The sequence below is a fragment of the Streptomyces sp. A0958 genome (genome assembly GCF_004795035.1).
Taxonomy (GTDB): Bacteria; Actinomycetota; Actinomycetes; order Streptomycetales; family Streptomycetaceae; genus Streptomyces.
In genome coordinates, this window is sequence record NZ_SSBK01000024.1 from 1 (window position 1) to 57,140 (window position 57,140).

Sequence of the window (57,140 nt, forward strand, 5' to 3'; positions counted from 1 at the left end):
TCAGCCCGATCGAGTACGAGGAGAAGCACTACGCCAACCAGGCAACGACCGAACAAGTGAACCTGAAACTACGTCACCCCGCCCTGACCAGCTAGTCAACACCTCCCGCACAGCGGGGGAACCTCACCTACTGCGTCGCGTCGCAGTCCGCGCAGCGGCTCACAGCTGCCCGCTCAAGGTTGCCCTCGGTGGCGCGGAGCGGGCTGGAGGGCGCGAGACGGCGCCATGCCCCGGGCGAGGGGGTGAGCACCCAGCCGTAGACGGGTGGCCGGATGTCGGCCGGTTCGATGTGCGTACAGCCGGGAAGGTGGGCCTTGCCGCTGGCGTGGAGGATGATCGCGGCCAGCGGCCAGCCGTCCCAGTCGCTGGTGGGTGCGCTGCCGCGGGGTGTGCGCGGAGCGCAGTCCGCACAGTTGTGCATCTCATGGCGTTCGCAGTACTGCATGGTGCTCAGCCTGTCAGGCTCCGAGGCGTTGCTCGGTTCGATCCGGCCAACTCCTCTACTCGTACGCGAAGTCGTGGTCGCCCGGTCGACCGGGCGGCTTGAGCGGAAAGCGCGAAGCGCGAAGCTGCCGTCGGGCCGGAATGTGGTCCAGCACACACCGGCCGGAGCGGTGACTCCGCTTCTCGCCGTCGGTCATACAGGCGACACCATCGAAGCGAGTCGAGGGAGGGAGGGCCGCCATGACCGACATGCTCACCGCGGCCCGCCACACCCCGGGCGCTGCGCGGGGGCCCCGGCGGGCGGTGGGGGCCGGTCCTGGTCTGTGTGTTCGGCGTTTCCTTCTGGGGCCCGGCGGCCTTTCCGGTCGACCACTGACCGGCCACTGACCGACCGCCGTTCTCGCAGGCGGCGGCGTCACCATCAAGACCGATCCGACATGAAACGAGGGCAACATGACCGGCGCTGTGAAAGGCCCTGCCAGCTACTTCCCATCCATCGAGAAGAAGTACGGCCGCCCGATCGCCGAGTGGAAGGACCTCATCCGATCCTCCCCGCTGACCAAGCACATGGAGCTGGTCAACTGGTTCAAGTCCGAGCACGGACTCGGCCACGGCCACGCCAACGCCCTCGTCGCCCACACCCTCGCCGAGGACAGCGGCAAGTGACCACACCGGGACGTCGAGGCCGGGTTCGTCGCTCAGGCGCTCCGGCAGGTCGACAAATGATCTCGCGGTGTCCGGTGTGTTCGCGGCGCCGGAGCCATCCTGAACAGCCCCGTTCACCGGAATGGGCCCGCGTTCCTTCGGCAGGCTGGTGTCCGCGCTGTGCCGCGAAGGGTGGAGGTACGGTCCACAAGGGCCGTCCGTGGGCTCCTCCACTGGAGGAACCGGTGCTGATCGTGGCGCATTACCGAGCGACAAACCTGGCGGGCCGTCAGCTCAGAAGAACACCATCGACAGGACCAGCCGAACCTCGACACGGAGCCAGTGCCAGACGTCGGTCACGGAGCCTCCTTCGGTGCCGGATCATCGACCTGCTGCTGCGGCTCAATGCCGAGCAGGGCACGACGCTCGTCCTTGCCACCCACGACATGGACATCGCAGCGCGCTGCCGTGGCGGCCGCCCGCGCCACGCTGCTCGTGACCACCGTGGCCGGCGCCAGCATGGAACCCCACCGCCGCCACGATGACCCTGCTGATGCTGCGCCGGCCGGTGGCCCGCCTCGACCCGGCCGTGTAGTCGTCCTGCGAAGCCCGTTCGGCGCGGCGGGAGAACACCGGGCCGACGAGGTGCGCCACGCCGTGAAGCGCCCCGCCGCGCTGCCCGGCCGGCCGGTGCTTCCAGGGGTCGCCGGCCTCGGAATGCCGGTGCCACGGGGCCGGGTTGCGGTGCTGGGTGACAGCGCGGCGCACAGTTCGGACTCCCGTGACTGGGAGGACTGCTGCGCACCGATCAGATCGTCGGCGTGATCGCGGCCCGCGTGCGCCGGGCGGCAGTTCCCCAGGGCCTTTCATTCGGATCAACCCGCCCCGGGACCGTGAGACCGGACAGAACATCCTGACGCGGGAGCGTTCGGGTGGGCTTCGAGGTCTTGGAAGGCGGTAGCCCAGTCCTCTGCGAGCAGTTCGAGGGCCTGCCGGGTATTCGATGGGAGACCGTCGAACGGCGCGTTTCCGTGGTCAGGACAGACGGAGAGGCGGTGGTGCAGCCAGGTCCCGAAGCCACAGTTTCGTGGCCATGCCACGTAGGCTGCCGCCGTTGGCCAATGCATCAGAGCGGGGGAGCGGGCCGATGAGTCATGAGACGGATGTCTTCCAGCCACTCCAGGCGGCCGACCCGCCTGTGGTGGGTGGCTACCGGCTCGCCGCCCGGCTGGGCGCGGGTGGCATGGGCCGGGTCTACCTCTCGCACACGCCGGGTGGCCGGCCAGTGGCGATCAAGGTGGTACGCCCGGAGCTGGCGGACGACCCGGATTTCCAGCGGCGGTTCGGCCGGGAGATCAGGGCGGCCCAGCGGGTCCGCGGGGCGTACACCGCTGAGTTGATCGACGCCGACGCGGATGGTGAACCACCCTGGCTGGCCACGTTGTACGTGCCCGGGCCGTCCCTGGCCCAGACTGTGGCCCGGCGCGGTCCGCTGGCGGTGCCTGCCGTGTTGTGGCTGATGGCGGGGATGGCCGAGGCGTTGCAGGCCATCCATGCCGAGGGCATCGTGCACCGGGACCTGAAGCCGTCGAACGTCCTGCTGGCCGCCGACGGCCCGCGCGTGATCGACTTCGGTATCGCAGTGTCAGCTGACGGAACCTCCTGCACGGCGACGGGACAAGCGGTCGGCACACCCGCGTACATGGCCCCGGAGCAGGCGTCCGGGACAGAGGTAACGGCGGCGGCCGATGTCTTCGCCCTTGCCCAGACAGCGGCGTTCGCGGCGTTGGGAAGGCCGCTCTACGGTGATGGCCCCGGCGTCTACGTGCTGTACAGCATCGTGCACTCCGAGCCCGACCTGTCTTCGCTGCCCGAGCCCTTGCGTCCGCTGTTCGCCCGGTGCCTGGCCGCCGATCCGGCGGAGCGGGCCACTCCGGCAGAGATCTTGGAGTGGTGCCGGCAGCGGCTGGGAACGGACGCCGACGCGGGCGGGGCACCGGCCGTGTGGCGGGAGATCGGTGGGCAGGACGTCGTGGTTCCGCCACCGGTGCCGGACCCCACCCCGGTGCAGCCGCAGCCGCCGATCGGGTTCCCGCAGCCCCCGGCCGCAGTGCCCCTGCCGGGGGCTGCGGAGCGGAAGGTTCGCAGGCGGCGCATCGCTCTGATCACGGCCGCCGGTCTGGCGGGGGGCGCGCTCCTGGCAATGGCGCTGGCCTTGGCTGTGGCTGTGGCCTGGACGGTACTGGACACGAAGAGCCGGGGCGATCACCGGGATACCGCCGGCTCATCGGCGTCTGCCACGGAGCCGGCCACACGGTCGTCGGCATCCGCGCGGGGGTCCTCGTCGGACTCCGAGGACTCGGCCGATTCCCCGGACTCCTCGGATTCCTCGGACACTTCGGACTCCTCGGACACCTCGGGCTCGGCGGCTCTGGGCACCGGTGAGGACACAGCGGGCCCTTCGTCGTCCTCCCCGGCCTCGCCCCGGGAACCGCGGCCCGAGCCGTACTCCTTGGTAATGCTGCACTCGGAGAACTCGGTGAACCTCAAGAACCCGGCCGAGGAAGCGAAGGGCCGCACGGGGGACATCCGGTTCGGCTGCCGCTTGACCGGTTGCGAACTGGAGGGCGACAAGAGCGTGTTCGTGCAGCTGCCCGGCAAGCCGGGCGGCACGCTCGACGACTGCCGTTGGCTGCTCAAGTCCGAAAAGAACCACCGCCTTCCGCTCGCCGGCGCTGCGAACGGAAGCGAAATCTGCATCAAGGGCCCCGAGGGGGACATCGCACTGTTCGTGATCACGACGAAGTCGACCGCCATGCCGGAAGCCGGCTTCCTCCAAGGTGACCTGACGATCTGGCGAGGAGCGGCCCAGGTGACCGATTAGGCATGTGCGTGTCGATCGGTACGAACGGAGGCCGGTGGCGTCGGGCCCCGGGCGGGCGGAGGGCCACGTGTCGCCGGCAGAGGCCCCAGCTCCCGGAGTCGTTCGCCGATACCGGTGGCCCATACCTGTGCGCACTGGTGCGGCACGGCGGCCTGTACGTCGATCAGGTCCCTGGCGAGTCCGCGGTCGGGCAGTGGGCGGACTTCGGTCCCGACGACATCTTCGAGCGGCGGCACCAAGTCGTGCTCTGTGTGCCGTGTGCCTGGACTTGTCGATTCGCCTTGACGTCAAGTTCGGTTGAGGCTTTAGCGTCAAGCCTCCAGTGATCACCGCCTGATGACGGGAGAAGACCTCATGATCCTCGTGACTGGGGCCACCGGAAATATTGGACGAGCCCTCGTGAAGGAGCTCCAGGCGTTCGGCGCCGGGCCACTGAGGGGGCTCACTCGTGACACCATGCGGGCCGCGTTTCCGGACGGTGTTGAAGCCGTCGAGGGCGACTTGGCCCGGACAGCCTCGTTGAAGCCGGCGCTGGAGGGCGTGCGTTCGCTGTTCCTCGTGTCACGCATGGGTTCGGACGCCGACATCCTCGACGCTGCCGCGCAGGCGGGTGTGGAACACGTGGTGTTGGTGTCGTCCATTACCGTCGAGACTCATCCGCACCTCGGCCCCGCCGACGAGAACCTGGCTGTCGAACGCCTGCTCAAGGACAGCGGCATGGCGTGGACGATCCTGCGGCCGACGCAGTTCGCCTCGAACGCGTTGTGGTGGGCGGAGGTGATCCGCGAGCACGGAACCGTCCGCGTGCCCTACGCGGAGGTCGGCCTCCCCACGATCCACCCTGCGGACATAGCGTCGGTGGCCCGCGTGGCGCTGACCGAGCCCGGCCACCGCGGGCGGACATACGCGCTGACCGGGCCGGAGAGGATCACCGCACGTCAGCAGGTCGGGGCCATCGCGGCAGTACTGGGACGAGAGGTGCCGTTCGCCGAGATCAGCCGACAGGAGGCTCACCGCCAGATGGCCACCTTCCTCGGCGACGAAGCTGCTGACGCAGTGCTCGACGTGACCGGCGGCGATGTCAACGATGAGCTGCTCACAGTGCGTGACACAGTTCCTCGGATCATCGGTTCTCCGGCCAGGACGTTTCATCAATGGGTCTCGGAGAATGCCGCGGCCTTCGCTTGAGCCGACGATCCGGGACGCATTCACCGTTGGCCGACGGCAGGGCGGCCGGCCGTCTTTCTCGAACCGAACTGAGGGAGTCCTGAGTCTCCCGAGGAGACGCTGACCTGGGGAACGACCGGCTGCGGCGTCGAGGTTCATCGTGTCTGTCAGGACACGGGGGCGGCCTGCACGTCCAGGCTCCGGCAGACTGGAGCATCGTTTCGACTGCCGCGTAGTGGCACGCTCCCCGGGCGGACGGCCGAGAGCTGAGCGGGACCGGCCGGGGCCGGCCGGCCGCAGGGCCCCGGTACAGGAGCAGGGCCCGGACCGTGCGTCGCGGACGCGAACCAACAGCGTCCGTGCGTCGCGGTCCGGACCCTGCCCCGTGCGGTGCCGCCCCGCGGCGGCGGTGCGTCAGCTCTGTGCGGTGTCGTCGCCCGCCTGCGCTGCGCCCTCAGCTGCGCCTGCCTTCTCGCGCATCTTGCGCACCAGCTCCGCCTTCTGGTCGGCGGCACCCTTGCGGTCGAGGTTGCGGTGCGGGCCATTGTTCTGCCGCTCGGCGCGGGACAGCCTCTTGCGCTGGCCGCCCCCCATGCCCACGGGGTTGTTGATGTTCTTGCTCACGGTCATGGGTTCTCCCGAAATGATGTGAAGTGATCTACGGATTCATCGGTGGAGGACGAGACGGCTGCCCCCGGCCGACACCGGGCCGACGAAAGGCTTGCTGTGCGGGGCCGACGGAACCTGGGGCCTGTTCATGGAGCGGGTGACGAGAATCGAACTCGCGCTTCGAGCACGGGAATCAACAGGGCTTGGGCAGTTGAGGCGGCCCTGACTTCCGCCTACTCGTGGCGCGGCTTGGATGGCCATGGTCTGTGGAAGCTGCACCTGACCACTGTTGTCTGCTCTGCTGGGCACGGATAGGGCACGTGGGCCGGCGGTGCAACGGCTCCTGCGAGGTATGTGCACCGGGCGGGCCCGCTGGTCAGAGGGGGATGATGCGGAGTTGGTTGCCGCAGAGCCTGGTCATGTCGTCGCTGTCGGAGGTCAGGAGGGCGACGGGTTTCGGCTGGCGCAGGGCGACTTCGGCGACTGTGGCGTCGATGGCGTACTTGTGCCCGTTCAGTCCGGCGGCTTTGAGGAGTTCCGCTGCCGCTTTCGCGGCTTGTTCGGTGACCGGCTCCACCTTGACGCGTGGCAGGGCCCAGTTGAGGCGAGGCATGTTGGTGCGGGAGCGGGTGGCTTCCACGATGGTGTTCGCCCCGATCACCAGGTCGGCTCCCATGTCGTGGAAGACCCGCAGCATTGCGAGGAGCTTGCGATCCTGCGCGATCCAGGCGGAGAGCGCTTCTGAGTCCAGGACGACGGTTTTGACGCGCTCGCTCACGCGGCATCCGCGCCCTTGGAGGAGCCGGCGCCGCCGAAGATCTTCGCGTGGGCTTCGGCGAGCTCGTCGTCGCTGAAGCTACCGTGTTCTTCCTCGTGGCGGCGAAGGGCATCGCCGAGAAGCTGGTACCGGATCTGGCGGGCCACGGCTTCCGCCACGTAGCCGGAGACGTTGTCCGTGAGCTTGCGCAGCTCCGCCACCTGCTCGCTGGGGAGCGTGACGGTGATGCGGGTCGTTGAGGACATGAGTCAAGCATACTCAAGTATGCACAAGGTGGCCCAGGCCCCTGCCCGGCCTTGACCGGTCGAGACTGCATGCTCCGGGCGGAGAAGGGGGTGTTCGCGCTCCGGTTGTCCGCAGTGGGTGAGGACCCGGGGCGGTGCCGCTTGTGGGTAAGCGAAAGGCGGTGGTCTCTGGACGCAGTGCTTGACCGCTGTTGTCCGCTCCGCTGTGCACGGGTGGTGCCATTGCGGCGAAGCCTGCCAAGTTGCATGCTCCGGGTGGGCTGGTGGGCTGGTGGGCTGGTGGGCCAGAGAGGGAAATGTTCCCGCAAGCGGTTCCCGAGCGGAACTGCTCGATGGGGTGTCTCGCGGGGCGCGGGACCGGAGTTCGGCCAGGCCCGCGCCCTCGTTTCCTGAGCCATTGATCCCCCGGCCACGACGCGCCCTGACCGTCTTCAGACTGGAGTGGTCTGCGGCTGCTTCTGGTCAGCCGGCGGTTGCCGCAGGAAGAGGCTGATCAGGAGAACGAACGCGGCGAGGGCGGTGAGTGTGCGCAGGTTGTTGAGTAATTCCCAGCGCCGCAGGATCTCCGCGTGATCGGCCGGGGCCGAGCTGAGCGCCCATTCCTTGATCCGGCCGTTGATCGGCACATTGCCGAGACGGGTGATCAGGAAGGACGCGAGAGTCAGCAGACCTGCCGAACCCGCGATTACCCGGGCGCGGCCGCGTGTCAGCGCCGCGAGAACGAGGGAGCTCAACGTCGACACGGCCATCGCGGCCTGCATGGTGATGCCGTTCGTCTTCATCAGCTCGGCGTGGAACGACAGCCGCATGTCGAGCGGAACCGCGTTGAAGGTGGGGACGAGGTTGGCCGCGCCGTAGCCGAATGCGCCGGCGAGGAGACCGGTAGCGAGCAGGGCGAGCGCCTGGAGGAGGCGGAGACGCATGTTCGTCACCCCTGCGCGGCGACGAATCGGTCGCGCGGTTCGCCGTGGAGGTGGCCCGGTGGGAGCCGTCGGCCGTACGCGAGCAGGAGGAGATCCTGTGCGGCGCCGGACAGAGGCGTGCCGGTGCCGAAGGACCAGTCGAGGTCATCGGCGCGGAGTTCGATGCCGCTCAGGTCGGCTCCGAAGAACTTGAGGGTCCTGGCGTCGATGCTCCCCAGGAGAATGCGCACGCGCTCCTCGGGAACCCGGCGGCCGAAGCCCAGAGCGACTGTGATGTCCAAGCCGTGGACCACGTCGTGGCCCAGGGCCGCCTCGATCCCGCCGACCGGCGGTTTCCAGGGGTGGTCCGCGTTGTCGCCGAGGAATGCGGCGAGCTCCGCCGTTGAATGGGTGGCCGCGTCCTTGTGGGCGCACCGGCTGGTCATCCGGTGGAGGCTGCCTCGCGCCTTGATCAGTTCCCGCGCCATTTTGGGGAGCGAGTACCGGAACCCCATCGTCATGTGGGCCGCGACCTCCCGTACCCGCCAACCCTCGCACAGGCTCGGAGCGTCCCACTCCTCGCCCGACAAGCCGTTCAGCACGACCGCCAGCTCCCGGCGTTCGGCTGCGATCGCGGCTTCGATGTCCGCTGCTGGTCTCCGGTGCGACGTGTTCCCCATGGCCTCAAGGCTCTCGGCAGTCTCGTCATAAGTCCAAGAGGTTGCATGTCTCGCAACTAGAATGATCAGTTATGGATATTCGGCAGCTGCGGTACTTCGTCACGGTCGCCGAGGAAGCCAATTTCACGCGCGCCGCTGCCCGTCTGCACCTGGCGCAGCCGGGGGTGAGCGCACAAGTTCGTCAGCTCGAAAGGGAACTCGGGCACCCGCTGCTCGACCGCTCCGGCCGGTCAGTGACCTTGACGGAGGTGGGTGAGGCCGTACTGCCGTACGCGCGTGCCGCGCTCAGTGCCGTCGAAGCGGTACGGCAGGTCGCTGACGAGTTCACCGGATTGCTGCGCGGTCACGTCACCCTCGGCCTCGTCTCGGGCGCGGCCGCGGCATCTCAGGAGTTCGACCTGGCCGCCGTACTGGCCGGCTTCCACGAGGACCACCCCCAAGTCGAGATCGCCCTGACCGAGGACACCTCGGAGCGGATGCTCACTGCACTGAATCGCGGGGAGCTCGACATGGCCGTGATCGGACTCGCGGACGAGGAGCCCCCGCCGGGTATCTCCGTCCAGCTCCTGGTCGATGAACCCTTGGTCGCGGGCGTCGCCCCGGACGACCCGGCCCTCACGCCCCCGGAGCGCACGAGCATTCCGTTGGCCGAGCTCCGCGACCGTCCGCTGATCAGTCTGCCGCGTGGCACAGGACTGCGCGGGGTACTCGACCGCGCGTGCGGGCAGGCGGCGTTCCAGCCCCGCATCGCCTTCGAGGCCGCCGCTCCGCTGTTCCTCGCACAGCTCGCCGCCCGCGGTCTCGGCGTGGCGGTGATTCCGGCCCTCCCCGCCGGCGCGGCGGCGGCCCTCGGACTGCGGACGCTGGAGATCACCGAGCCGCGGCTACGCGGCCGGGTCGCTCTGGCCTGGCGCACGGACGGCCCCTCCAGCCCCGCGGCCACCGTCTTCCTGGACCTGCTGCGTGCAAACCTCACCGCGCCGGGTGAGGGCCCCGGAGCCCCAACTGGCGCGCCGTGAGGGCAGTCACGGCACGCGAATGGCACACGAGCCCCGAGAGGTCTGGACAGCAACAAAGGCCCTGGTCTCTGACCGGGGCCTTCACCAAAGAGCGGGTGACGAGAATCGAACTCGCGCTGTGAGCTTGGGAATCAGCGGTTCTGGGGCTACCGAAGGCGCTCTGACCTGTGCTTTTCCGTGGAAGCAATGGTTGGCTACGGTCCCTGGGAGCCGTGCCTGACCGCTGTTGTCCGCTCAGCTGGGCACGGATGGGGCACGGTCGTGGCAGTTCCTTCGGCTGCGGTGTCGATGGCGTGCCCGTGCAGCCGGGAGCCTTTGCGGGACTTGCCTGCTGCCTCGGTGGCGGTTAAACGGTTGCGGACGACGGAGACACCTTGTCCAGCATCCTGCGGGTGGCGGTCCCGCGCTGTGCGGAGCGCAGGACCGCGTAGCCGAGGAGACCACCGACGGTGTTGGCGATCAGGTCGTTGACATCGACGGCGCGACCGTTGGCGAAGACGATGTACTGGAGCAGTTGGACGGCCTCGATGCTCAGGCTGATGAGCGCGCAGGCCAGGACGGTGCGGCTCCGGTTGAGCCGGGGGAGGAGCAGCGGCAGGATGAAGCCGAGCGGCATGAACATGATCACGTTGGGGACCATGGTGATGTCCGCCAGGAGCAACGGGATCGGCTGAATCTGCCCGATCCATTCGGCCTGGTTCCGATAATCCCCGCCGTAGATCCACAGAGGGAAGAAGGTGAGTGAGATGACCGCTGAGGCGTAGAGCGCGGTGGCGACGCGCAGCACCAGCGAGCCGCCCTGCCAGCCGGGGAGGCCTCGCCGGTGGCGTACCAAGGCCACGAGGGCGAAGACGGCGAGCGCGGGCCCGAGGATCGCGGCGGTGGGAATGTGGATCTGGAAGTTCATGGGTGCTCCTGAGGTTCGCGTACCGATCGTCTTGAGCGATCGTCGTCCGCTGAGACGTCAGAGCGGATCTGCCGAAGGACGGAGCCTGCGCGGAGCACTACGACTTTTGGCAGAAGGGCTCCCGACCCCGGATACGTACGCTGCCCGTATGGATTCCCCGCATTTCGGCAGACGGTCCTCCCGGATGCGTCGTGTCCTGTTCGCCGCCTCGGCGTCGTTCTCGTCGGGGCGGTCTTGGTGCTGGCGCTCGCCGCCGACCACCGCACCGGTGTCTACGGGTCCGTCCTCGCACGCCAGGCCCTCCTCTCGGCAGCCGCACCCGTTCTTGCCCTCGCGGTCGGGGCGGTGCGCCGGTGGCGAAGCGATCCGCGGCTCATGGCGGGGGCCGGCGCACTGGCCGGGGGCGTGTCCCTCGGATGCAGTGCGTGGATGCATGTCACCGCCGGGTCGCCGGAGGCGCCGGCGCGGCACGCCGACGCCTACACCCTGTTCGAGATCACAGCACTCATCGTGGTGCTGGTCCTCACCGTCCGGTACGGTGCCGCGCTGCCTGCCGTGGGGGCGTCCCTCCTGTTGTGCCTGGCCGCCGTTCTGCGCCCGGTAGCAGTGGAGGCGACGGAGAACAGCCTTGTCCTGGCGCTGCTCTGTACGTTCGCCGTCTGTGCGGGGTTGACCGGGGCGCTCGTGTCCCGGCTGGCAGCCGCTGACCGGCGGCGTCACGCTGAGCAGGTGCGCTTGGAGCAGCGGCTCACCTTCGCCCGGGACCTGCACGACTTCGTCGCGCATCATGTGACGGGCATCGTCGTGCAGGCCCAGGGGGCCCAGGTGGTCGCGGCGTCCGATCCGCAGGTGACGGTCTCGGCGCTGGGCCAGATCGAAGGGGCGGCCTCGGAGGCACTCCGGGCTTTGCGGCACATGGTGAGTGGGCTCCGGACGGAGGCCCCGCTCGTACCGGTGGGCGAAGCGGAACATCTGCGAGCTCTGGTGGCGACCTTCGTGCTGCGGGGCGGCGGACCTGCCCGGCTCGAGGAGGAGGGCCCCGTCGACAGCCTGCCGACAGCGCCCATGGCGGCCGTGCACCGGGTCACCATGGAGTCCCTGACGAACGAGCGTAAGCACGCGCCGGAATCCCGGCACGTCTCCGTGGTGCTCCGAGCCCTCCCCCGATCCGTGGAGATCGACATCACCAACGATCTGCCCGGGGCCGGGGCACCGACGGCGGTGGGGTACGGTCTCGTCGGACTTGAGGAACGCGTCACCGCCGAAGGCGGCTTCTTTCAGGCGGGCCCCGACGGCGGTGGACGCTGGCGGGTGCATGCCCGAATCCCCTTGGAGAGCGCGTGGAGGGACGGCCCGTGATCCGGGTGCTGCTCGCCGACGACCAGGAGATCGTCCGCACCGGTATGTCCATGATTCTTTCCGCCGAGGACGACATCCACGTCGTCGCCCAGGCCCAGGACGGCCTCCAAGCCCTGGAGATGGCCGAACTGCACCGACCGGACGTCGTTCTGATGGACATCCGGATGCCCCGCCTGGACGGTCTGGACGCCCTGCGCCACCTCACCCGGCCCCATGCCGTGCGCCGGCCCCAGGTCGTGATGGTGACGACCTTTGACGATGAGGACTACTTGGCCCGCGCGGTGGCAGCGGGGGCCTGCGGATTCATCCTCAAGGACTCCGGCCCGCGTTTGCTGGCCGAGGCGGTCCGTGCGGCTGCGGTCGGTGACTCGCTGGTCAGCCCTTCGATCACCGTGCGGCTCCTGAAGCAGCTCCGACCGGCCCCCCACGGTCCGGAGCCTGCCACCAAGCTCTCGCCGCGAGAGAAGCAGGTAGTCGTGTTGCTGGCCGAAGGCATGACCAACGCCGAGATCGCCGCAGGCCTGTCCATCACCGTGGGAACGGTCAAAACACACCTCACCAATGTGCAGTCCAAGCTCGGAGCAAGAAACCGCGTGGAGATCGCGGCCTGGGCCTGGCGCAGCGGTCTGATCGGACGCGGAGCCTGAAGCGTCGGCGCCTTGCGCGGAGGCCAGGTGCGTGCGGGCAAGGAAAGGGCCCCGGTCACTGGCCAGGGCCTTTATCAAAGAGCGGGTGACGAGAATCGAACTCGCGCTCTGAGCTTGGGAATCGACGGTTCTTGCGTTGCCCCACGCGGCCTGACCTGCTGATACGCCACCCCACAGGTACTCTTGGCGTTGTCTCGCATGTCCCGAATTCACCGCTGTTGTCCGTCCGGCTGGGCACGGATGGGGCACGAGCGGAGGAGGCCCGAGGCCACGAGACCCTTACATCCAAGCTGAGCAGTCCTCCAGCGTGATATCCGCGACGGCCGCGTCCGTGACGTCTTCCACGTCAGGGATGTAAGGATGAATTTGTCGGGACGCGGCGGCAGGAGGTTGCTTTCGAGATGAGGAGTGCCTCTCCGGTTTCGACTAAGAAGGGGGAGGTATATGCATCCATCTGAATATCACTGACATTCTCGTGCGCCTTCCGAAGGCAGGTTCATGCGTAGGTCATCAAAATCCATCGGTACGCTCCATGGTTTTTCGCACCGCACCCATCAGCTCTTCATCTGATAGGTCGTCAGGATCTTTGTGGGCCGGATCGATGGAATAGTCTTCCAACAGTGAGAAGATCTGATCGAAAGCCGTGAGGAGTGGGTCGCGGAGCCTCTCGCCGTTATTCTGGGATGTGCGGCGGGCGTCTAGCCAGCCGCGGGCGAAGTCCGCTCCGCTGATGGACCCCACGGTGAAGGCCTGCATCAGATTCACCTGACGGGCAGCGCCTGTTCCGGCGGGAATTTCCCGTGCGCGGGCCCAGGCAATGTGGCGGGGGGAAAATGACTGCGAGATGTCCTTGAGTTCAGGCCATCGCTTGGCTGCGGCGCGGACGTATCGTCCGAAGCGGGCTCGCCCTCCGTCCACCCCTTCCGGGACGGCGCCCTTGAGAAATCCTGCTGTTCCTGCCACTAGCACGTACCCAGGGCGAGGGAACAGAATCGCACCCTGCCGGTCCGACGAGGCAAGGAGGAGGGGAGGACCGACTCCAGCCAATTCCGATGCCGCTATGTCTGGTGCAATCAGACGCCAGGTTCGGCTAGCAGTTTCGGACCCCATCGCCATCACTAGTACAGCGTCCGCTCCTCCCGTGCGGCAGCCTTCAGCGATGCGCTGGACTAGAGCGTCGTCCACGCGCGAGCCGGCAGGCGCCGGAACGACGAGCTTGGGGCCGACGGCCAGCCAGGCCGAGTTGTAACCCCCGAGGCTGGACAAAATCCCCAGCTGATCGGAGTTTGCTTCGCCCGGGATGTTGTAATCAGTCACCAGAGGAACCCCTTGTCGATGATGTCCTTAAATTGTTTGTCTCCCAATTTCCAGGCCGACCAAAATTTCCCGTCCGCGTGGAGCATCACCATTTTTTGGGTGGCTGGATTAATAAAGCCCACAGCTTGCCCCTGACCTCTGTAATCAAAGCGGTGAATTTTTGTCCCGTCCGCGGTCATATGGGAGCGCATGCTTTCTTCGAATCGCTTCAGGTTTGCTCCATTCAGATTGCCTTTCGCGTCCAAAAAGTCGTCGCCATGTGCATGAAACTTCTTGCTCATTACTTTCTGGCTCGAGAAGTCTGCCTTCTTTTCCCAGCCGCCGCGAGGGCAGGGGGCGAGGCCGAGTGGGTCGGACGATGAGTGGGGGTTGTGAACATAGGTGAATGCGTTGGGTGCCGGTGTGAGGCCGAGCGGATCCGGGGTGAGATAGCGAGCAGTCTCGGGGTCGTAGTGCCGGTTAAGATTATAGTGGAGGCCGGTCTCGGGGTCGTGGTATTGGCCGGGGAAACGGAGTGGGGTGTAAGCGGTATTGGTTTTTCCCCAGGCGGTGGTGCCCCAGAGCGTTGTCCGAGAGCGCCAGGCGAGATTTCCGGACTCGTCAACGAGTTCGGCGGGAGCACCAATCAAGTCCGTGGCGATCGCGAAGAAGCGTTCGTCTGTCGTCGATGGATCGGTGTCCGCAGCAATGATGCGTTCGTGCTGGGCCATGGGGCGTGTGCCCTGGTGGTCCCAGGTCAGAACGACCGGGCGGGGGAGGCTCGGGGAGGTGGTCGTCTGCTCGCAGAGGGTAGCGTCGTCCCAGGTGAAGCGAGTTTCCTCGACGACGGTCAATCCGTCGTCGCCAAGGCGTTGCTTGGCGGTGCGCCGGCCCAGCGGGTCATACCGGTAACGCCATCGTGTCCCATCCGGTGTAGTGACGGCGGTGAGACGGTCCTCGACGTCCCACGAGTATCGCCAGGTGTCGGGCCTCCTGGAGAGGCGGGTCTTCTGGCGCAGGGTGATGCGACCAAGAGCATCGTGCTCGTAACGGACCCATCCGGCACGCGTGATGGCCGTGCCGACGTACGCACGGGGCCCGGTGGCTTCGCTGCCCGGATGAGAAGCCGGCCATGAGGCGGTCACGGACACGGCCCTGCATGTGTGCCGGGTCGGTGACGTGGTCGGTTCCGCTTCCGCTCTGAAGATGGCCTTTGCCAGTTACCAGAAGGCCGCTCGTACGCTCGCCGGCGTCGCGCACGCGCTCGCCGACGCCCATGGGGTCGGCGAGCAGCTGACAGCCGAAGCGGAGGTCATGGTCTCCGCGATTCTCTCCGATCCGGAGTACCTGCCGAACGTGGCGGCTCGGGCCTGGCGGTGGGCACCCGAGATGGAGGAGGTCGCTGATGCTCTTCGTGCGGCTGACCTGCCCACGGACCTGGCGGAGGCCACGGCTAGCGTGCTCACCCTCTGGGAGAAGGACAGGGGCCAGTACGACTTGCCGGTTGCGCATGTCCTCTCCCAGCTCCGGGCAGAGAGGAGCTGATTCGTTCACGCCGAGGGCGGTCACCTCCGCCGAGAGCGAGGCGTAGGAGCGGTGGGCGGGGGCCGCCGCAACAGGCGCCGGCGAAGGCATGGGGCATGCGGAGGGCGCGGAGCCCTCCAGGTGGGCTGGACAACAAACAAGGCCCCGGTCTCCGACCAGGGCCTCAATGCAAAGAGCGGGTGACGAGAATCGAACTCGCGCTCTGAGCTTGGGATTCAGCGGTTCTCGAATGGCCAAGATGGCCCTGACCTGCATGTTTGGCCCGACCGGGCAAGGTCGGTGCGGTCTCTGGGCACCGGGTTTGACCGCTGTTGTCCGCTCCGAAGGGCACGGATGGGGCACGAACACGAACGCGGTCACTGCAGGGAAACAGCCCTTGGCGTGTCACGCCCAAGCGGTGATGAGGTCGTCGGGGGTGAGGCTGAGGATGCCGTTGGCGCTGCTTCCGCTGCGGGCGACGGCGAGCAGGGGGGTGGAGTCGTCGGTGCCGGGCAGTTGTGAGCGATGGGTGACGAGTCGGGCGAGGTCGCGGTTGTCGAAGGGTTTATTCTCCAGCCACTTGATGGATCCGACGAAGGTGATCTTCTTGGCGATAGGGGATCGGTCGGCGCCGACGAGGTCGATTTCAGGGTCGTTGGTGCGGGTCCAGTAGCCGCCGATCACGTTGGTGGCCTCGGGCAGCCGGTCGTCGGTCAGGCGCCACAGTGCCTCGCGGATCACAGGTTCGACGGCGCGGCCCCGCCAGGACGTCCAACTGGTGCGGATCGATTCGAGAACACGGTCTCCACGCCCGCGCTCGATCATGGGGATGCCGGGCCCGAGGAAAGAGAGCCAGAAGCGCAGGTATGGATCGGCGACGTGGTAGCGGCTCTCGCGGCTCGGCCTGGTGGACAGCGGAAGGTCGGCCGCCACCATGCGTCGGCTGGTGAGGAGCTCCAGGGAACGTTTCAGAGAGCCTGGATTGAGGTCGCCCGCTGCCCGGCCGATCAGGGTGAAGGTGCGTTCCCCGTGTCCGATGGCGCTCAGCACGGTGCGGGCCTGTGCCTCTGTGGGGAACTCGGCGGCCAGAGTGCGCTCGCCGCTGACGAGGAGGGCGGACGTCGGACGGGCCAGCGCCTGCTCCAGGTATTCCCAGAGGGTGGCACCCGGAGGCCATTCCTCAAGGACGAGCGGGAGGCCGCCAGAGACCAGGAAGGCGTCGAACGCCTCAGCTGGCGGGAGGTCGAGCATGGCGGCGACCTCGGTCGGATTGAGCGGAGGTACGACCATCTCGGTGCCGCGCTGGTAGAAGGGGCGACCGTAGGTATTCAGCTGCTCCATCATCGCGATGTCCGAGCCGATGAGGACGAGCAGTACGGGGAGCTTGGACAACGTCCGGTCGAATGCCTTCTGTAGCGCGCCCTCGAAAGCGGGGTCCTCGCGCACGAGGTAGGGCATCTCGTCGAGCACGACCACGCTGGGCGTGTCCTGAGGCAGGACACTGGCGAGCAGGCTCAAAGCCGCGTCCCAGGTCTGCGGGGTGGCGAAGTCCGCGATGCGGCCGGCGTCGGGGAGCGGAGAGACGGCGAGCTCGGCGGCGAAGCCTGCCAGGTCCTCGGCCTTCGAGCCGCCTACTGCGGTGAAGAAGACATGAGGAAGCTCGGAGCGTTCCAGGAACTCCTCCACGAGCCGGGACTTGCCGACGCGTCGCCGGCCTCGGATCAGTACGGCGCGCCCGGGCCGCCCGCTGCGTCCGCCGGTCCGTACAGGAGCTAGTAGGTCATCAAGAAGGCCGAGCTCCGTACGACGCCCAACGAATCCGTTCACAGGTTCCACCTTGCCGATCGTTCATTCTCTGCAGGGTAGGTTACTTGCCTAAATGCAAGTTGCGCCAATGCAATGCTTTCTGCGCAGTTGCTGCCTACGTCCCGTGAGGCTGGGAGAAGATCAAGGCCGGCTTGCATGCGGTGGGCCCGTGTCATGGCTCGCCGACTCGCCGACTCGCCGGCACCCGAGGGCGATCGACGGTCAGTGGCGGCACCGGGTGTCGGACGGTGTGCGTGGGAGGGCTGCGTCCGCACGCCTCCGGCAGTCGACGCATGTCGGGGACTGTAAATCGTTTGACAGACCCGACCCTGAACAAGAACGGCAACGTCTACAACCACGGCACCGATGTCTCCTTCACCGCGCACCTCGGCTCGACCTACAAGAACCGCGCGGTCGAGATCTGGGCGAACCCTTTCGGCGGCGACAAGCCCAACAAGCTGCTGAAAACCGGGACGGTCAACTCCAGCGGCACCCGCATCGCGCCCAGGACGGGCAAGTCCACGGCATACGCCCGGGTCAGTGTTTCCACCGCCGTTTCCAAGCACTACAAGACGGCCAAGATCGGCTCGACGTCGTACTACTGGTTCCACAAGAGCACCGATCCGCTGCTCACTACGACCATGTCCTACTACAAGGGGCGTAAGCAACGTTTCGACCTCCAGGTCTACTCGGGCGGAAAGTGGTATTCCGCCGACTCGGAGTACTTCGCGCTCGGCACGAACGGAAAGCCGGCCGTACGCCTTGGAGCGCCGGATAAGTCCGGGATCAAGGCGCGGATGCGGTCGTGTACGTCAACGGGTCGTGCGGCGACACCGTGAACTCCACGACGTATGGCTCCTGAAAGTACCTGTACTTCTCCAACTAAGGGCTGTATCGCCAAGAATTGCGGGACAGCCCTTTTAGCCTTGCCGAGCGGTGTCAGCGCGCAGGCCCCCGCTCCGCCGACCAAGCGCCCTGCAAGTTCTTCAGGTGAGTGTCGGTCGAACGGATTTCGGACGGGCTTCCGTAGCTCAGCTTCTTCTTGTCCACGGTCTGTTCGAGGCTCATCTCTCGACCTCGACGCCCATCCGGTCCGCCACCGAACGCGACTGCTCACGCACCCAGTCCGGGCCGGAGTCCCAGCCCATGTCCTCCGGCCGGCTGGCCGTCCAGTCCCCGGGCGTCCTCGCGCCCGGTCGGGGAGGGATTTCGAAGTGCACATACCGAAGACCGGCGTGCCCGGGGTCCCGTCCGTCCCGCGAACGTACTTCTACGAATGGGCCAGGATTACCGCCCGCTCGCGTTCGTACATCTCGATTGCTCGCGGATCCCCATCGTAGTAGGCCTCCCAAAAACCGGACTCGTTCCAAGATTCTGGACACAGGGAGAAGGATCCGGATTCGAGCTGGAAGTATCGCCAGGTCGGCGGCAGAGAGTGGGAAGTGACGGTGAAAATTCGGGTGTCGAAGAGCGCGGACTGCCTCAGCCCGCCCTCAACGAATTCGATGCGGAAAGAGTTGGCCATTTTGAAACGAGTGGAGATTTCGAGGACTGCGTACTCATGTCCATTAGTGAGGGTGGCGATCCCCTGTGTGATTTTGGGGTCCGTGGTGTTGTCGATGTTCACTCGAACGCGCATGCGCCTTACCTTCTGTTCATGATTACCTTGTAGTCGTAATTCAAAACCCGCCCCGTTTCGGGATTGTAATAATAATGTACCTGGAAGTCCCCGTAAGGTGACTGGTGCGTCCTGGTGGTGTATTTACCCCAGTCGCTGAGATTGCTTCCGTCCGACGTCATGGCCTCACGCACTGCGGGGTTGCCGATCTTTTCTCCGTCGATCACTCGCCGTGAGTCGGCGATAGCATCGGGCGTGAGCCAGCCGTTCTCATTGAAGATGGAGCCGGCTGATTCTCTGCGCAGTTGTTCGGCGAGCCGCTGGCCCTCGGCCGAGCCCGGCACGAAATTCTCGTTGGCATCCTTGCCCTCCCGCCCTGTGTCGTTCAGACAACGAGGTGCCAGGCCCAGGGGGTCGGACCAGGTGTGTGGGTTGTGGACGTACGTCGACGGGTTGGGGGCCGGGGCCAGCCCCAGGGGGTCCGGTGTCGTGTAGCGGGCTGTTTCCGGGTCGTAATGCCGGTGGTGGTTGTGGTGGAGGCCGGTTTCGGGGTCGTAATACTGGCCCGGGAATCGGAGAGGCGTGTACGCGGTGCTGCGTCTGGCCCAGGTGGTGGTGCCCCAGAGGGTGGTTCGGGTGTGCCAGGCCAAAGAACCCGTTTCGTCGACGAGTTCGGTGGGTGCGCCGACCAGGTCGGTGACGATGGCGAAGAAGCGTTCGTCCACTGTGTGCTGGGAGGAATCGGCGGAGAGGATGCGTTCGGTCTGGGCCAGGGGGCCGAGCCCTTGGTGGTCCCAGGTGAGGACGATGGGCCGGGGCAGCCCGGTTGCGGTGGTGACTTGTTCGCAGAGGGTGGTGCCGTCCCACGTGAAGCGGGTCTCCTCGACCACGGTCCGGTGGTCGTCACCGAGGCGCTCCTTGGCGATTCGGCGGCCAAGCGGGTCGTAGTGGTACCGCCATCGAGTGCCGTCCGGGGTGGTGGCGGCGGTCATGCGGTCTTCCGCGTCCCATTCGTAGCGCCAGGTGTCGGGCTTGCGGGAGAGTCTGGCCTTTTGGCGCAGGGTGATGCGGCCGGCGGCGTCGTGCTCGTACCGCGTGTTCCCAGCACGGGTGATAGTGGTTCCCGTGTACGAACGGAGGCCGGTGGCGTCATGGCCCGGGCGGGATGAGGGCCACGTGGCGGCGGTTTGGTTGCCGGCGGCGTCGTAGGCGTACGCCTCGTTCCAGTCGGCAGCCGTGACCCGGGTGACGCGGCCGGCGCCGTCCAGGTCAAAGCGGTGGAACCCGTTGAGGCTGTCGTCCAGACCGGTGAGGTACCCGTCGGTGCGGTAGGCGTAGGCGCGTGTGTTCAGCGTGGTGCGGTCGCGGCCAACAAGGTGCTGGGTGCTGAGTCGGCCCGCCGCGTCCCAGGTGGAGGCGAGGGTAAGGGCGCCGCCGAAGGAGCGTTCTCGTTCCCGGCCGGCAGAGTCGTGGGCGAAGGTGATGCGCCGTTCACCGCAGGTCAGTTCAGCGGGCCGGCCCGCCGCGTCGTACCCGTAGGTGGTGCGTCGGCCGGTGGGGGTGACCCGGCGGGTGCGCTGTCCCAGCGCGTCGTACGCGTACGTGGTGGCACGGCCGTCCGCAAGTTCCGTCTTCACCCGCCCGGCTTGGTCGTACTGGTAGATCAGCTCGGTGCTCGGGCCGTTCGCCTGCACCAGCCGTCCTGCGGGGTCGTACGCGAATGTGGTCACCCGGCCGGCTGCGTCCTTGCGGATCACGCGGCTGAGGGCGTCGCGAGAGTAGGAGACGGTCTCCCCGAGCGGGGTGACGGAGGCTGTCATCCTCCCGGCCGCGTCGACGGTGTAACCCGCGGTGCGGCCGTCGAAATCGGTCTCGGAGACCAGTCGGCCGGCGCGGTCGTAGGCGTACGTCCAGGTGAGTCCCTGTGGGTTGGTGACCCGGGTGAGGCGCAGGTCCGCGTCGTGCGTGAACTCGTAGCGGGCTCCGTCGGGATCGGTTCGGGCCGCCAGGAGGTCGAAGTGGGTGTACTCGAAACGACTCGTTCCGCCGATGGGATCGGTATGGGTGAGCCGGTTGCCCTCGCCGTCGTAGGTCCATGACTCGATACCGCCGTCCGGGCCGGTGCGCTCTGCGAGTTCACCGTTGGGGGACCAGCGCAGGTGGGTGACCGCTCCCAGTGGGTCGGTGGCGCGCACGGGGCGGCCCAGTGGGTCCCGGTCGTAGCGGGTGGTGCCACCGAGTGGGTCGGTGATCTCCACAGGCAATCCGGCCAGGTCGCAGTGGACCTTGGTCACGTTCCCCAGTGCGTCGGTGACCGAGGTGACCCGGCCCGCCGTGTCGTAGGTGTAGCGGGTGGTGCTGCCGCCGGGATCAGTGACCGCCGTTCGATTGCCGTGGTCGTCGAATTCCTGGAGGCGCCGGGAGCCGTCCGGTTCCACGAGCTCGGTCACGAGCCCCAGCCGGTCCCGCATGACTCGGAGTCGGGCGCCGTCCGCCTGCGTGATCCCGGAGACTCTGCCCTCCTCGTCGTAAGACAGCGTGGTGGTGTGCCCAAGCGCGTCGGTGTGCGTCAGCCGGTGTCCACGGGCGTCGAAGGTGTCGCGGGTGGTGTTGCCCAATGGGTCGGTGGTGGCCAGGACTCGGCACCTGCCGTCGACGAGATGACGGGTGGAGCGGCCGTCGGCGGTGGTGAGGGTAGTGGTCCGGTTGCCCGTGGGCGGATCGGGTTCGGTGTATGTCAGGGTGAGCTGGAAGTGGCCCGCCTCACCACCCTCCGCGACGACGCGGTCCCGGTCGTCGTAGGCGTAGCTGTATCGGCTGTTGTTGGAATCGATCCACGCTGTCACCCTGTGGCGTTCGTCGTAGGTGAAGGTGAGGGTGGCGCCGGATGGTTTGGTGACGTTGGTGAGGTTGCCGTCGGTGTATCCGTAGGTGCGCAGGGGGAGGGCCGCGGTTGGGTCGGCGGTCGTGAGCCCGTTCTCGCCGGTCGTGGGGGTAAGCGCCAGGCTCGTAACGAGTCGGTCTGCCAGTGCCAGCTTCAGGTGGTGGCCGGCGGAGTGGACGAGTGCGAGGGGTGTGCCGTCGTCGGTGCGGTCGAAGGTGATGGTGTTGTTGTTGCGGTCGCTGATCTCGTCGAGCCAGGCGGTGCCGTCTTCGCCGGGGTCGGTTCCGTGTGGGGCGTCGAAGTGGCGTGTGAGGCCGGTGTCGGGGTCGGTGAGCGTGTAGTCGCCGGATGCGTCGCGTTCCAGGATGCTGCGTGAGGTCCCAGTTTCGGGGTGTGTGGGAAGGCCGGGGGCGGGGTGGGGGTAGGTGATGAGGCGGCCGTCGTCGGTGATGTGGATGACGCCGTTGGCGTCGATTTCCAGGTGTTCGTCGACGGTGGAGGACCAGGAGGGGCCGAAGAAGCGGCCTGCGGTGTAGCCGGATTCGACGCGGCGGGTGAAGGCGAGCGGTAGGACGCCAGGGAGCACGATGTCGGTCTGGGGCAGGAACATGCGGCCGGAGGCGAGGTCGACCGGGTCGGTGCCCTTGGTGGCGCGTTCCTCGGGGGTGCGGTTGTGGGTGCCTTCGGGGGCGTCGTCGATGAGGCGGCGGGCCTTGTTCGCGTCCTGGGCGAGGTCTGCGAGTTCTTTGGCGGTGCGGGCTCCCTTGACCGCGGCGCCTCCGCCGCCGGTCGCGGCGGTGAGGGCCAGGTCGGGGACGAGGCGGCCGAGTCCTTCGGCGGGGTCCTTCATGAACTCGGTGACCATCTGCTTGCCGGCGCCCCAGGGGTCGTTGGCGACCTGGACGAGTCCGGCGGCGGTGTTGTTCAGCGCGAGGGCGTACTCGGCGGGGTGGGTGAGGTTGTACGGGTCCATCGGGTTGACGGTGCGCACGAAGTTGAGGAGCCCGGCCGTGCCCTTGGCTATCCCGCCGACGAAGTGGGTGTTCATGATCTGGGTCTCGGCGAGCCCGTCGGCGACGTGGTCGGCGTAGCTCGGCTTCTTCGGCGCGGCGTCCCGCGCGGCGGCCACGGCGGTGCGGGCGGTCTCGGCTGCGGTGTTGCGCTGCGTATGGGCCTCCGCGAGGAGTTGCTGCGCCTCCTCCATGCGCGCCTTGCCCGGATCGGTGAACTCACCGGGCCTGGGCGGCAGCGTGGACGGGTCGCGTTTGTCGGAGGGCAGGGCGTTGTACGTGTCGACGGCCTTGTTGAACGTGTCGCACTTCTCCTTGTGGGCGTCCATCGCCTCCTCGGAGGCCTTGGTACCCGACTTCCACTTGTCGATCGCCAACTGGGCCTGACCCTGCGCCCATTCGACCGTCCCGGCGAACGACTCCAACGCGCCCGCGGCCTTCTCGAAGGCGTCGGAGGCCTTGAACCACTGGGGAGGCTCCACGGAGACCGACTCCCGGAACGCGTCCGCCGTCTTCCCTTTGAGCTCGGAGGCGTCCAGCCCCTTGAGCCCGCCACCGACCTTGTCGAACGCGCCCTGCAGGGCTTTGAGATGACCGGCCGAGGAGCGGATTTCGGAAGGGCTGCCGTAGATCAGCTTCTTCTTGTCCTCGGTCTGCCCGAGGTCCATCTCGTCGACCTCGGCGCCCATCCGGTTCGCGACCGAGCGTGACTGTTCACGTACCCAGTCCGCGCCGGAGTCCCAGCCCACGTCCTCCAGCCGGTCGGCCGTCCAGTTCCCCGCGTCCTCGACCCGGTCACCGACCCACTTCGCGCCGTCCTCGACGGCGTCCTCGATGACGTCCGGTGTCAGATCGCTGACAAGATCCCCGAGTCCCATGGATCAGTTCCCCCCGTTGCCCTGCTGCTGTTGGCGGGACCGCTCCTCCGGTGAGGGCCCGAACGTCTCGTCGACCTGCCGGTCGAAGGCCTCCTGGTCGACGCCGAGCAACTGGTTCATCAGCTCGGCCTGCCGGCCGCCGTTGCCCTCGGTCACCAGGGCCCGGCCGGTGTCCTTCCAGGTCTGCCCGGCCTCGTCCCCGGCCCGCTGGAACGACTCCGGGCTGTAGTCGGGGCTCAGGTAGTCCGGAGTGAGCACGTCCCCCCAACCCTGCTTGACAATGTCGGCCTCGGACGCGTTCGGATTGCCCACACCGGCGTTGACCACGATCTTCAGCGTGCCCTCGATGTACTGGTCCTCCTCCCACAAGACCCCGGCGGACAGGCCCAGCTTCGCCGCGATGGCGTTGGCGTCCTGGACCAGCGCCCGGACCCCCCACTCCCACCGCTCGCAGAAGTCCTCGAACGTCACCGACAACCCGTAGTGCCCGGCCTCCATACCGGTCATCGACAGGCCCGACACCCCCTTGCCCAGGACCGCCCCGGTGCCGGAACCGATCTCCTCCAGCTCGTCCACCGCCGCCCGCAGACCACTGGTGATCTTCTTGACGCTCGCCGGATCTATGTGCAGATCCCCCGCACCGCCGCTCATCGCCCCTGCCCCTGACCGTGGCCCGGTACGACAGTCGAAGCCTCCGCGTCCTGCTCGTCGATGGCGACCGCATCCGGAACGATCCCCGCCACCGGCGGGAAGAACATTGACCCGTCGGGGTCGGCGATGTTCACCGCGACCCCCGCCGGCACCCCCATCGCCGGAACGATCTCGTCCAGCAACCGCGCACCCCGCAACTCCGCGATCTCCCACGACCGCCCGGCGCCCCCGCCACCGTCGAGTGCGTTCCGCGCCTGAGCGAACCGGGCCAACGCCACCTCGTCCGTGAACCCGCACACCCAGCGGACCCCGCCGGACTCCGCGGTCCACAACCCGCCGCCGTCGATGGGTACCAGCACCAACGCCCGCCGGAACTCCCCCAGCAGCGCCCGCGGATCACCCACCCCGGCCCGCTGGTCCGCTATCCGCTCCGCCAGCACTGTCCCCTCGGCCATGAAACCCCCGTACACCATCCGCCGATCGGTCCCGAACACCGTAGAACACCACGCCCGCGCAAGGATCGGCAGTTCCGTCGGCCATGGCTGCCTTCGGCCGGCGGGGGCGTGAAGGTTGAGTGAGGTACGGGAGCACCGGCGGCGGACAGCCTGGTCCACGCGGCCACCGCGCTGGGTGACAGTGCCTGCGTTCTCAGTGCACACCAGGACGCCGGTAGCACAGCTCACGGGAGACATACCGTGGGCCAGACAACAAAGAAGCCCCCGGCCGCTGACCTGGGGCTTCTTTCAAAGAGCGGGTGACGAGAATCGAACTCGCGCTCTGAGCTTGGGAATCAACGGTGCTTGAGTTGTCAGAGGGGCTCTGACCTGCGATTTCGCATTGGGCAGGTGGACAGCCGGGGTCTCTGGGAGCCGTATCTGACCGCTGTTGTCCGCTCTGCTGGGCACGGATGGGGCACGAGTGGTGGCGGTGCAGCGGTGCCCGCCAAGTTGCATGCCCCGGGTCGCCGCACGAGGGCGCCCCGGGGCGGAGCTCCGGCCGTCATGACCGCGGAACTCGAGGTGCCGTCGACACCCTCCCGCACCAACATCCCACGCTTGAACTGGGCCCCACGGACACAAGTACGCCATCGACGCCACTGTCGCCGAGGTCGCACTGCGCCAGCCGAAACCGGTCGCCCTGCTGACGTCCGACAGCGACGGCATAAGGTGCCCATGTACGCCCCTGTCCGGCGCGGTTGATTTCAGCAGCGGATGTCAGAGACCTTCTGATCCGTAGCTCTGGAGAGTCCGGTCGTTGGAGGTCATGCAGGTTGCCGTAAAGAGCGATGTGGGAGTTGTCACCCATACATAGGGAAGTCATTGCCCAGGATGATCCGCCAGAGACGGATAGCTTCACGGTGGTCGCCCCGGTTCTCAGCGGCCAATGCCAAGTCCGCTCTATCCCGAGCACTCTTCAGGCTGTCATTTGCGGCATCCTTGCTCGCCCAACTCAAGTAGGTGGAAAGGTCGCCGCTAAACCCGGCGGGGTCCTGTACGGAGAGATTGTAAAGGTTGTAGTCGAAGAACAATCGCAGCGCTGCCCTTGAGTTGTTTCCCAGAGTTCCGTACGTCCGCGCAACCAACATCTCAAGATGGAAGGAGGAGAGACGCGAGCTGTGTGCCTTATTCCATTTCTTGGCGAACCGGATGACTCTCTTGAGGTTACCGCCCAAGGCGTTGTTGCGATCGTCGAGGTATGTCTCGTGTTTATTGGGATTGGTGGTCAACCAGTTACCCGCACCATCAGGGATGCCGAAATCGCCACTTGTGTATTTTTCGACCGGAGCCACGTCCACGCTCAAGCCGTCGGCGTAGAAGAACCGCACAGCCTGACCACGAGCGCCAACCTTGCGTACGGGCGAGTTTTCGTTAAGCACCTTCCGCACCCGATACAGAAACTCGGAGGAGTTTTCTCGGTATCTTCGGTTCCACAAGTCCTGGTCGACATGCATATGGACCATGAGGTCAATGTCATCGACAGGATTGCAAGCGGTGTTCCGCCCGAGCGAGCCGATGATCTTGTGGGACTGATAGCGGATGTCGTTACCGGCAGGAAATGCTGCCTTTATGACGTTCACGACTGCATCTCGGCGTCCGTAGACCTTGGTCCGGGTGGCAGATGAGGGCTTCGTCTCGAGGTCGAACTCGTTGAACGCGGCCACGGTGGTCGTTGCCATTTTTACTCCCCCTCGTCCGTGGCGTAGCTCTGGCCACCGCCGCTGATGTTCTTGCTGGACTTTTTGTAGGCCAGGCGGCCCGGTGGGTCTGACGTCTTGTTGAGCTCATCCCGAGTGTTGGTGAGGTTGCGCAACGTGTCTCGCGCGTCCTCGCGGCTCATATCGACCAGGTCGATCGCGAGAAACTGTCGGGCGGCTGTCTGCAACTGAAGGTAGGCGTTCGCCGACGCCTGCGCCTGTGTCATACGACGCGACGCGTTCACGGTGGTCAGGGTGGCGCTGAACGCGGCCGAGATAAGGGCCAACACCCCGGGCCAGATACCGAGGTTGCCACCGAGGGCAGTTCCGCCAGAGATGGCGGCAAGCGCTGCTGCCGGGACACCGAGCATTAGGTTGATGAGCCGCCACAACTTGGCCTGCTCGAACTGTCCTTGAGCACTCCACAACGCACTCTCGTGGATGCGGTCGGCTTCTTGCGCGATGCCCCTGTGCGACTCAGGGAGGCCGCTGGGAATCAGTGACACGAACACCTCATTGGGTCAGGAACCGCGTAGCAGTGGGAATGGGGCAACTGGGGTAACCGGCCAGTGTAGGCAGGTGGGTTCACGGTGGGCCAGCGGTGTGCATGTGGTGTGACGTTTTGCCATGGCCGCCAGCGTGCAGCATGCTCAGCCGCTCAGAACCAGCCTGAGGGAGGGCGGGCGGTCGAGCGGCCGACCTACGGACCTCCACTGCGGGACCGGTGAAGCGACCGTATGCGACCCCTCCGGCGTGAGGGCCACCCACCCACATCACGAACTCATCGCCGGCCGCCAGCTCACTCACGTAGCGAACTACGGTCCGCGAGCTCAGAACGTGGCCGTCGCGGCGGTGCCCTTCAAGGTCAAACTTTTTCGGGGTGCAGCTCAGAAGCCAGGTGGACACACATCCCCCAGGGTGACTCCGGTGATGGGGTCACTCTAGAAGGCGGCACTGACAAGGCAGTCGAGTTGCCCCTTGATGCGAACTACAGTCACGAGGGTCACTGAGGTCACTCGACCTGGTCGCGGCAACGGTGGTGACTGAGATAGATCAGCTGGGGTTGCGGCGGTTGCTGTACCGCACGGTCGCTGACGACCACCTCAAGAGTGCAGGTCGATACTTGGCGACGACCGCAACAAGAGCGGGACGCCCCGGTCGGTCCCGGGCAGCGGGCGGCCCCGCCCAACTAGTCTCCGAGGAGTTTCGGAGATCGCAACTTCCCAGACCAGACCGTCGTTATCGTGGATGCGACCTTGGGGGGAGCATGGCACGGGTTAGGCCAAACCGCCGCATCGAGCGAGCTGGCGTGAACGCCATTCGGACGCTGCTAGAAGATCATAATCACATTGTCCAAGAGATCGAAGGCGGTAATGACCACGGCGAGGATTTGCATGTCCTCCTGACGAGAGACGGGCGCCGAACCGGGCACGTTCTCGCTATCCAGGTGAAGTCCGGTAGGAAATATAAGCGCGCCAAGGGCTATAGCATTGCGATCGAGGATCATTACGAGGACTGGAAAAATAGCAAGATCCCCGTTGTGGGTATTGTCTATGATCTCGAAATGAGGAAGCTTTATTGGGTAAACCTGACGGCTGCGCTCGAAAACGCCAAGGGTGTCGTCAAGCGCGTAAGTATCCCTCAAGCCTCCCTTCTGAATTCGGGGACTATCCCTGATTTTATCTCCGCGATTGAGTCTTACATCGACTCGACCGGCATGCGGCTGCGGGAATTCACGCTAGAGGAAGCATTTGCCGCAGTTTCCCGGGCGCTGGACGGCCTTGATCCCAACAATGTACCCAACCCGCTCTTCGAGGGATGGGCAGAGCTGCTATTTCGTCACGAGCAACGGGCAAAGCGGGTCGCGCGGTTCATACTTCAGACTTGCCCCCTTTTTCTGCTTGCTAGCCTGCTGGTGTATGAGTGGCCCTATCAGGTGCGTTACGTAAAAAATTACACGGATCTTAGTCCTGTCCTTACTGTAGGAAGCCTGTACATTTTTATCTCTTGGATGACGCTTACGATCTTCTTTGAGTTGCGCGCAGGGCGCCGCCCGGAGGAGACAGGGAACTGGCTGATCGCTGTTTGCGGACTCTACCTATGGATCCCCGTGATGGATGATGAAGGAAGGGGGTCAGAATGGATGGGTGAGGCGTTAGTGGTTTCTAGTGTGCTGATTTCTCATTTCGGTTTGCTCACCCTGTTGACATTTTATATCAAGCGCGAAGTGGCTAGAAAGAAGCGTCGCTCTACATAGCAAAACGGTGGTCAGTCCAAAGCCTCATGTTGGCGACATCTGAACTGAGAGGACAAGAATGTCGGTGGTCACCCCCGGCGCCCATCTCTATCCTTCGGCGGATCGGCGGTGCTTCCTCTGCAACCAGGATTTTGTGGAAGCTCACCCTGTAGTGATGTGGGCCGGTTCGGGCGTCCCTATTTATCTTCACGGACGACGATGTGCCAGTTCGTTTGTTCTCAGGCTTGCACGTGACGCCTTGGAGGTCGAGCACTTGCTTAAGGGCGATGTCCAGTCCGCATCGCCGGAGCTCTGACGCCCTGGGCCGCGACCGCTCGGCTCTGCCTGGGGCGAAGGTGGTCGGGATGGGAGCCCACAAAGCTCACCACGAATCCGCTGGCACTCGCGTACGGCGCCCCTCCCATCCCGGAGTCTGAGCGCCCCGCCGGAGGCATCATCTTGAAGCCGCGGGCTTGGTTCTCGTCCCATGCACTCCGGGCCTATCTCTCGTGGGCGCGCGTCGGCGGCGGCAGCGCCGAGCGGGCCGGAGGCAGGAGCGCGGGCGCAACCAAAGCCGGGTGCCTTGATGAAGTAGGGAAAGATCTACCACGCTGAAGTCGGGCACTGCGTGGGTCGTGCCCGAACATGGCCGTCGACCGCACCTGGTGGGAGCGGCCGACGGCGGGTCCGGAGATTGTCAGGCAGATGTGGCGGCCTTACGGCCCCTACGTGTGCGGTGGTGGAGAACTTCGTCGAAGGTGGCGCGGGCGCCCGTGGGGTCGATGTAGTGCATCGCCAGGAGGGCGGCGATGACCGCGCCGACCAGGTCGTTCTGGACTTCGGACCAGGTGTGGTCGTCGCCGCAGGTGGTGAGGCCCTTCAGGCCGTGGAGGGCGTGCATTGCCTCGCCGGCTTCCTCGGCGACCTTGCCCACCTGGAGGGCTTTGAGTTCCTCGTCGGGGAGGTGGGCGCCGGCCGCTCGGCAGACGACGGAGAGCTTCTCGATGTTGTCCCACAGGGTGTCCACGTCGGACCTCCGATCGATGGGTTCGGTTATTCCTGTGCGGGACGTCCGAGCTGGCGTACGGTCCATCCGGCCATGCGCCAGGCGTCGGCGTCGATGAGGTTGCGGAGGTCGACGAGGACCGGGGCCGCGACCAGTGGGGCGAGGGCCTTGGGGTCGGCCTCTCGGAAGTGGGGCCACTCGGTAGCCAGGACGATTAGTTGGGCGCCCTGGACGGAGTTGTCGAGGGCTTCGGCGTAGTCGAGCTCCGGGTGCCGGCGCAGTGCCGTGGGCACGGCGTGCGGGTCGTGGACGGTGACGGTCGCGCCGCGCTGGTGCATGAGGGCGGCGATCGCCAGGGCCGGGGATTCGCGGACATCGTCGGTGCCTGCCTTGAAGGAGGCGCCCCAGACGGTGATGCGTACGCCGTCGACGGGGCGGCCGAGCGTCTGCTCGATGAGCCTCAGTGCGGCGGTGGGGCGGGATTCGTTGACCTCCTCGGCGGCTCGCAGCATGGTCGCTGCCTCGGTGGCGCCCAGGGTGCGGGCGGATGCGGTGAAGGCGCGGACGTCCTTCGGGAGGCAACCGCCGCCATAACCGGGGCCGGCGTTGAGACCGCCGCGGCCGATACGGGGGTCGAGGCCGATGGCCTCGGTGAGCTGCTGGACGTCGGCTCCGGCGGCGGTGCACATGTCGGCGACGCCGTTGATGAAGGAGATCTTCATGCCGAGGTAGGCGTTGGCGGCGCCCTTGATGAGTTCGGCGGTGGCGGGGTCGGTGACGAACAGCGGGATCCCGTTCGCCAGGAGAGGTGCGTAAACCTGGCGTACGGCGTCCTCTGCGCGGGCCGAGGGGACGCCTACGACGATCCGGTCGGGTCGCAGGGTGTCGTCGATGGCGTGGCCCTCGCGGAGGAACTCCGGGTTCCAGACGACCTCCACGTCCTCACCCGCCGGGGAGAGACGCGCGAGGAGTGCGCCGAGGTCGCGTGAGGTGCCGACGGTGACGGTGGACTTGCCGATGACCACTGCCGCACGGGTGAGGTGCGGGGCGAGGGCGCGGGCGGCGCCGAAGACCTGTCCGGTGTCGTAGCTCCGTCCGTCCGCGTCGATCGGCGTGCCCACGGCGAGGAAGTGGACGGACGCGAACTCGGCCGCCTCTTCGAGGCTGGTGCTGAACCGCAGGCGTCCAGTGGCGGTGTGGGTGGTGAGGAGTTCGGGCAGGCCGTCCTCGTAGATGGGGCACTCGCCGGCGTTGAGGCGGTCGATCTTCGCCTGGTCCAGGTCCACGCCGATGACCTCGTGGCCGATCTCGGCCATGGCAGCGGCGTGGGGGATGCCCAGGTGACCGCAGCCGATGACGGATACGCGCATGGGGTCGACGCTCCTTTCCTTGCCTCTCGCCCGCCCGGTGAGTCCGGGCCGGCCGGGTGCGTCACGCTAGCGTCACCACCCGGCGCGGCCCTCTTCGTGCAGGTGAATCAACCAGCGTGCTGCTTCAGGAGTTTGACGAGTGCGGGCAGCGCCTCAGCGGCGGTTGCCCGGCACACCAGGTCACCGTCCTGGGGCCCTTCCAGCGGGTAGGGCATGAACTGGCCGTCGTGCCAGAAGCCCTCCGGGTCCAGGTAGACGATCTGCATGCCGCGAGCGCGGGCGCGAGCCTGGACCTTGCGTCGGTCGGCGTGCAGGCCGACGACGAGGAGTGCCTTGGCGCCGTCGATCCAATCGACGTCGGGTACGGCTTGGTCGTAGCGGCGCATAAAGCACTCGTCGAGCCCGGCACGCGCGGCGAGCACGTCGAAGTTGTTGGTGATGACCGGACCGACGAGGTGCCCGGCGTCCTTCAACTCCTTCAACGCCCACATGGCTGGGGTCGGCTCGGCCAGGAAGCACGCACGGAACATCTCCACGAATTCTGCCGTCTTCTCCTCCGGCTCCGTCAGCACCTCATGGAGAAGTGTGTCCGCTGTCGGGGAGAGGGTGAAGCGGTGCTCCCGCGGCTCGTGGCCCTGGCGGTCGGTGACCCGGTAGATCTCGTGGAGCCGGTGCAGGGGCGGGATGCCCGCCTCGACCGACGTACCGCATCCGATCTCCACCTGGAACGGTCGCAGGTTCGCGAGGACGGATAGGTCCGGCACGCGGGTCGGCGTGCCGGGGCGGTCTTTGAACCGGATTCCGGTGGAGAGCACGTTCCACGGCAGTTGCCGGACAGCGGGCGGCGGCGCGTAGGACACAGAGGCGATCTGCACGTCCAGGCTCCGGTAGCCGGCTGGGAGGGTGCGGCCCGCAGCGGCGTCTTGGGGGTGGGCGTCGTGCTCGGTGATCCGGCACTTCAGATCCCGTCGGGTCCATAAGAATCCACCGGGAGCCTCCTTCCAGCCGCCAGCGGCGAGCGAATCCCACAGGGCGTCTTGGTGCGCGGCGACCTCGTCGGCCGGGGCGGACGCGGAGTGATAGAGGTACAGGTCGGTCAAGCCGATGGCCGGCGCAGCCGTGGTGGGCACCAGGCCGTACCGGTAGCGGTAGTGGATGATCCGCCGCCGTGCGTCGTCGGAGGCCGCCCAGCCGGACTGGCTGGCGGTGGCCTTCTCCTGGGTGCGGCGCCAGATGCCTTCTTCGATGTAGCGGGGGCGGTCGGCGTCGCCGAAGTACGTCTTCCAGACCTGCTGCTGGTCGGGGACGAGCTGGTCGATGACGATGTACGGGATGTCCATGATCCCTCCCTGGGGAATCACGCGTGGATGTTCCAGATGGCTGACGAGGTGCAGGCCGTCCCGCTCCGGGCAGCCGAAGCCGCGCTGAGCGGGGCGGTTCTTCAGCGCCGCTCGACGAGAGAGCAGCGTGGGAGGCTCCGGCGGTCGAGCGCGGGCAGACGGCATCGGTATCGGGAGCGGCCTCAGCGGTCGGAGGGCAGGCTCGCGTCCGGTGCGACGGCGGTGGGCCGATGGCCAGCTCCTTCAAGGAACGGGCCGGCGTGCTCACGCAGTGCCCAGGCCGGGCCGACCAGGCCGACGACGGCCAGAAAGGTGAACGCGATTCGGCCTCCGTGGTCGGACCGTGCGGTTCTGGACGCGGCGTTTCGGGCATGGCGGCGCCGAGCCCCGGTCACGAGGTGCCGCCGAGGGTGTGTTCGTGGGCGACGAGGAGGCGGCTGGTCTGCGCGTACAACCGCTCCAGCTCAGCAGAGGTGAGGATGAGCGCGCCGTCGAGGGTCGAGCCGTCATCGAAGTGGAACTCGACGGGAACCGACCCTTGCTGGGCCCTCGGGTCGTAGACCGCGTCCCGGCCGGCCAGCAGCGTGGCGTGCGTGGCCTTCACCGGCACGGGCTTGAGCGTCGTCCCGTCGGCGGGCGCGGACCACTGGGTCCCGCCCCCGGGAGGGCGCAGGTGGTAGGTCGTGGCGGAGCCCTCACCAGGGAGGGCGACCACGACCCCCACACGGTCGTCACGGGCGCTGTCGGTGGCGAGGTCGCCGAGCCGGGGAACGAAGGGAGCTGCCGTACCTAACCCGGCTCCCTGGGAAGGGAGGTGGGGAGAACGTCGTGGCGTCATGCCCTGAAGTTAGGGTCAGGACAAACCTCGAATATGAGCCGGAGGAATATGACCCCTATCCGTCCAGGTGGAAGCGGTCGGACATGCGCCGCAGCTTCTCCCGCGTGGCTGCTCGTTCCGCGTAGACGATGCTGCGAAGCGTCGAACGGGCGATGGGGTGGTTCCGCACGAGCTGGGGCGCGATCCGCTCAGCCGTCTCCAACTCGGCCAGGGCCTTGCCCCGGTTCCCGTCCCACAGCCAGGCGCGCGCGACGTCCATGTGGTGGTGACCCTGCCGGGAGTTGGGCAGTGTCCCGACCAGTACTGGGCTGGTACGGCGGTTTATCTCCAGTGCCTTGCCCTGCTCGCCCATTTCCAGAGCCACGCTAATCGCGTGGATCTGCACGTTCCCGGCGGAGAACGTCAGCGAATGCCGGTCGTACACAGGTGCCCCGACATAAGCGTCCATGCGCTCGGCAGCAGCCTTCGCGTGTCCGATCCGGTCTTCGGCCTCCGAGGCGCGGCCGGCTCGGGCGGCGGAGACCGCAGCCCGTAGCTGCAGCGTGCCCCAGGCCCGCACGGCCAGCGGCTCACCACGGTCGTACTCCTGCTCCACCGAGGTGATTGCCTTGTCCGAGAGCGTCAGAGCGTCGGCCCAGTCAGCCGTCGCCCACATGTCCCAGACCCTCATCCAGTCGGCGACGGCGGGCAGCACCGGATCTCCCGACAACCTGGCTGACCAGGCTGCCCGCTCGCAGGCCATGGCGACCAGTTCGGGGTGCCCGAGGGAGTGGGCGGCGGTGTGTGCGAACTTGCAGCACACGGCGTAGATGGCAAACGCCTCCTCCCGCTCGTGCCCCTCCGACTCCTCAGCCAGGGCGCGCGCCTCGCGGAACAGGTCCGGGAGAACGCGGAGAATCGCCACGTTGGAAGCGGTGTCCCGCAAGCGGTGCAGCCGGGTCACCTCACGCCACAGCTGTGATGCGGGCCGCGGAGCCCCGTCGAAGACGGGGACGAGGTCGTAGCGGCGCAGCTCGCGCAAGATCGACGAGGCGGCAACCTGCCACTGGTTGTCGTCTGGGGAGCTGCTGTACGGCCGCCCGATCAGGTCGTTCGGATGGACGTGCAGCTCCGCGGCTACCTGGTTGAGCAGCCCGACCCGGTCCAGCTCGATCAGGCCACGTTCCATCTTCGACACCCAGCCCTGCGACTTCCCCAGGGCCGTCGCCAGGTCGGCCTGCGGCATGCCCAACCGCAGCCTCGCCCTGCGGACGCGCTTGCCGATCTCCTCGGCTTCCTCCAGCATCAGGACACCTCCCGGCCGCCGGACGATCCGGCGCGATCGCCGGTCTGTCCGTACAGAGTTCGTCTCCAGCACGGTACCCATGACGCGGCTTGTGCGTGAGACGAGCTGCCGGGGCAGGGCTGCCATAGCCGTGTTTCCCGCTTCGCCATGAAGGGCCAACACGAGGCAGGGGAACTTTTACCTTATCGGCGACCGGCTTGTCCGAGCCTGGTGCTGAGTCCTCCGCCGTTGCTGTTCCACGGCAGCGGATCATGTTGATGAGGAACACACCACGTCGCATTTCGCCGGAGGCAGCCAGTGACCGTCGTGACCGTCTTGCACCCGGGATCCATGGGCGCGGCGGTCATCGCTGAGTTAGTCGCTGGCGGCCATGAGGTGCTGTGGGTACCCAAGCAGCGCAGCGAGAACACGTGGCGCCGCGCGAGGGAGGCCCGCGCCACACCTTGCGACTCGCTCGCGGAAGCGCTGTCCCGTAGCGCGGTCGTTCTCTCGGTCTGCCCACCGCAGGCGGCGGAGGACGTGGCAGCGGCCGTGGCTGCGCACGCCTTCGCGGGGGTGTACGTCGATGTCAATGCCATCAGTCCCCAGCGCGTGCGGCGCATCGCCGACGACATCCGTCCCGGATCCGAGGTCGTCGATGGTGCCGTCTTCGGTCCGCCGCCAGGTGAAGGGCGTACGGCACGGCTCTATCTCGCAGGGGCCGGCCCCGCCGTCGACCTGGTGGAGCCGCTGTTCGCGAAGTCCTCGCTGGATGTGCTCCGGGCAGGCGAGGCCATCGGTTCCGCTTCCGCCCTGAAGATGGCCTTCGCCAGTTACCAGAAGGCCGCTCGTACTCTCGCAGGGGTCTCCCACGCGCTCGCACACGCTCATGGCGTCGGCGACCAGCTCACGGCTGAAGCCGAGATCATGGTCTCTGCGATCCTCTCCGATCCGGGATACCTGCCGAGCGTGGCTGCCAGGGCCTGGCGCTGGGCGCCCGAGATGGAAGAGGTCGCCGATACCCTCCGGGCGGCCGACCTGCCCGCGGACATGGCCGAGGCCACGGCTCGGGCCCTTTCGTTCTGGGAGCAGGACAAGGACCAGTACGACTTGCCGGTCGCGCAGGTCCTCTCTCAGCTCCGGTCGGGAAGAACTGCTTGACCTTGCTCCCGCTGAGAGTGCCTGCCCAGGGCTGATCACCTCCGCCGAGGCCGAGAGGTAGCGGTGGGTGCGGCCGGTGTCGCAGGCTGCGGGAGAGCTACGGGGCGTAGGACGGTGCTACGTGCCTGCGCCGCCTGAGCTTGCCGACTTGGAGCGGGCCTCTGCGAGAGCCGTTGTACGCGCCAGGCCAGTGTGCGTGCTGGGGAGCGGGCGTCGTCGAGGGCGCGTTCGTCTGCTGCCTGCTGCAATAGCCGGCCGGGATCGTGGCCTGCGGTCTCCGCGGCGGCCAATGCGGTGGTCAGCGCATCGGTGGCGGGGTCGGCGAGGATTTGGTCGGCGTGTGCGGGGGCGGTCTGGCGGATGAGCTGGGCGTACCGGACCGCGACCTTCTGAGGCGGTCGACGCTGGCCGGCGGCAAGCAGGTGCCCGGATGAGGTCCGCTCGTAGGCGGCCTGGAGGTGGAGCAGGGTCTGCTGGGCGGCTGCGGTCTGCTGGGTGTGCTGTCGTTGGTCGTGCCAGCGGGCGGCGGCGATGACGGCCAGGAGCGCGGCATCGAGGAATATCGCCAGGAGAGCTCCGTCCTTGGGTGATGGCTCGCGGAGCATTGATTTCACCGCCCCGCGCAGGGCACGGGCGTGGTGGTGTTCGGCGTGGATACGCGAACGAGTTGCCCGTTCGAAGGCAGAGGCCGCTGCTCGGAGTTCGGTACGAATGTCCGGCGGTGCGGTGAGAGCTACGGCGTCGAGTGCTTCGCCGAGGGCGGCCAGGTGGGCCTGGGCGGCTTCGGCGTCCGGCTGGCCGAGGTGGTGGGGGATGCGCTCTGTGGCTGCGGTGGCTTGGTGCCACGGGTGCGGCCGTAGAAGCCCGTTGGGATTGTCGGCAGGGATGTCTGCTGCGGCGAGACGGCTCTGGATCTTGGGGAGGGAGAGGTCCGGTGACAGCGTGGAGCCGGAGAACCACACCGGTTCTCCTTCGGCGTTTGTGTCGTGTTCCAGGGCGACTTTGTAGCCGCGTGGTTCTCCGGAGGGAAAGTGCAGGACCTCAACGAGGACGCCGCTGGTGCGGGTGAGGAGAGCGAGAAACTCCTCGGTGGTGGTGGCAGCAGCCGCTGCTGTGCGGACAAGGGTGCGCAGGCGTACGCGGGCAGGCTTGTCACGGCCGGTGCGGTGGGCCTTCTCCCGCTCGGCGCGGGTGGGCCGTTTGGCGGCGGTGCGGTCTCCACGTACGACTTGGAAGAGGCCGTATTCCTCCTCGACGGCTGCGAGTTCGCGGTCGGCGGTGAGGTAGTCGTTCCAGTGGCGTGCGGTGCGCAGGTCGCCTCGGATCTTGGTGGCGGCGATGTGGATGTGGTCGTCGGCATGCCGGACGGCGACCCATCGGCAGCCTTCGGGATCGTCTGTCGGTGCGATGCCGGTTGCTGTGACGACACGACGGGCGATCTCCGCCCATTCTGCGTCGTCGAGGATGCGGTCGCCGGGTGCTGCGCGGACGGAGCAGTGCCACACGTGCTGCTTCGGGGCCCGGCCGAGTCGCCTGGCCTGCTGGACGCGTAGGTCGAGGTCGGCCACGAGGAGCTTCTTCGTGGCGGCGGTGTCGTCGGTGCGGCCGGGGTCGGGTGCGAAGCCGTCCCAGGAGGCGACGAGGTGCGGGTCGGTGTGCTCGTTGGCCCGGCCGGGGCCGTAGAGGTAGCGGATGAGGCCGGCTGTGCTCTTGCCGCTGCTGATCTTCGCGATCACCGTGGCCCCTTTGTGGCGGCAACCTGATTGGTGGCTGCTGCGATGTGGCGGACGGCGGTGCCGGCCGTGTCGAGGACGCGTTCCGCATGGTCGAGGAGTGCGGTGTCCCCAGGGTGTGGACGGTCGCCGGAGTTGAGCTTCTTGGCGATCTGGTTGACGTTGTGGCCGATCTTGGCGACTTCACCTCGGAGGGCTGTGAGTTCGTCGATGTAGTCGTCGAGCTGAGTGCGCTGACCAGGCAGCGTGAGGTCTCCCTGGATGTGGGCCATGACTACGGCGCCGACGTAGTGGGCGGCAGCGATGTTCAGCGAGCGGGCCACGGTGAGGATCGCTGTTTTCTCGTCGGTGCTGTAGCGGACGTCCACGCGTTCCTTGCGCTGGGTCTCTTTGCGCTGACGGCGGCGGGCGACTCGGTGCAGTGCGGCGGCTTCGGCGGCACGCTGCGGCAGCACGGTGCGGGTGGTGGTGTCGACGGGCTTGTTCCGGTCGGGCGCCCCCTGGCGCCCGAGCTCCTCCGCCACCCCCGGGGCGGAGGCATCTGCGTTGGACCGGCCCGTGGACGGTCCAATGCCATACCTTGCTCCGCCTGATGCCGGGGTGGAGGTCATCTGCTGTTGCGCTGACGAGGGTTCGCGGTCGAGGCCGTGCATGGGGGCTCCTGCAAGTGGTGGTGGAGGGAGAGGGCCCGTTCCTCCCGTGCTGATTCATGGGAGGAACGGGCTGGGGTGACGTGGGGTGCGGGGTTCAGTCGGTGCTTGTGGTGACGGCGTCGAGTTCGGCCTGCAGCAGGTCCTTGACCTCGTCCAAGCGGCTCCGGGAAATCCCGAAACCCTGGTCCCTGACGGCCTTCTCGATGTTGCGGCGCGAGGCGCGGCCCGCTCGCCCGAGGGGAGCGGTGCGGCCGATGGCCACGGCCTGCCTCAGGGGAACACTCGGCTGCTTGCTAACCGGCTTACCGGGCTGCTGCGGCACGTCGGTGTTGGTGTCGGGTGGCGGCGCGAGCTCGCCGATCGTGTGTTCCGCGGTGGGTTCGTGGCGGCCGTCGGTGTTGTGGCGGTCGGTGGCGGTGGGGCGTCGGGCGACGAGGAGGTAGAAGTGGACGGCTCCGGCCAGGGCGAGTGGGGCGATGGCGGAGATGACTCCGACGGTGATGTCGTCGAGGGCGAGGCTGGTGTGGCGGGTCTGCTGGTTGAGGCGGACGGCGTGCAGGACGTTGGCCCAGATGCTTGTGGCGGTGGCGACGCCAACCAGGGCGGAGACGTAGAGGCGGGCGGACAGGGGAGCGGTCCGCAGGATGAGCAGGGCGCCGATCCCGATGGCGATGAACCCGTCGATGACGAGCGGGAAGGCGTAGGTGAGCGCCCGGTGGATATGGCTGGCGGCGGCCATCTGACGCAGCGCGTCGTAGGACAGTGCGAAGGCGGCCACGGCCAGCAGTGACACGCCCGTGCGGATCGCGGTGGCCAGTGGCAGCGGGGCAGACGGTGCCGTGGTGATGGCGGGGGAGGACAAGGGAAATGCTCCAGAGTGCGGGTGCGGCTGAGGTGGCCCTGAGGGCGGGGGACCCGTCACGACTCGTCGCGTGCCTGGTCAGGGCCGGTACGAGTGCGGCGGTAGTGACGAGTCGACTCGTCACCGGACCGCGACTCGTCACCGCGCTGACCTGCGCGGGGACGGGTCGTGACGGGTCGTGCCGGGTCAGGCCCCGGTCGCCGTTTCGGGGGTGGGCTCAGGGCAGTAGCGGGCCCAGGAGTCGGCGAACTGCAGGCGGGCGAAGCCTCGGGCCTGAACGTTGCCGTGGAAGCGGCGGGTGACCGAGCTGATGTCGTACTCCTTGAGCAGGAGTTGCAGGCCCCGAGGGGTCAGTCCGTGGGTGGTGTACTCCGCCCAGGGCATCTCGTCGTCCTGGTTGAGGATGTCGAGGAGCCGGCTGGTGCGGAGTGCCGGCGGGTTGCCTTCAGTGGTGAAGGCGCGGCGGATGTCGGCCAGGAGGCGGATGCCCAGGCTGCTGCGGTCCTGGTCGTGCTCGGCTTCGTGCTTGGCCATGATCTGGCAGGCGGCGCGGGCGAGGTCCGGCCATGCTCCGCCGGCGAGATCGGCAACGCTCACCAGCGGCTGCCATGTGTCGGCCGCCCGGTCTTCGACCGGCATGGCCGGTGTCAGCTCCATCGCCTCGGCGTGCAGGGGAGTCAGCCAGGCGACGAGCCGGTCACGTAGCGCGTGGAGCGGCGGGGTGTCACGGAAAGTACGGAACTCCGCCACCTTCTCGCCCGGCCTGCGGCGCCGCATCCGGATCACGATCGACCGGTCCATGATCGTGTCCGGCAGGTCGCCGGTGCCGGCGAGGGCCGCCATGGCAAAGGTAGGGAACTTTGAGACCTCGTGGTTGGGTCCGGAGACCCGCAGGGTGGGGCGGTTGCGCTGGTGCCCCGCGTTGAGCAGGCCACGCATCTCCTCGTTCTTCTCCGCGACCTTCGCGGAGCCGAAGAGCGTGTCGGCCTCGTCGACCAGCAGGGTGGGCGGCGTGGCGGTGATCGACCGGAACACCGCAGCGGCCGACGCGTTGACTGTGATCAGCGGATCGTGAACGCTCTCGGTGATCACGTCCAGCAGCCGCGACTTGCCGCACCGCTTCGCTGGCCCCACGACGGCCAGTCGCGGAGCGTGCTGCCACGCCGTCTGCAAGTGCGTAGCCGCAACCCACAGGGTCACGGCTGTGAAAGCCTCCCCGCTCGGCAGTACGACGTAGCGGCGAATCTGCTCCCGCAGCTCCGCGAGCACCGCCTCGCCTTCGGACGGTGGAGCAGGTTCGGGCTCCTCTGCCGGCGGCGGTACGGGCTCGGCGGGGCGGCCGGGTATGGCCACCGGCGGCCATAGGGCGGCGGTGTTCGGAAGGGATGGCGTGCTCTGGGCGGGATCGTCCATACTGGACATGTAGCTCCTCTGCTTGCGGGCCAATGGGACGGCAATCCCGGCCTCGCAGTCAGTCGTTCAGGGATGGGCGGCGTGAGGTTTGCGCTCTGAGCCCCTCGGTGTTGGGTCACCGGGGGGCTTTTTGTATGTCGGGGGCTGGTTGAAGGCATGCCTCAGCGGATCGGTGCGGTCTGCTGGGGTGCTTTACGGTACCACGGACTATGCGGATCGCATAGCACTATGCGATCCGCAGAACGGATGCTAATCTTGTTCCATGCCGCACAACCGGCGGTACACGCAGCGAACGGGAGGAGGGAGCGATGCCGGATGACGAGGAAAGCCCTGAGGGCGTGCTCCTCAGCGGCGAGGAGAACGCTGCTGTGCGGGTCAAACTGGAGCGCGAGAAACGCGGCTGGAGCACCACCACGCTGTCCGACCGCATGAACGACGTCGGCTTCGACATGAACCCGTCTGCAGTCTGGCGCATCGAGAACCGCAAGCGCCGGATCAACCTCGATGAGGCCATCGGCTTCGCCGAGATCTTCGGCATCCCGCTCAGCAATTTCGTCGGGCCGCCCAGCCTGGCGACCATGGGCCGGGCCATGGAGCTGATCGACAACGTCGTCGCCGCCTACAGAGCCTCCAACCGTGCCAACCACGAGGCACGCAAGGCCCGCGACCAGCTCGACGCCTATCTCGCCGACCACCCGGACATCCGCGAAGAGGCTGACGTGATGGTCTCCAACGCCATCGCCACCGAACTGATGAAGAGCAACGAAGAGTACGGGCCCGCCTCGGACTCATAGCGGCCCACACCACCTGGCGCAGCGGGAACGCAAACCCCCGCTGTGGCCGTCCTGCCCATCCCATCCCTGAACGACACGAGGCCAGGCGCGGGGTTGCCGCCCCATCCGCCGGCCGGAACCGGAGCACTCACTTGCGCCCTTCGGCGATACCGCACGCCCCTGTTCAGCACCCGCGACCGCAGGGGGAGGTGACCACTGCCGACGCCCTCCTCACCGTGGAGCAGGCAGCCGAGCGGCTCGGCACCGGCGTGCGCTTCATCCGGCGACTCATCCAGGAGCGCCGCATCCGCTACGTCAAGCTCGGCAAGCCCGTACGGATCCCTGAGAGCGCCATCGCCGCGTACATCGAGGAGCGCACCGTCCCGACTCTCGGCGACGCCCGTTCCCGCTTCGGGAAGGCCGCCTGATGGCCGCCCGCAAGCCGCAGCGGCGGCGTGAATTCGGCACCGTTCGTCAGCTCCCGTCAGGGCGGTGGCAGACGCGCTACTGGGCTCCGGACGGCAGCCGTCGCACCGCCCCGGAGACCTTCGAGACGCGTACCGAGGCCCAGACCTGGCTCACGCTCACCCAGGCCGACATCGAGCGCAAGCACTGGGTTGATCCCGATGCTGGCTCGATCAACTTCGAGACGTACGCCATGAAGTGGGTCGAGGAGCGCGGGCTCTCCGCCACCACGGAGGAGCTGTACCGAAGGCTCCTGCGCCTGCACCTGCTGCCCGCATTTGCCTCGGTGAACCTGGATGACATCACGCCGCCGGGCGTGCGCACCTGGCGGGTCGAGCGGCTAGGGACTACCGGTGCGACGACCGTCGCCAAGTCCTACCGCCTACTCAAGGCCATCATGGAGACGGCGGCCGACGACGAGCTGATCCGCCGCAACCCCTGCCGGATCAGGGGCGCTGGCAGCGAGAAGGCCAAGGAACGCCCGACTGCCACCGTCGAACAGGTCGACGCGCTCGCCGACGCCATGGGGCCGAGGTGGCGGCTGATGGTCTACCTCGGTGCCTACGGGCCCATGCGCCCGGAAGAGCAGGCCGCCCTTCGGCGGCCCGACGTCATGCTCGAACCGCTCGCGGTCAAGATCCGGGACGCTGCACCCGAACTGACCACCGGCCGCCGCGTCGAAGGCGACACCAAGTCGGCCGCGGGAAGGCGAACTGTCTTCCTCCCGGCCTTCCTGTACATCGAGGTGAAGCGACACCTCGATTGGTACGCCGAGAAGGAGCCCGACGGACTCCTGTTCATCGGGGAGAGGGGCGCCCCCTTCCGCCGGTCCACCTTCGGCCGCAAGTGGCGCAGGGCTCGGGCCAAGGTCGGCCTGCCGGAGGGCTTCCGCTTCTACGACCTCCGGCACACCGGCCACACCCTGTCCACCCAGTCGGGCGCCACGCTCAAGGACACGATGGTCCGCGCCGGCCAGTCCTCTGAGAAGGCAGCGCTGATTTACCAGCACTCCGATGGTGAGCGGCAGCGGGAGGTGGCGTCGGGCATCGACGCCCTGGTGAAGGAGGGCCGTCGGAAAATGGCGGAAGCGCGCCGCTCGGTTCCACCAAGGAATTAGGTGGACGTGGGCAGGGCCTGCTGGCCCTGCCCACGTAGCGGTGGCGCTTGGTCTTCAGCCGGGAAGTGCCTCGATCGCACTTCGAAGTGAACCAGCGAGCGAGGTCAGGGACGTGGCGGACCCGAGCGCGAGGCTCAGCATCTCCATGGTCTCGGTGAGGCGGCGCCCGTCCGGCGTCGGCTCCCGTAGCTCCTCGTCAATTCTGGCCACGGCTTGGCGGCAACTGTCGATGCTGTGCACTTCGTCTGCGTATGTGTCTAGGGCAGCTACCAGCTCGGCGAGTCTGGTCTGTGCAGCCAGCAGCCTGGGGTCGTCTGCTGCGGTCCCAGAGACGTGGACTTGGCGCATGTCACCACCGACCCTGCCGGTGTTGACCTGGTTACCGCTGCCGGTGACGTTGGTGCCACCACCAGCGTTTGCTCGACCGAATCTCATGATCAACCTGCCTTCTCGGTTCTGTTTGCCGGACCGCCAGGCATGGGGCCTTGTTGCATGCCGCCGCCCATATTGCCGGTGTTGACCTGGTTGTTGTCGCCGCTGATGAAGTTCTGGGTGATGGCAATGGCCTGACGTTTGAACTCGCCGGTCGCCAGGCCGTGGTCGGCGAGAAAAGCGCTCACCGTGCTGAACATCCGCGATTGCAGGATTGACACGTAGCGCTGCACGTCCTCGGTCTGGTGCATGTCCTCAGTTGTCTCCCGACCGCAGTGCTCTCTCAGACTCACCGGCCGGCCGTCGTCTCTCTCGCGGACAGCGGCCGCGGCCATGGTCACAGCAGTCAGCAGCCCGAGTCCGCGTCCGATGGTCGTGTACACCCGGGACGCGAGCGCCACGGTATCTCCGCATGCATGAAGCGGTGTTTCTGCCAGTTTCCTGGCGAGATCCCAGCCCTTGGCGGGCGTTACGTTTGCTGAGGGAAGCAGCGGTGCCAGGACGTGGGGGCGGGTGACGAAGTGCAGTGTGTTGCCTTCCAGGGCTGCATGCGCGAAGACAGTGACGACGATTTGGCCGTCCCAGGCGACGACTTGCGCGGCGAGGTATCTTCGGGAGAAGTGACCGGTGGGCGCATCCCGAGCTTCGGTGCACATCTCAGTGGCCTCCGGCCAATCCGACTTATCACCGCCGCCTCCACTGTTCTGGCCCAAGCTCTTCCATCGGCCCTCGGGGATGCCGAGGAACTCGGCCACATCACAATTGGGCAGGGCGTGGGTTTCGACGAGAGCTCCTCGAAGCTCCTCCAGTTCGTCGCGCACCTTGTCGAGGAGCTCTTCCGCCTCGAATTTCTGACTCGCGTCAAGGTCGGACAAGTCGGCTGTAGCCAAGGGCGGGCCGTCTTCTTCGTCCTCACTGGTGCGGGCTGACGTGAGCTGGATACGGGTAGCTCCTTTCGGCCACGAGTCGAGGCCGGCTCCGACGAAGCGATCCACCCTGCTTTCCCTGCGGTACGCGATGCTTTGCCACCCCTCAGTGACCTCGCACGCCGTGATCCTCTTGGCGGCGAACGGTGCGAGGAAGGGACGCGTGGCGATGCGTCCGCGGCTAAGGCGCAGCGACTGCACGTAGGCGTGACACGCCCAGCGGTCAAGAAGGTGAAGCGCAGTGACGGCGATCAGCAGACGCGGTGCGACCAGTAGCCCTTCCAGGGCGGCCTCGCGTAGCAGCGGGAGATGTGGTTTGGCGAAAGTCCAGAGGGCGAACAGCGCCGCAACGAGAAGGACAGCCGGTACGAGTGCGTTGAAGCCCCAGCGCATAATCGCCTGGCCCGATCGCCCTGTGAAGAACTGCCACAGCAACACGGTGGCGACAATCGCTGCCAGTCCTCGTGGACGGGAGCCCCCCCAGGTAGACCAGCATTGCCAACAACAGTGCGCCCCGGAGCCGACGCTGCCGTCGTGCTGCAACGCTGTGTGTGAGCACTGGCGCCAGCCCGAATCCGAAGGACGGTGCTGGCCGCTTGCGCGCGTACAGCACGTTTGTCAGGGCCCACTGCGCGAGGGATTCGCCGGAGAATTCGTCCAGCTCCCGAATAGGCCGTTGGGGCCTCCCCTGCATCTTGTCTTGCCATCGCCCGAGCCAGTCTCGTGCTTGTGCAATCCGGTTGACCCGCTCATGCACGGAGCCAGCGATTCCTCGGATCACGGAGTTCGTGCTCGGCACCGGATCTCGCTGCGCGTACGTGGTCCGGGCGGGACCCTGCCCCGGTACGTAGGCGATTGGCTTCCCGGTTCCGCTGTCCACTGGGACTCCGGGGACTGCGGCCGGCTCATGAGGACCTGTGCAGCGCGGGCTTCCGGTGGGTGCCACCGTCCTCCATGACAGCAGCGGCATCTGCCACCTCCCCCGCGGACGCTTTTTGTGAGGGCCCCACCCTCTGCCACGTGGCATCAGCTTCGCTGGTGAATGACCGCGTCTGGCTCAGAAGCACCTGAGCGTCGGCCGACACGCTACGAATCCTCATCGTCTTGAAAGGCGGGCCGGAGACGTGCTGGCACGTTCAGTCAGTGCATACGGCGGGCGGCGTGACTCAAGTCACCGCGCAACGGGTGTCGGCGACCCTCCCAATGCAACTCTCACGCGTCGAGGGCGCTGTTGAAGTACCGGTCTCGTCGGGAGTTGGGGCATGCGGAGGGCACGACACTCGGCAAGAGGTCTAGACAACAAGAAAGGCCCCGGTCATTGACCTGGGCCTTCTTCATGGAGCGGGTGACGAGAATCGAACTCGCGCTCTGAGCTTGGGAAGCTCATGTTCTACCATTAAACTACACCCGCGTAACGCCATCGCTGATCAGCGACGCATCGTTCCACACTGTACCCCATCGCGGACCGCCCCAGGTGTGGGCCATGACGGCGAGGGTGATGTGGGTGTCGGGGGCGGGAGTTGGGGGCGTAGCGTGGGTGTCGGAGTGCCGCGTGGAGGGGCGTCCTGTTCATCCCCTAATGTGGCGGTCTCGTCCACGGCTTGATGGGGAAGGGACTTGATGGACTCCATGGAGCGCACCGTCGTCCGCTGTGCCGAAGGGCACGTTTTCGCTACCACCTCGTTTCCGATGCAGCAGCTCGGGGCCGGGCGGATCGGGCCCGGGCGGCTCATCCGGTGTCCTCGTTGTGCTCGGTTGCGGCATGCCGTACCCGTGGTGTTCGAGCAGCGGTAGGGAGCGGAGTACAGGCGCGCGGGCGGCCCGATGGGGGTGGGCCCGCGCGTTCTGCGTATCCTCGGTGGGTGCTTCTCTCAGACAAGGACATCCGGGCCGAGATCGACGCCGGACGCGTACGTATTGATCCATTCGATGCGTCGATGGTGCAGCCCTCGAGCATCGATGTGCGGCTCGACCGCTACTTCCGGGTGTTCGAGAACCACCGCTATCCGCACATCGACCCGGCCGTCGAGCAGGTCGATCTGACCCGTACCGTCGAGCCGGACGGGGACGAGGCGTTCATCCTTCACCCCGGGGAGTTCGTGCTCGCGTCGACGTACGAGGTCATCTCGCTGCCCGACGATCTCGCGTCGCGGCTGGAGGGGAAGAGTTCGCTCGGCCGGCTCGGGCTGGTCACGCATTCCACGGCCGGGTTCATCGACCCCGGTTTCTCCGGGCACGTGACCCTGGAGCTGTCGAATCTGGCGACGCTGCCGATAAAGCTGTGGCCGGGGATGAAGATCGGTCAGCTGTGCATGTTCCGGCTGAGTTCTCCCTCGGAGTTCCCTTACGGCTCCGAGCGGTACGGGTCTCGTTATCAGGGGCAGCGCGGGCCGACCGCGTCGCGCTCCTACATGAATTTCCACCGGACGCAGGTGTGAGGGCCGATGAGTGACGACGTGCGGGAGAACCTGACGTACGACGGCTTCGGGCATGCCGTCCGGGAGCTGGCGCAGGCCGTGGCCGACGACGGGTACGAGCCGGACGTGGTCCTGAGCATCGCGCGCGGCGGGGTGTTCGTCGCGGGTGGGCTGGCGTACGCGCTGGACTGCAAGAACATTCACCTGGTGAACGTGGAGTTCTATACGGGTGTGGGCACCACCTTGGAAATGCCCGTCATGCTGGCGCCCGTGCCCAACGCCATCGACTTCTCGGACAAGAAGGTCCTGATCGCCGACGATGTCGCCGACACCGGGAAGACACTGAAGCTGGTGCGTGACTTCTGCATCGATCACGTCGCCGAGGTGCGGTCCGCGGTCATTTACGAGAAGTCCCACTCGCTCGTGAAATGCGAATACGTGTGGAAGAAGACCGATCGCTGGATCAACTTCCCGTGGAGCGTGGAGAAGCCCGTCGTACGGCGTCGTGGGCAGGTTCTCGACGCCTGAGTGAGTGAGCGAGTGCGTTAGCGCGTTAGTGAGTCAGCGCGTTGGTCGATGCGTTCCGAAAGGGGGCCGCCGGTTCGTTTTTGACCGTCGGCCCCCTTTCAGCTTCTCTTCGCCTCTTGCTTCAGATCGTGCCCAGTTTCAGGATCGACACCAGCGCCAGCAGCTGGATCGCCGACGCGCCCAGCGCCTTCGGCCACGGCAGGTCGTGCGACTTGCTCACCATCGACGTGAGGAGCGCCGCCGCGGCCAGCCAGGTGAGCCAGCCGAGGATCATGACCAGTGAGTTCTCGCCGCCCAGGAACATCGCGAACAGCAGGCGCGGGACGTCCGTGATGGACATGATCAGCATGGACAGGCCCACCGTCGGCTGCCACGAGCCGTCGCCGCCGAGCTGGCGGGCCAGCGTGTGGGTGACCGCGCCCAGCACCAGGCCGCCGAGCACGAAGCAGACGCCCGTGATGAGGACGTACGGGACCGCGTTGGAGACCGGGGCGTGGATCGCGTCGTCGCGGGCCTCGTCGAAGCCGAAGAGGGCCAGCAGGCCGTAGAGGAACGTCACGATCAGGGCGGGGCCCCAGACCGGGTAGTCGCGCATCTGCCAGAAAGTCGGGCCGGGGCGCGTCACGATGCCGCTCAGCAGCTGCTTCCAGTGCAGGTGCGGGCCCATGGGCGGGGCGGGGGAGTGGCCGGCGCGGTAGGCGTTGCCGTCGCTGTACGGCTCCTCGCCGATGCTGAACGCCTGGGTGTGGCCGGGGTTGTTCGCGTACGGGTCGCCGTGGTGCGGGCCGCCCTGCTGGGGGTACGGGTCGGTGAAGTACTCGGGCTCGTCGGGGCCGCCGCCCGTGTAGCCGCCACCGCCGTTGTAGCCGCCGGAGCGGTACGTACCGCCGGGGTTGTAGCCGCCGTCGGCGGGGTAGGCACCGCCGTCGTTGTAGCCCTGTGCGGCGGGGCGCGGGGCGTTGTTTCCTCCCGTCGGCGGCCATGGCTGCTGTCCGTACGGCGGCGGGGGTGCCTGATTGCCGTACGGCTGCTGCCGCGGTTGCTGTTGCCCTTGCTGCGGGGTGCGGTTGTCCCGGCCGCGTCCGATCCTGAATCCAGCCACCCGTCGAACGTACCTGCTCCGCCGGGGGCGGGGGCCGGGGGCAGGGGAACCGGCCTGCCTTTGACGCTCAGCTGTGACATCCCCCAAGGGGCCCCCGAGGGGCTGTCCGCAGGGCGCTACGGGGGGAGAGCAGGGTGCTGCGGGGGAAAGCAGGGTGCTGCGGGGGAAAAGCGGAAGCGGCCGGTCCTGCCCCCGAGGCAGGTCCGACCGCTTTGCTCCGCCGTGGCGCGGGTCCGGCTACTTCGCCGGTTCCGGCTCCGGTGCGTCGGCCGGTTCCGGCTCGCCCGCCGGGTCGGCCGGGGTCTTCACGGAGTCGAGCAGCAGCTGCGACACGTCGACCACCTGGATCGACTCCTTCGCCTTGCCGTCGTTCTTCTTGCCGTTGACCGAGTCGGTCAGCATGACCAGGCAGAACGGGCAGGCCGTGGAGACGATGTCCGGGTTGAGGGAGAGGGCTTCGTCGACGCGCTCGTTGTTGATGCGCTTGCCGATCCGCTCCTCCATCCACATCCGGGCACCACCCGCGCCGCAGCAGAAGCCGCGCTCCTTGTGGCGGTGCATCTCCTCGTTCCGCAGGCCCGGGACCTTCGCGATGATCTCGCGCGGGGGCGTGTAGATCTTGTTGTGACGGCCCAGGTAGCAGGGGTCGTGGTACGTGATCAGGCCCTCGACCGGGGTCACCGGGATCAGCTTGCCCTCGTCGATGAGGTGCTGGAGCAGCTGGGTGTGGTGGATGACCTCGTACTCGCCGCCGAGCTGCGGGTACTCGTTCGCGATCGTGTTGAAGCAGTGCGGGCAGGTCGCGACGATCTTCTTCGTCGCCTTCGCCTTCTTGGTCGAGTCGTCCTCATCGTCCTCGCCGAAGGCCATGTTCAGCATCGCGACGTTCTCCTGGCCGAGCTGCTGGAACAGCGGCTCGTTGCCCAGGCGGCGGGCCGAGTCACCCGTGCACTTCTCGTCGCCGCCCATGATCGCGAACTTGACGCCCGCGATGTGCAGCAGCTCCGCGAAGGCCTTCGTGGTCTTCTTGGCCCGGTCCTCCAGGGCGCCGGCGCAGCCGACCCAGTAGAGGTAGTCGACCTCGGTGAGGTCCTCGACGTCCTTGCCGACGATCGGGACCTCGAAGTCGACCTCCTTGGTCCACTCGACGCGCTGCTTCTTGGCGAGCCCCCAGGGGTTGCCCTTCTTCTCCAGGTTCTTGAGCATGGTGCCCGCCTCGGACGGGAACGCGGACTCGATCATCACCTGGTAGCGGCGCATGTCGACGATGTGGTCGACGTGCTCGATGTCGACCGGGCACTGCTCCACGCACGCACCGCAGGTGGTGCAGGACCAGAGGACGTCCGGGTCGATGACGCCGTTCTCCTCCAGCGTGCCGATCAGGGGGCGCTCGGCCTCCGCGAGGGCGGCCGCCGGGACGTCCTTCAGCTGTTCCTCGGTCGCCTTCTCCTCGCCCTCCATGTCCTTGCCGCCGCCGGCCAGCAGGTACGGGGCCTTGGCGTGCGCGTGGTCGCGCAGGGACATGATCAGGAGCTTCGGGGAGAGCGGCTTGCCGGTGTTCCAGGCGGGGCACTGCGACTGGCAGCGGCCGCACTCGGTGCACGTGGAGAAGTCGAGGATGCCCTTCCAGGAGAACTGCTCGACCTGGGAGACACCGAAGACGGCGTCCTCGGCCGGGTCCTCCCAGTCGATCTCCTTGCCGCCCGTGGTCATGGGCTGGAGCGCGCCGAGCGCGACCTCGCCGTCGGCGTTCCGCTTGAACCAGATGTTCGGGAAGCCGAGGAAGCGATGCCAGGCGACACCCATGTTCGTGTTGAGCGAGACAGTGATCATCCAGATCAGCGAGGTGCCGATCTTGATCATCGCGACGAAGTAGATGAGGTTCTGCAGCGTGCCGAGCGCCAGCCCCTTGAAGGCGAGGACCAGCGGGTACGAGACGAAGTACGCGGCCTCGTAGCCGCCGACGTGGTGGATCGCGCCCTCGAGACCGCGCAGGGTCAGGATCGCCAGGCCGATGACGAGGATGACGTACTCGACGAAGTACGCCTGCCAGGCCTTCGAACCGGCGAAGCGGGACTTGCGGCCCGCCCGGGACGGGAGGTTCAGCAGCCGGATGGCGATCAGCACGAGGATGCCGACCGTCGTCATCAGGCCGATGAACTCGATGTACAGCTCGAACGGCAGCCATTCACCGATGATCGGCAGGACCCAGTCGGCCTTGAACAGCTGCCCGTACGCCTGGAGCAGCGTCGGCGGCAGGGTCAGGAAGCCGATGGCGACGAACCAGTGCGCGAAGCCGACGATCCCCCACCGGTTCATCCGGGTGTGGCCGAGGAATTCCCTGACCAGGGTGAGGGTGCGCTGCTTCGGGTTGTCGGTGCGACTGCCGGCCGGGACCGGCTGTCCGAGCGTGACGAACCGGTAGATCTGCGCGACGGCTCGGGCGATGAGCGCAACGCCGACCACGGTCAGCACCAGCGACACGATGATCGCGGCGAGTTGCATTGGGGGCTCCTCGGGCCTGCGAGGGTGGGATCGATCCAGCGTCTACTAGCGGGTACTGCGTCTGCCAGTGAGCACGGGGACGTGAGTACTGGGACTACGAGTATCGCTACTACTAAGCAGTAACTTAATCAGTCTGTGCTGACACTATCCACTTATTCCGCCGTCCTGTAGCCGGGCAGGCGGTGATCTGTGTCGCTCAGGTGTGCCTTGCCGCGCCACGGCAGGGCACGGGCCGCCTCGCGCAGGGGAGCGCGGACCGCCTCGGCGAGGATCGCCAGGTCCAGCCGCAGCCCCTGGTGCTCCGCGTAGTGCTGATCGAGGAGCGCCGCCTCGTCCCACGGCATCCCCGAGCGGTGACGCACCTGGGCCAGTCCGGTCAGGCCGGGCCTCATCTCCTGCCGCCAGTGTCGCGCGCCGGGGGTGCCGTGCCGTACGTCGCCCGGGGCGAGCGGTGCCGGGCCGACGAGGGAGAGCTCGCCCCGTACGACGTGGTGCAGCCGGGACACGACGTCCAGCTTCAGGCGGCGGGTGCGCAGGGAGCGCAGGACGAACGGCCGGCCGTGCAGCCCGGTGCGGGTGGAGTGCGTGAGTACGCCTCCGGGGCGGCGGCACGCGGCGAGCGCCAGTGCGGCGGCGGCCAGCAGGGGGGAGGCCAGGAGCAGCAGGGCCGAGCCGAGGAGCACGTCGAGGGTGCGCTTGGCGGTGGGGCGCGGCGGCGGGGTGGGGGCCAGTGCGCGCAGGGCGCGGCGGGCGGCCGCGGTGCGGGAGGGGCGCGGCGGCTGCCAGGGGCGTGGCCTGGGCCGCCTCTGCCCTTTCCTCTGGGTCTGCACGTTCGCACCTGCCTGGTTTCGGCGGATCGGATGCCGGTTTTGCACTGCTCACGGCATTTTGTGACAGAACAATCCCATGCGGCCATGATGGGGAGGGTTGTATCGCTCGCGGGGCGGACAGGTGTCGTCGGTGGCGCGAGGTGCATGCACGTTAGTTGAGCCCGCTCGACTCAGGTCTGTTGACTCCGGGACGGGAGTCATGCATCCTTGAGTCAGATCCACTCAAGTAGTCAGTTGGAGGAATCGAAATGGCACGTGCGGTCGGCATCGACCTGGGCACGACTAACTCCGTCGTCAGCGTTCTCGAAGGCGGCGAGCCCACCGTCATCACCAACGCAGAGGGCGCCAGGACCACGCCGTCCGTCGTCGCCTTCGCGAAGAACGGCGAGGTGCTGGTCGGCGAGGTCGCCAAGCGCCAGGCAGTGACCAACGTCGACAGGACCATCCGCTCCGTCAAGCGCCACATGGGCACTGACTGGAAGGTCGACCTGGACGGCAAGAGCTTCAACCCGCAGCAGATGAGCGCCTTCATCCTGCAGAAGCTCAAGCGTGACGCCGAGTCGTACCTGGGCGAGAAGGTCACCGACGCGGTGATCACCGTCCCGGCGTACTTCAACGACTCCGAGCGTCAGGCGACGAAGGAGGCCGGTGAGATCGCGGGCCTGAACGTCCTGCGTATCGTCAACGAGCCGACCGCCGCCGCGCTGGCGTACGGGCTCGACAAGGACGACCAGACGATCCTCGTCTTCGACCTCGGTGGCGGCACCTTCGACGTGTCCCTCCTGGAGATCGGCGACGGCGTCGTCGAGGTGAAGGCCACCAACGGTGACAACCAGCTCGGTGGCGACGACTGGGACCAGCGCGTCGTCGACTACCTGGTGAAGCAGTTCGCCAACGGTCACGGCGTGGACCTGTCCAAGGACAAGATGGCTCTCCAGCGTCTCCGTGAGGCCGCGGAGAAGGCGAAGATCGAGCTGTCCTCCTCGACGGAGACCACGATCAACCTGCCGTACATCACGGCGTCGGCCGAGGGCCCGCTGCACCTGGACGAGAAGCTCACGCGCTCGCAGTTCCAGCAGCTCACCGCGGACCTCCTGGACCGTTGCAAGACCCCGTTCCACAACGTCATCAAGGACGCGGGCATCCAGCTCTCCGAGATCGACCACGTCGTTCTCGTCGGTGGCTCGACCCGTATGCCGGCCGTCACCGAGCTCGTCAAGGAGCTGACCGGTGGCCAGGAGGCCAACAAGAGCGTGAACCCGGACGAGGTCGTCGCCATCGGCGCCTCGCTCCAGGCCGGTGTCCTCAAGGGCGAGGTCAAGGACGTCCTGCTCCTCGACGTCACCCCGCTGTCCCTCGGTATCGAGACCAAGGGCGGCATCATGACGAAGCTCATCGAGCGCAACACCACGATCCCGACCAAGCGCTCCGAGATCTTCACGACGGCCGAGGACAACCAGCCGTCCGTGCAGATCCAGGTCTACCAGGGCGAGCGCGAGATCGCGGCGTACAACAAGAAGCTCGGGATGTTCGAGCTGACCGGTCTGCCGCCGGCCCCCCGTGGCGTCCCGCAGATCGAGGTCGCGTTCGACATCGACGCCAACGGCATCATGCACGTGGCCGCGAAGGACCTCGGCACCGGCAAGGAGCAGAAGATGACCGTCACCGGCGGCTCCTCGCTGCCGAAGGACGAGGTCAACCGGATGCGCGAGGAGGCCGAGAAGTACGCGGAGGAGGACCACGCCCGCCGCGAGGCCGCCGAGTCGCGCAACCAGGGCGAGCAGCTCGTCTACCAGACCGAGAAGTTCCTCAAGGACAACGAGGACAAGGTCCCCGGTGACGTGAAGACGGAGGTGGAGACCGCGCTCACCGAGCTGAAGGAGAAGCTCAAGGGCGAGGACACCGCCGAGATCCGCACGGCCACCGAGAAGGTCGCGGCCGTCTCCCAGAAGCTGGGCCAGGCGATGTACGCCAACGCCCAGGCCGAGGGCGGCCCGCAGGGCGACGCGCAGCCGGGTGCCGAGCAGGCGCAGGGCGACGCCCAGGACGATGTCGTGGACGCCGAGATCGTCGACGACGAGAAGGACTCCAAGGGCGGTGCGGCGTGACCGAGGAGACTCCGGGCTTCGAGGAGGAGCCCGACGTCCCCTCCGGCGCCACCCCTGAAGACGCCGAGCCGAAGGCCGCCACCCCCTCCGAGGAGGAGGCGGCGGCCCCGGCCGGGGACGCGAACCAGATCACCGCACTGACCGCGCAGCTGGACCAGGCCCGCAGTGCGCTCACCGAGCGCACCGGCGACCTCCAGCGGCTCCAGGCCGAGTACCAGAACTACCGCCGCCGCGTGGAGCGGGACCGGGTCTCGGTCAAGGAGATCGCCGTCGCGAACCTCCTGTCCGAGCTCCTGCCCGTCCTCGACGACGTCGGCCGGGCCCGGGACCACGGTGAGCTCGTGGGCGGGTTCAAGTCGGTGGCCGAATCGCTGGAGACGGTCGTCGCGAAGCTCGGCCTGCAGCAGTTCGGCAAGGAGGGCGAGCCCTTCGACCCGACGATCCACGAGGCCCTGATGCACAGCTACGCGCCGGACGTCACGGAGACGACCTGCGTGGCGATCCTGCAGCCCGGGTACCGGATCGGCGAGCGCACCATCCGTCCCGCGCGGGTCGCGGTCGCCGAGCCCCAGCCGGGGGCGGCCCCCGCGGCCGCGAAGGAAGAGAAGGCAGACGACGAGGAGAGCGGTGGCGGCGAGGAGGTCTGACATCCTGTCCGATCACCTGGCAGCACACCGCCCGGCCACCAGGACCTTCCGTCCGGGCCGTGCCAGGGCCTGCGGGCCCGGCACCGCCCGGACGGGAGGCTCCCGGCCGGTCGTCCGGAAGGAGGGACGTCGATGAGTACGAAGGACTTCGTCGAGAAGGACTACTACAAGGTTCTCGGCGTCCCCAAGGACGCCACCGACGCCGAGATCAAGAAGGCGTACCGGAAGCTCGCCCGCGAGTTCCACCCGGACGCCAACAAGGGCGACGACAAGGCGGAGGAGCGCTTCAAGGAGATCTCCGAGGCGAATGACGTCCTCGGCGACACCAAGAAGCGCAAGGAGTACGACGAGGCGCGCGCCCTCTTCGGCAACGGCGGCTTCCGGGCCGGGCCGGGCGGCGCCCAGGGCAACTTCAACTTCGACCTGGGGGACCTCTTCGGAGGCGCCCCGGGCGGGGGCCAGGGCGGGGCCGGCGGTTTCGGCGGCGGCGGCGGTCTCGGCGACGTGTTCGGCGGCCTGTTCAACCGCGGCGGCGGCGCCGGGACGCGGGTGCAGCCGCGGCGCGGCCAGGACATCGAGTCCGAGGTGACGCTCAGCTTCACCGAGGCGGTCGACGGGGCCACGGTCCCGCTCCGGATGTCCAGCCAGGCCCCCTGCAAGGCGTGCTCCGGCACCGGCGACAAGAACGGCACCCCCAGGGTCTGCCCGACCTGCGTCGGCACCGGACAGGTCTCGCGCGGCAGCGGCGGCGGGTTCTCGCTGACCGACCCGTGCGTGGACTGCAAGGGCCGCGGCCTCATCGCCCAGGACCCCTGCGACGTCTGCAAGGGCAGCGGCCGGGCCCGTTCCTCGCGGACCATGCAGGTGCGCATTCCGGCGGGCGTCTCGGACGGGCAGCGCATCCGGCTGCGCGGCAAGGGCGCGCCCGGCGAGCGCGGCGGACCGGCCGGTGACCTGTACGTCGTGGTCCACGTCGACGCCCACCCGGTCTTCGGCCGCAAGGGCGACAACCTCACCGTCACGGTGCCCGTCACCTTCACGGAGGCGGCGCTCGGCGGCGAGGTGAAGGTCCCCACGCTCGGCGGACCGCCCGTGACGCTGAAGCTGCCTGCCGGTACCCCGAATGGGCGTACGATGCGGGCCCGCGGCAAGGGTGCGGTCCGCAAGGACGGCACCCGGGGCGACCTCCTGGTCACCGTCGAGGTGACCGTGCCCACGGACCTCGGCACCGAGGCCAGGGACGCACTGGAGGCCTACCGGAAGGCGACCGCGGGCCAGGACCCGCGGGCGGAGCTGTTCCAGGCGGCGAAGGGAGCTTGAGGTGGACGGCCGACGGCGTAATCCGTACGAACTGACCGACGAGTCCCCGGTGTACGTGATCTCGATCGCGGCCCAGCTCTCGGGCCTGCATCCGCAGACACTGCGCCAGTACGACCGCCTCGGCCTGGTCTCCCCCGACCGCACGGCCGGACGCGGCCGACGCTACTCGGCCCGTGACATCGAGCTGCTGCGCACCGTGCAGCAGCTGTCGCAGGACGAGGGCATCAACCTCGCCGGCATCAAGCGCATCATCGAGCTGGAGAACCAGGTCGCGGCCCTCCAGCAGCGCGTCGCCGAACTCTCGGCGGCCGTGGACGGCGCCGCGGCGGCGATGCAGCAGCGCGAGGCCCAGGTCCACGCCTCGTACCGGCGCGACCTGGTCCCGTACCAGGAAGTGCAGCAGACCGGCGCCCTGGTGGTCTGGCGGCCCAAGCGGCCTAAGGACTGAACAGCCCCGTGCCCTCGCGTACGCGGCCCGTCATCCCGGTGTTCCGGGCATGGCGGGCCGCTTCGTCGTGTGCGGGGGCACGGGCTCGGCGACGCCGGACCGGACGAGCAGGGCGCCGAGGTGGGTGCGGCTGGTGGCGCCGAGGGCCTGCATGAGCTTGGAGATGTGGGCGCGGCAGGTGCGGATGCTGATGCCGAGGGTGCGGGCGACGGCGTCGTCGTGGTTCCCCTCGACCAGCAGGCGCGCGACGCTCTGCTGGACGGCGGTGACGGGGGCACCGGGCACAGCGGTGGGCAGCGGCTCGCTGAAGGGCGTGGCGCGGGCCCAGAGGATGTCGTACAGCTGCGCCAGGTAGCGGACGAGCGCGGGGTGGCGGATCTCCAGGGCGGCGCTGCGGTCGGGGGTGGCGGGGAGGTAGGCGACCTTGCGGTCGAAGATCATGAGGCGGTCGACCGCCTGCTCCACGGTGCGGACCTGGAGGAGGTCGCTGGGCAGCCGGTTCAGATACGCCTTGAGCCCCGGGCCGTAGCGCGCCGAGTGCTGGTAGATGTGGCGCAGCCGGACGTTCCGCTCGACGGTGGGCAGGGTGCTGGACAACGCCACCCGGAGCATTTCGGGTGACCGGGTGCTGCCGGGCTGAATGGTGAGGATCTCGTCGTTCGCCTCCCGCAGGGCGGCACTGATGGCCGCCTGGATGGTGGACTGCCCGGCGACGACGCTGATGGCGAGGTCCGGTGGCCTGTCGGTGAGAGCGCCGAGCGCGCCCAGGGTCCGGGCCAGGAGATCGACGGAACGCACCTGTTCCAGGATTTCGCGCGCCAGGGGGTGCAGCAGCGATGCCAGGGCCGCTGAGGGCGGTACGGGGCGCAGCCACAGGCCGTCGCCGGGGTCGGGCGCGAGCAGTGCGTTGCCGAGGAGGCAGGGCACGTCCGCGAGGGCGGACCGGGCGATGCGGCCGTGGGACAGGGCCTGTGTGTAGAGGCTGACGGCCTCGTCGCACAGTTCGTGGTCGCTGTGGGCGTGTCCGGGTGGCGGGGGCATTACCGGGCGGTCTCCACGATGTCGGACCGGACGAGGAGGGCGCCGAGGTGGGTGCGGCTGGTGGCGCCGAGGGCCTGCATGAGCTTGGAGATGTGGGCGCGGCAGGTGCGGATGCTGATGCCCAGTTTCTCGGCGACCGCCTGGTCGGCGCAGCCCTCGACGAGGAGGCGGGCGATGCTGAGCTGGACGGCGGTGGTCGGGGCTCCGGGGACGGCCGTCGGCAGGTTCTCGGTGAAGGGTGTGGCCCCGGCCCAGAGCGTTTCGTAGACATCCGCCAGGTAGCGGACGAGGGCGGGGTGGCGGATTTCCAGGGCGGTGCTGCTGTCGGCGCTGGCGGGGATGTAGGCGGTCCCGCGGTCGAAGATGAGGAGGCGGCCCACGGCCTGCTCCATCGTGCGGATCTGGAGACGGCCGGAGGGGATCTCCGTCAGGTACTCCTTGAGCCGGGGGCTGTAGCG

At 67.5% G+C, this 57,140-nt stretch carries 50 protein-coding genes, 1 tRNA gene and 4 pseudogenes (1 of these 55 running past the window's edge); 19 read left to right on the forward strand and 36 right to left on the reverse strand.

Annotation, left to right across the window (positions count from 1 at the left end; genetic code table 11):
* Positions 1–127 precede the first annotated feature (127 nt).
* The gene (locus E6P78_RS22190) at positions 128–445 is read right to left on the reverse strand and encodes a hypothetical protein (RefSeq protein ID WP_136205393.1); all 318 of its coding nucleotides are present in this window, start codon (positions 443–445) and stop codon (positions 128–130) included.
* A gap of 452 nt (positions 446–897) precedes the next feature.
* On the opposite strand from E6P78_RS22190, the gene E6P78_RS22200 reads away from it, so the two are divergent.
* Complete coding sequence (locus E6P78_RS22200; RefSeq protein ID WP_136205394.1) at positions 898–1,110, forward strand: DUF4287 domain-containing protein; 213 nt, start codon at positions 898–900, stop codon at positions 1,108–1,110.
* A gap of 335 nt (positions 1,111–1,445) precedes the next feature.
* Here E6P78_RS22200 and E6P78_RS32895 read toward each other — a convergent pair whose 3' ends face one another.
* A complete protein-coding gene (locus tag E6P78_RS32895) occupies positions 1,446–1,610 on the reverse strand; it encodes a hypothetical protein (RefSeq protein ID WP_168712679.1) in 165 nt (54 codons plus the stop codon).
* Positions 1,611–2,236: 626 nt separating this feature from the next.
* Between E6P78_RS32895 and E6P78_RS22210 the strand changes: the two genes are divergently transcribed.
* Positions 2,237–3,973 carry a serine/threonine-protein kinase gene (locus E6P78_RS22210; protein WP_136205472.1) on the forward strand — a complete coding sequence of 579 codons (1,737 nt, stop codon included), beginning with the start codon at positions 2,237–2,239 and terminating at the stop codon, positions 3,971–3,973.
* On the opposite strand, the pseudogene E6P78_RS34020 reads toward E6P78_RS22210, so the two are convergent.
* A pseudogene (locus tag E6P78_RS34020) lies at positions 3,970–4,224 on the reverse strand (hypothetical protein); the annotation flags it as partial. The gene E6P78_RS22210 and the pseudogene E6P78_RS34020 overlap by 4 nt on opposite strands.
* A 103-nt stretch (positions 4,225–4,327) precedes the next feature.
* Between E6P78_RS34020 and E6P78_RS22215 the strand changes: the two are divergent.
* A complete protein-coding gene (locus tag E6P78_RS22215; RefSeq protein ID WP_136205395.1) occupies positions 4,328–5,161 on the forward strand; it encodes an NAD(P)H-binding protein in 834 nt (277 codons plus the stop codon).
* A gap of 393 nt (positions 5,162–5,554) precedes the next feature.
* On the opposite strand, the gene E6P78_RS22220 is transcribed toward E6P78_RS22215, so the two are convergent.
* From E6P78_RS22220 to E6P78_RS22240, 5 genes are all read right to left on the reverse strand, one after another.
* Positions 5,555–5,770, reverse strand: a complete 216-nt coding sequence (locus tag E6P78_RS22220) for a DUF6243 family protein (RefSeq protein ID WP_136205396.1) — start codon at positions 5,768–5,770, stop codon at positions 5,555–5,557.
* A 355-nt stretch (positions 5,771–6,125) separates the two neighbouring features.
* A complete protein-coding gene (locus tag E6P78_RS22225) occupies positions 6,126–6,527 on the reverse strand; it encodes a PIN domain-containing protein (RefSeq protein ID WP_136205397.1) in 402 nt (133 codons plus the stop codon).
* Positions 6,524–6,772, reverse strand: a complete 249-nt coding sequence (locus E6P78_RS22230) for a type II toxin-antitoxin system CcdA family antitoxin (protein ID WP_136205398.1) — start codon at positions 6,770–6,772, stop codon at positions 6,524–6,526. Before E6P78_RS22230 ends, E6P78_RS22225 begins: the two co-directional genes overlap by 4 nt.
* A gap of 431 nt (positions 6,773–7,203) precedes the next feature.
* On the reverse strand, positions 7,204–7,695 hold the full coding sequence (locus E6P78_RS22235) for a DUF1772 domain-containing protein (protein WP_136205399.1): 492 nt from the start codon (positions 7,693–7,695) through the stop codon (positions 7,204–7,206).
* A 5-nt stretch (positions 7,696–7,700) separates the two neighbouring features.
* On the reverse strand, positions 7,701–8,354 hold the full coding sequence (locus E6P78_RS22240; protein WP_136205400.1) for a maleylpyruvate isomerase family mycothiol-dependent enzyme: 654 nt from the start codon (positions 8,352–8,354) through the stop codon (positions 7,701–7,703).
* Between the two features lie 71 nt (positions 8,355–8,425).
* Between E6P78_RS22240 and E6P78_RS22245 the strand changes: the two genes are divergently transcribed.
* On the forward strand, positions 8,426–9,373 hold the full coding sequence (locus tag E6P78_RS22245; RefSeq protein ID WP_136205401.1) for a LysR substrate-binding domain-containing protein: 948 nt from the start codon (positions 8,426–8,428) through the stop codon (positions 9,371–9,373).
* 346 nt (positions 9,374–9,719) lie between these two features.
* Here E6P78_RS22245 and E6P78_RS22250 read toward each other — a convergent pair whose 3' ends face one another.
* Positions 9,720–10,280, reverse strand: a complete 561-nt coding sequence (locus tag E6P78_RS22250) for a VanZ family protein (RefSeq protein WP_136205402.1) — start codon at positions 10,278–10,280, stop codon at positions 9,720–9,722.
* Positions 10,281–10,517: 237 nt separating this feature from the next.
* Between E6P78_RS22250 and E6P78_RS22255 the strand changes: the two genes are divergently transcribed.
* Positions 10,518–11,639: a histidine kinase gene (locus E6P78_RS22255; protein ID WP_240799326.1), complete on the forward strand. Its 1,122-nt coding sequence runs from the start codon at positions 10,518–10,520 to the stop codon at positions 11,637–11,639.
* A complete protein-coding gene (locus E6P78_RS22260; RefSeq protein WP_206307879.1) occupies positions 11,621–12,286 on the forward strand; it encodes a response regulator transcription factor in 666 nt (221 codons plus the stop codon). Before E6P78_RS22255 ends, E6P78_RS22260 begins: the two co-directional genes overlap by 19 nt.
* Positions 12,287–12,796: 510 nt before the next feature.
* Here the strand turns inward: E6P78_RS22260 and E6P78_RS22265 are convergent.
* Together E6P78_RS22265 and E6P78_RS22270 are read right to left on the reverse strand one after the other, a co-directional pair.
* Complete coding sequence (locus E6P78_RS22265) at positions 12,797–13,603, reverse strand: colicin immunity domain-containing protein (protein WP_240799318.1); 807 nt, start codon at positions 13,601–13,603, stop codon at positions 12,797–12,799.
* Positions 13,600–14,721: pseudogene (locus tag E6P78_RS22270) on the reverse strand (RHS repeat-associated core domain-containing protein); the annotation flags it as partial. The pseudogene E6P78_RS22270 and the gene E6P78_RS22265, both read right to left, overlap by 4 nt.
* 4 nt (positions 14,722–14,725) lie before the next feature.
* Here E6P78_RS22270 and E6P78_RS22275 point away from each other — a divergent pair.
* Positions 14,726–15,127 (forward strand): annotated as a pseudogene (locus tag E6P78_RS22275) (DUF1932 domain-containing protein); the annotation flags it as partial.
* A gap of 384 nt (positions 15,128–15,511) precedes the next feature.
* Here the strand turns inward: E6P78_RS22275 and E6P78_RS22280 are convergent.
* Complete coding sequence (locus E6P78_RS22280) at positions 15,512–16,933, reverse strand: ATP-binding protein (protein WP_136205404.1); 1,422 nt, start codon at positions 16,931–16,933, stop codon at positions 15,512–15,514.
* A gap of 293 nt (positions 16,934–17,226) precedes the next feature.
* Here E6P78_RS22280 and E6P78_RS22285 point away from each other — a divergent pair, with 293 nt between their 5' ends.
* Positions 17,227–17,751 (forward strand): hypothetical protein, encoded by a 525-nt coding sequence (locus E6P78_RS22285; protein ID WP_346765596.1) that lies wholly within the window; start codon positions 17,227–17,229, stop codon positions 17,749–17,751.
* A 100-nt stretch (positions 17,752–17,851) separates the two neighbouring features.
* On the opposite strand, the pseudogene E6P78_RS33900 reads toward E6P78_RS22285, so the two are convergent.
* The 7 genes and pseudogenes from E6P78_RS33900 to E6P78_RS22320 all read right to left on the reverse strand — a co-directional run.
* Positions 17,852–17,983 (reverse strand): annotated as a pseudogene (locus tag E6P78_RS33900) (hypothetical protein); the annotation flags it as partial.
* A gap of 199 nt (positions 17,984–18,182) precedes the next feature.
* The gene (locus E6P78_RS22290) at positions 18,183–18,539 is read right to left on the reverse strand and encodes a hypothetical protein (protein WP_136205405.1); all 357 of its coding nucleotides are present in this window, start codon (positions 18,537–18,539) and stop codon (positions 18,183–18,185) included.
* 17 nt (positions 18,540–18,556) lie between these two features.
* Positions 18,557–23,302, reverse strand: coding sequence for a putative T7SS-secreted protein (locus E6P78_RS22295; protein ID WP_136205406.1), 4,746 nt, complete (start codon positions 23,300–23,302; stop codon positions 18,557–18,559).
* A 3-nt stretch (positions 23,303–23,305) separates the two neighbouring features.
* Positions 23,306–23,953, reverse strand: a complete 648-nt coding sequence (locus tag E6P78_RS22300) for a hypothetical protein (protein WP_136205407.1) — start codon at positions 23,951–23,953, stop codon at positions 23,306–23,308.
* A complete protein-coding gene (locus E6P78_RS22305) occupies positions 23,950–24,408 on the reverse strand; it encodes a hypothetical protein (protein WP_136205408.1) in 459 nt (152 codons plus the stop codon). Before E6P78_RS22305 ends, E6P78_RS22300 begins: the two co-directional genes overlap by 4 nt.
* Before the next feature lie 842 nt (positions 24,409–25,250).
* Positions 25,251–26,129: a hypothetical protein gene (locus E6P78_RS22315; protein ID WP_136205409.1), complete on the reverse strand. Its 879-nt coding sequence runs from the start codon at positions 26,127–26,129 to the stop codon at positions 25,251–25,253.
* Between the two features lie 2 nt (positions 26,130–26,131).
* Complete coding sequence (locus E6P78_RS22320) at positions 26,132–26,653, reverse strand: SLATT domain-containing protein (RefSeq protein WP_109917026.1); 522 nt, start codon at positions 26,651–26,653, stop codon at positions 26,132–26,134.
* A gap of 803 nt (positions 26,654–27,456) precedes the next feature.
* On the opposite strand from E6P78_RS22320, the gene E6P78_RS22330 reads away from it, so the two are divergent.
* A complete protein-coding gene (locus E6P78_RS22330) occupies positions 27,457–28,404 on the forward strand; it encodes a DUF4365 domain-containing protein (protein WP_168712680.1) in 948 nt (315 codons plus the stop codon).
* A 676-nt stretch (positions 28,405–29,080) separates the two neighbouring features.
* On the opposite strand, the gene E6P78_RS22335 is transcribed toward E6P78_RS22330, so the two are convergent.
* The 5 genes from E6P78_RS22335 to E6P78_RS22360 all read right to left on the reverse strand — a co-directional run bounded on the left by E6P78_RS22335 (position 29,081) and on the right by E6P78_RS22360 (position 34,222).
* Positions 29,081–29,410: a MazG-like family protein gene (locus E6P78_RS22335; protein WP_136205411.1), complete on the reverse strand. Its 330-nt coding sequence runs from the start codon at positions 29,408–29,410 to the stop codon at positions 29,081–29,083.
* A gap of 26 nt (positions 29,411–29,436) precedes the next feature.
* A complete protein-coding gene (locus E6P78_RS22340) occupies positions 29,437–30,759 on the reverse strand; it encodes a UDP-glucose/GDP-mannose dehydrogenase family protein (RefSeq protein ID WP_136205412.1) in 1,323 nt (440 codons plus the stop codon).
* Between the two features lie 107 nt (positions 30,760–30,866).
* Positions 30,867–32,099, reverse strand: coding sequence for a hypothetical protein (locus E6P78_RS22345; protein ID WP_136205413.1), 1,233 nt, complete (start codon positions 32,097–32,099; stop codon positions 30,867–30,869).
* 391 nt (positions 32,100–32,490) lie between these two features.
* Complete coding sequence (locus E6P78_RS22355) at positions 32,491–32,814, reverse strand: hypothetical protein (protein WP_240799319.1); 324 nt, start codon at positions 32,812–32,814, stop codon at positions 32,491–32,493.
* A 178-nt stretch (positions 32,815–32,992) separates the two neighbouring features.
* A complete protein-coding gene (locus tag E6P78_RS22360) occupies positions 32,993–34,222 on the reverse strand; it encodes a helix-turn-helix domain-containing protein (protein ID WP_136205416.1) in 1,230 nt (409 codons plus the stop codon).
* 297 nt (positions 34,223–34,519) lie between these two features.
* On the opposite strand from E6P78_RS22360, the gene E6P78_RS22365 reads away from it, so the two are divergent.
* Positions 34,520–35,362 carry an NAD(P)-dependent oxidoreductase gene (locus E6P78_RS22365; RefSeq protein WP_136205417.1) on the forward strand — a complete coding sequence of 281 codons (843 nt, stop codon included), beginning with the start codon at positions 34,520–34,522 and terminating at the stop codon, positions 35,360–35,362.
* 35 nt (positions 35,363–35,397) lie between these two features.
* On the opposite strand, the gene E6P78_RS22370 is transcribed toward E6P78_RS22365, so the two are convergent.
* The 4 genes from E6P78_RS22370 to E6P78_RS22385 form a co-directional block, all read right to left on the reverse strand.
* Positions 35,398–37,098 carry a mobilization protein gene (locus E6P78_RS22370; RefSeq protein ID WP_136205418.1) on the reverse strand — a complete coding sequence of 567 codons (1,701 nt, stop codon included), beginning with the start codon at positions 37,096–37,098 and terminating at the stop codon, positions 35,398–35,400.
* On the reverse strand, positions 37,095–37,619 hold the full coding sequence (gene mobC / locus E6P78_RS22375) for a plasmid mobilization relaxosome protein MobC (protein WP_136205419.1): 525 nt from the start codon (positions 37,617–37,619) through the stop codon (positions 37,095–37,097). The genes E6P78_RS22370 and mobC overlap by 4 nt, the downstream gene beginning before the upstream one ends.
* Positions 37,620–37,842: 223 nt before the next feature.
* Positions 37,843–38,610 (reverse strand): DUF2637 domain-containing protein, encoded by a 768-nt coding sequence (locus E6P78_RS22380; RefSeq protein ID WP_136205420.1) that lies wholly within the window; start codon positions 38,608–38,610, stop codon positions 37,843–37,845.
* Between the two features lie 186 nt (positions 38,611–38,796).
* Positions 38,797–40,023, reverse strand: a complete 1,227-nt coding sequence (locus tag E6P78_RS22385) for a DUF3631 domain-containing protein (protein WP_136205475.1) — start codon at positions 40,021–40,023, stop codon at positions 38,797–38,799.
* Between the two features lie 308 nt (positions 40,024–40,331).
* On the opposite strand from E6P78_RS22385, the gene E6P78_RS22390 reads away from it, so the two are divergent.
* The 3 genes from E6P78_RS22390 to E6P78_RS22400 all read left to right on the forward strand — a co-directional run bounded on the left by E6P78_RS22390 (position 40,332) and on the right by E6P78_RS22400 (position 42,378).
* Entirely contained in the window at positions 40,332–40,817 is a 486-nt protein-coding gene (locus tag E6P78_RS22390; RefSeq protein ID WP_014046959.1) for a helix-turn-helix transcriptional regulator, read from the forward strand.
* A 188-nt stretch (positions 40,818–41,005) separates the two neighbouring features.
* The gene (locus E6P78_RS22395) at positions 41,006–41,224 is read left to right on the forward strand and encodes a helix-turn-helix domain-containing protein (RefSeq protein ID WP_136205421.1); all 219 of its coding nucleotides are present in this window, start codon (positions 41,006–41,008) and stop codon (positions 41,222–41,224) included.
* Positions 41,224–42,378 carry a tyrosine-type recombinase/integrase gene (locus tag E6P78_RS22400; protein WP_136205422.1) on the forward strand — a complete coding sequence of 385 codons (1,155 nt, stop codon included), beginning with the start codon at positions 41,224–41,226 and terminating at the stop codon, positions 42,376–42,378. Before E6P78_RS22395 ends, E6P78_RS22400 begins: the two co-directional genes overlap by 1 nt.
* 54 nt (positions 42,379–42,432) lie before the next feature.
* On the opposite strand, the gene E6P78_RS33555 is transcribed toward E6P78_RS22400, so the two are convergent.
* The 3 genes from E6P78_RS33555 to E6P78_RS22415 form a co-directional block, all read right to left on the reverse strand.
* The gene (locus E6P78_RS33555; protein WP_240799320.1) at positions 42,433–42,618 is read right to left on the reverse strand and encodes a hypothetical protein; all 186 of its coding nucleotides are present in this window, start codon (positions 42,616–42,618) and stop codon (positions 42,433–42,435) included.
* A gap of 197 nt (positions 42,619–42,815) precedes the next feature.
* Positions 42,816–44,174, reverse strand: coding sequence for a hypothetical protein (locus E6P78_RS22410; RefSeq protein ID WP_240799321.1), 1,359 nt, complete (start codon positions 44,172–44,174; stop codon positions 42,816–42,818).
* An 899-nt stretch (positions 44,175–45,073) separates the two neighbouring features.
* Positions 45,074–45,147, reverse strand: a tRNA-Gly gene (locus tag E6P78_RS22415).
* A gap of 451 nt (positions 45,148–45,598) precedes the next feature.
* Here E6P78_RS22415 and dcd point away from each other — a divergent pair.
* Entirely contained in the window at positions 45,599–46,174 is a 576-nt protein-coding gene (dcd, locus tag E6P78_RS22420; RefSeq protein ID WP_136205423.1) for a dCTP deaminase, read from the forward strand.
* 6 nt (positions 46,175–46,180) lie between these two features.
* A complete protein-coding gene (locus tag E6P78_RS22425; RefSeq protein WP_136205424.1) occupies positions 46,181–46,681 on the forward strand; it encodes a phosphoribosyltransferase in 501 nt (166 codons plus the stop codon).
* A gap of 121 nt (positions 46,682–46,802) precedes the next feature.
* Here the strand turns inward: E6P78_RS22425 and E6P78_RS22430 are convergent, their stop codons facing one another.
* The 3 genes from E6P78_RS22430 to E6P78_RS22440 form a co-directional block, all read right to left on the reverse strand.
* A complete protein-coding gene (locus E6P78_RS22430; RefSeq protein WP_136205425.1) occupies positions 46,803–47,783 on the reverse strand; it encodes a Yip1 family protein in 981 nt (326 codons plus the stop codon).
* A 237-nt stretch (positions 47,784–48,020) separates the two neighbouring features.
* A complete protein-coding gene (locus E6P78_RS22435) occupies positions 48,021–50,288 on the reverse strand; it encodes a (Fe-S)-binding protein (protein ID WP_136205426.1) in 2,268 nt (755 codons plus the stop codon).
* A 152-nt stretch (positions 50,289–50,440) separates the two neighbouring features.
* Entirely contained in the window at positions 50,441–51,118 is a 678-nt protein-coding gene (locus tag E6P78_RS22440) for a sugar transferase (RefSeq protein WP_136205427.1), read from the reverse strand.
* A 248-nt stretch (positions 51,119–51,366) separates the two neighbouring features.
* Here E6P78_RS22440 and dnaK point away from each other — a divergent pair, with 248 nt between their 5' ends.
* The 4 genes from dnaK (at position 51,367) to E6P78_RS22460 (ending at position 55,641) form a co-directional block, all read left to right on the forward strand.
* A complete protein-coding gene (gene dnaK / locus E6P78_RS22445; RefSeq protein WP_018551082.1) occupies positions 51,367–53,226 on the forward strand; it encodes a molecular chaperone DnaK in 1,860 nt (619 codons plus the stop codon).
* Positions 53,223–53,873 carry a nucleotide exchange factor GrpE gene (grpE, locus tag E6P78_RS22450; RefSeq protein ID WP_136205428.1) on the forward strand — a complete coding sequence of 217 codons (651 nt, stop codon included), beginning with the start codon at positions 53,223–53,225 and terminating at the stop codon, positions 53,871–53,873. Before dnaK ends, grpE begins: the two co-directional genes overlap by 4 nt.
* A 132-nt stretch (positions 53,874–54,005) precedes the next feature.
* Positions 54,006–55,193: a molecular chaperone DnaJ gene (gene dnaJ / locus E6P78_RS22455; protein ID WP_136205429.1), complete on the forward strand. Its 1,188-nt coding sequence runs from the start codon at positions 54,006–54,008 to the stop codon at positions 55,191–55,193.
* A gap of 1 nt (position 55,194) precedes the next feature.
* Positions 55,195–55,641, forward strand: coding sequence for a helix-turn-helix domain-containing protein (locus E6P78_RS22460; protein ID WP_136205430.1), 447 nt, complete (start codon positions 55,195–55,197; stop codon positions 55,639–55,641).
* Positions 55,642–55,671: 30 nt separating this feature from the next.
* Here the strand turns inward: E6P78_RS22460 and E6P78_RS22465 are convergent, their stop codons facing one another.
* Both E6P78_RS22465 and E6P78_RS22470 read right to left on the reverse strand, forming a co-directional pair.
* The gene (locus E6P78_RS22465) at positions 55,672–56,682 is read right to left on the reverse strand and encodes a helix-turn-helix transcriptional regulator (protein WP_136205431.1); all 1,011 of its coding nucleotides are present in this window, start codon (positions 56,680–56,682) and stop codon (positions 55,672–55,674) included.
* Positions 56,682–57,140: the 3' portion of a LuxR C-terminal-related transcriptional regulator gene (locus E6P78_RS22470; protein ID WP_136205432.1), read on the reverse strand. The gene runs 504 nt beyond the window's last position; only the last 459 of its 963 coding nucleotides appear in the window; the start codon falls outside the window, past its right edge; the stop codon is at positions 56,682–56,684. The genes E6P78_RS22465 and E6P78_RS22470 overlap by 1 nt, the downstream gene beginning before the upstream one ends.

Excerpts from the sequence above, each read along its gene's own strand:
- E6P78_RS22425 (WP_136205424.1), top strand. The coding sequence starts at position 46,181 with ATGAGTGACGACGTGCGGGAGAACCTGACGTACGACGGCTTCGGGCAT.
- E6P78_RS22250 (WP_136205402.1), bottom strand. The coding sequence starts at position 10,280 with ATGAACTTCCAGATCCACATTCCCACCGCCGCGATCCTCGGGCCCGCG.
- E6P78_RS22345 (WP_136205413.1), bottom strand. The coding sequence starts at position 32,099 with ATGGACATCCCGTACATCGTCATCGACCAGCTCGTCCCCGACCAGCAG.
- E6P78_RS22210 (WP_136205472.1), top strand. The coding sequence starts at position 2,237 with ATGAGTCATGAGACGGATGTCTTCCAGCCACTCCAGGCGGCCGACCCG.
- E6P78_RS22400 (WP_136205422.1), top strand. The coding sequence starts at position 41,224 with ATGGCCGCCCGCAAGCCGCAGCGGCGGCGTGAATTCGGCACCGTTCGT.
- E6P78_RS22340 (WP_136205412.1), bottom strand. The coding sequence starts at position 30,759 with ATGCGCGTATCCGTCATCGGCTGCGGTCACCTGGGCATCCCCCACGCC.
- E6P78_RS22190 (WP_136205393.1), bottom strand. The coding sequence starts at position 445 with ATGCAGTACTGCGAACGCCATGAGATGCACAACTGTGCGGACTGCGCT.
- E6P78_RS22295 (WP_136205406.1), bottom strand. The coding sequence starts at position 23,302 with ATGGGACTCGGGGATCTTGTCAGCGATCTGACACCGGACGTCATCGAG.
- E6P78_RS22245 (WP_136205401.1), top strand. The coding sequence starts at position 8,426 with ATGGATATTCGGCAGCTGCGGTACTTCGTCACGGTCGCCGAGGAAGCC.
- E6P78_RS22230 (WP_136205398.1), bottom strand. The coding sequence starts at position 6,772 with ATGTCCTCAACGACCCGCATCACCGTCACGCTCCCCAGCGAGCAGGTG.
- E6P78_RS22435 (WP_136205426.1), bottom strand. The coding sequence starts at position 50,288 with ATGCAACTCGCCGCGATCATCGTGTCGCTGGTGCTGACCGTGGTCGGC.
- E6P78_RS22315 (WP_136205409.1), bottom strand. The coding sequence starts at position 26,129 with ATGGCAACGACCACCGTGGCCGCGTTCAACGAGTTCGACCTCGAGACG.
- E6P78_RS22220 (WP_136205396.1), bottom strand. The coding sequence starts at position 5,770 with ATGACCGTGAGCAAGAACATCAACAACCCCGTGGGCATGGGGGGCGGC.
- E6P78_RS22235 (WP_136205399.1), bottom strand. The coding sequence starts at position 7,695 with ATGCGTCTCCGCCTCCTCCAGGCGCTCGCCCTGCTCGCTACCGGTCTC.
- E6P78_RS22465 (WP_136205431.1), bottom strand. The coding sequence starts at position 56,682 with ATGCCCCCGCCACCCGGACACGCCCACAGCGACCACGAACTGTGCGAC.
- E6P78_RS22390 (WP_014046959.1), top strand. The coding sequence starts at position 40,332 with ATGCCGGATGACGAGGAAAGCCCTGAGGGCGTGCTCCTCAGCGGCGAG.
- E6P78_RS22240 (WP_136205400.1), bottom strand. The coding sequence starts at position 8,354 with ATGGGGAACACGTCGCACCGGAGACCAGCAGCGGACATCGAAGCCGCG.
- E6P78_RS22305 (WP_136205408.1), bottom strand. The coding sequence starts at position 24,408 with ATGGCCGAGGGGACAGTGCTGGCGGAGCGGATAGCGGACCAGCGGGCC.
- E6P78_RS22300 (WP_136205407.1), bottom strand. The coding sequence starts at position 23,953 with ATGAGCGGCGGTGCGGGGGATCTGCACATAGATCCGGCGAGCGTCAAG.
- dnaK (WP_018551082.1), top strand. The coding sequence starts at position 51,367 with ATGGCACGTGCGGTCGGCATCGACCTGGGCACGACTAACTCCGTCGTC.
- E6P78_RS22360 (WP_136205416.1), bottom strand. The coding sequence starts at position 34,222 with ATGCTGGAGGAAGCCGAGGAGATCGGCAAGCGCGTCCGCAGGGCGAGG.
- E6P78_RS22385 (WP_136205475.1), bottom strand. The coding sequence starts at position 40,023 with ATGGACGATCCCGCCCAGAGCACGCCATCCCTTCCGAACACCGCCGCC.
- dnaJ (WP_136205429.1), top strand. The coding sequence starts at position 54,006 with ATGAGTACGAAGGACTTCGTCGAGAAGGACTACTACAAGGTTCTCGGC.
- E6P78_RS22200 (WP_136205394.1), top strand. The coding sequence starts at position 898 with ATGACCGGCGCTGTGAAAGGCCCTGCCAGCTACTTCCCATCCATCGAG.
- E6P78_RS22215 (WP_136205395.1), top strand. The coding sequence starts at position 4,328 with ATGATCCTCGTGACTGGGGCCACCGGAAATATTGGACGAGCCCTCGTG.
- E6P78_RS32895 (WP_168712679.1), bottom strand. The coding sequence starts at position 1,610 with ATGCTGGCGCCGGCCACGGTGGTCACGAGCAGCGTGGCGCGGGCGGCC.